Genomic DNA, 57,671 nt, shown 5'->3' with positions numbered 1-57,671 from the left:
ACCATGAACTCGGGCACACGCTCGGTGACCAGTTTGCTGTCCAGTCGGGGCTGCGGAAGGGCGTGAAGCTTCCGTTCGTGACGCTGGTGCTCGCGGCCGCGGCCGTGCACCCCACGCCGGCGTCGCTTCTGGTACTCGGGCTGTGTTTTGTGGCCCTTCTGCTGGTGCGCGGTGTTCTCGCAAGGCGAAGGAGAACGCTGCGCGCCGTGTACGAGATGAGGGCGGACCGTTTCGCGATCGAATTCCTGGATCAGGCGGAGAATCAGTACCTTCGTGAGAACGCGGAATCAGTGCTGCCGAGGGACGAGGACCTTTCGCCCCTGGAGCACCTGGCGCGGGTTGGCGCGGCCCGCGCCTATATCGAAACCGGCGTACCCCTGCCCGAGACCGATCAAGTCCGTTCGCAGCTGGCGTTCTTCCTGGAGACGCAGCTACCCGCCCTGAATCTGGGCGCGTGGATGATCCTGCTGGCCGGCTTCATCGGCGCGCCCGGCGCCGGACTGGTGCGGGGATTTCAGTGGCTCATCGGGATCACCGTTGTCTTGGCGGTCCTGCGGTTCGCGATTCACTACTGGAAGGGGATCCTGATCGAAATGATCCTTATCCAACGCGTCACGTGGCAGGATGGGCGCTTCCGGTTGCGGAGGGGGGCCTCCCGCAGCCCGGCGCCCCTGACGTAGAACAGCAGAGATCCGCGCCCCGAACGGAGGACCACCGTGCGCAACGGGGGGAGCACCGTCCGGTGCTCCCCCCGTTGCGAATCGCCGGAACTGATGATCAGTCCGCCGCGACGGTCTCCTCGGCGTCCGCGCGGACGATCTCGGATGAGGGCAGGTACACCTCGCCGCCGCGCTCGCGGAACTCGGCAGACATGCCGGCCATCCCCGCTTCGATCTCCTTCTGCTTGGCCGCGTAATCCCGCACGTCCTGCGTGATCTTCATCGAGCAGAACTTCGGCCCGCACATGCTGCAGAAGTGCGCGATCTTGGCGCGCCCCACAGATGGCCCAGCGCAGCATCTCCACATAGTCCTCCATGTACAAGAAGACGGAGCTGTACCCGATGTCGTCGCTGGTCTTGACCTTGAAGCCACTGCCGATGATCATCGGCAGTGGCTCGGGTGGTTCATATTGGCAGGGATGATGGCCCGCCCGGGCGCGGTTTGCCGGGCAGGGAGCCTAGGGACTACCACGCTGTCCCAGCAGCGAGTGCGATACGAGCACCACCTCGCACCCTGTACTACTTTATGAAACGATTGGAGATTCCGATTGGGCATTGTAGGATTGAGCCAGTGGAGGGCGGAGGCAACAACCGCGATGTCCTCGTAGATTCTAATCATTCGTCGTGTATGCGAATGGACGCTTTGATCTCGGAGGTTCAGTGGCGCGAATGCAGGAGCGTTGGGCTAGCACGAACGATCCGGAACGGTGCCCACACGCCCGTAGCATGAAACGGCTACTGACGGCATTGCTCTGCGTCGCAACCCTCTTCACTTCGGCTTGCGGCGGCTCCCGTGGAGGTGTCTACGAGGAAGACGGGTACATCTCCGAAGCTGGTTACGGTGACCTGGAAGGCGACGCCGACGAGGAACGCAGCGGAGGGGAGGAGTACGAGCGCGATGAAGAACCCGCGTATTCCGATGGGACGCACTTGGCCGCAGTCCAGTACTTCAATCCGGAAACCGGGTACTCCGCGTCTTACGATCTCGACGTGGAGGTCGAAGACGGAGCGGTGGTCCAGATCGACTTTCCCGATGGAGGATGGGAGGACGACTTCTCCGACGGAGAAATTGACGACGATGGCAGCGCGTTCGTCGAGGATGCAGACGGGCGGCAGTTCTCCATTCAGGTTGAGCCCTAACCTTCTCCGCCGCCCCGCCCCGTGCTCCGTCTGGAACTGCGCACGCAACTCGCTCAGCGGCACGTCACAAATCCGGCAGACGTAAACGCAGCAGGGCTTGGGCGACGAAAGGGAACGCACGTGGATTGGTGGCGGGGCTCCAGAATCAACAAGCTCTTGATCCGCACCGGCGACGGCTGGCGGTGCATCGGACCTGACGAGGGAACGGGGCAGGATGAGAAATCGCGGGGGAGCACCGGCCGGTGCTCCCCCGCGATGTTCATAAGCGGACCGCAGCCATCAATCCGCCGCGACGGTCTCCTCGGCGTCCGCGCGGACGATCTCGGACGAGGGCAGGTACACCTCGCCGCCGCGCTCGCGGAACTCGGCAGACATGCCGGCCATCCCCGCCTCGATCTCCTTCTGCTTCGCCGCGTAGTCCCGTACGTCCTGCGTGATCTTCATGGAGCAGAACTTGGGACCGCACATGCTGCAGAAGTGCGCGATCTTGGCGCCCTCGGCCGGCAGCGTTTCGTCGTGGTAGCTCAGCGCCGTCACCGGGTCCAGCGCCAGGTTGAACTGGTCGCGCCAGCGGAACTCGAAGCGCGCCTTGCTGAGCGCGTTGTCCCACTCCTGCGCGCGCGGGTGCCCCTTGGCCAGGTCCGCCGCGTGCGCCGCGATCTTGTACGTAATCACCCCCGCCTTCACGTCGTCGCGGTTGGGAAGGCCCAGGTGTTCCTTTGGCGTCACGTAGCACAGCATCGCGGTGCCGTACCACCCGATCTGCGCCGCGCCGATCGCTGACGTGATGTGGTCGTACCCCGGCGCAATATCCGTCGTAAGCGGGCCAAGCGTGTAGAACGGCGCCTCCTGGCACCACTCCAGCTGCTTGTCCATGTTTTCCTTGATCAGGTGCATGGGCACGTGCCCCGGCCCCTCGTTCATGGTCTGGACGTCGAACTCCCACGCGATGCGGTTAAGCTCGCCCTGCGTGCGCAGTTCCGCGAACTGCGCCTCGTCGTTCGCGTCGTAGATGCTGCCCGGCCGCAGCCCGTCGCCCAGCGAGAACGACACGTCGTACGCCCGCATGATCTCGCAGATCTCGCGGAAGTGCGTGTACAGAAAGCTTTCCTTGTGATGCGAAAGGCACCACTTGGCGATGATGGATCCGCCGCGGCTCACGATTCCCGTCAGCCGGTTGGCGGTCATGGGCACGTAGCGCAGCAGCACGCCGGCGTGCACGGTAAAGTAGTCCACGCCCTGCTCCGCCTGCTCGATCAGCGTGTCGCGGTACAGCTCCCACGTCAGGTCCTCGGGAACGCCGCCCACCTTTTCCAGCGCCTGGTAGATGGGCACTGTACCGATCGGTACAGGTGAGTTGCGGATGATCCACTCGCGCGTTTCGTGGATGTTCTTTCCGGTCGACAGGTCCATCACCGTGTCGGCGCCCCACAGCGTGGCCCAGCGCAGCTTCTCTACCTCTTCTTCGATGGAAGACGAGACGGCGCTGTTTCCGATGTTGGCGTTCACCTTCACCTTGAAGCCGCGGCCGATGATCATCGGCTCCAGCTCCGGGTGATTGATGTTGGCCGGGATGATGGCCCGCCCGCGCGCCACTTCCGACCGGACGAACTCCGCGTCCATCCCCTCGCGCAGCGCCACGTACTCCATCTCGGGCGTGATCTCGCCGCGCCGCGCGTAGCCCATCTGCGTCACGCCACCGGTGCCGCGCAGCGTGGGCCGGTGCAGCGCTTCCGGCATCTCGATCAGCGGAGTTCCCGCCAGCGGGCGGTACGTGCGCGACGCGTCCACCACGTCGCCGCGGGCGCGGATCCACTCGCCGCGCACGGAGGGCAGTCCGACACGCACATCGCAGCCGAGCGGGCCGCTGGTGTCGTATACGCGCAGCGGCGGCTCCCCGCCGGACAGCGAGATTTCGCGCAGGGGAACGCGCACGCCGTGGCGCCCTTCCGCGTACACCTTGCGGCTGTTGGGAAAGGCGTCGCCGTAGTCGCCGGTGACGGAAGGCTGGGGGCGGGCTCGGTCGGTCATCTGCGCTCCTCGGGGATGCTGCGCGCGGGAGAGGGATGATCCGGGACCGGTGGATGGACAGCGGTGGCGCAAAACGACAAAAAGGCGCCACGCCGGAATGCCCGGTGTGGCGCCTGCGACGGTCCTCCGGCCGGATGATGGGCGCGGTGGTTCCGTGGATGACGACACGCCGCGCTCCCTCCGCCGGTTTGAACCGGATCAGGTTCCAAGGGACTGTCTCAACCCCGCATCGGCGGGGTACCCCTGGCGGCTTGCGCTCACAAGGTAACGACGAGGACGGCGGATGACCACCCCGGCCGTCGTTTTCTGCCATGAGCCCGTCCATCTACCGGGCTGTCAAGCTGACAATGACATCTCCAGGCAGGCAGCAAACGAATGGGACGATGCGGCGGGAGACTGCATGGCCACGTTCATGAATGCCCGTTCACGAACAGCCATCACTTACCCGTTCGGATCAGCATCCGCCGAAAGCGGACGCGGGTCGCCGGCCCAGTAGCGCGGGCCGGCACCGCGGGTCGCCGCGCGGTCGCCGGGGTTCGCGAGGCGGCAGCGGTCCAACGACAGGCATCCGCATCCAATGCACTCCGTGAGCCCTTCGCGCAGCCGCTGCAATTCGGCGATGCGGGCGTCGATGCGCGCTGTCCATCCCGCGGAAAGCGTGGCCCAGTCCGCCCGTGAGGGAGCCCGGTCCGCGGGGAGCGCCGCCAGTTCCGCCGCCACTTCCTCCAGCGTCAGCCCGATCCGCTGCGCGAACACGATGAAGGCCACGCGCCGGATGGTCGCGCGCGGATACTCGCGGTACCCGGACGCATTGCGCACCGCGTGAATCAGCCCGCGCTCCTCGTAAAACCGCAACGCAGAAGCCGCCACGCCGCTACGTTTCGCCAACTCTCCGATCGAGAGCAGCCGCGCCGAGGGCGGCCCGCCGGGAAAATCGCCGTTCACGGATTCCAGGGATGCACGCCAGTGTTGCCTTCAAGTGTGGTTGAAGGTTTACCGTTGCGGTCACCCGCCGCAAGAGCGCGGGCATCCTGCATCCGTGACGGGGAGACGATGATGAGCGAGGTGGTGGAGCAGGCGGGGCGCGTGTACCGGACGGACAAGTTCGTCGTTCCCGCCCTGGCCTGGGACGAGTTCCTGGAAAAAGTGCGGATGACGCACGCACTTCTCCGGACACAGCCGGGATTCGTGCAGGACTTTCTGCTGGAGCAGACCGGCGGCCCCGGCGAGTTCAACCTGGTGACGATGGTGGAGTGGGAGGGCCCGGAGTTCATCGACGGCGCGCGAGCCGCGGTGATGGCCATGCACCGGGCGGACGGCTTCAATCCGCAGGAACTGATGGCGTGGCTCGGCATCCGCGCCGACATGGGGAACTACCGGCGGCTGGCGGATTGAGAGTGGCGGGGAAAGGGCCCGCGCCACCCTTCCCGCCACGGTTGAGGCGGCGGTCCGCTACCAACGGGCGAGGGTATCGTCCCCGGGGTGGAAGAAAACGGAAGGGGGCGACGGTGCTGGCTGGGGCGTGATGGTGACGCGCGCGGCAAGGCGGGGCTCCATCGCCGCCGCCTCCACGTGCGGAACCGGCGTGCTGGCGTACGTGTTGCCGAACCGGGTGTGAATGCGCAGAACGGTTCCGCTCTTCCGATTCCTGCCCGTCTGCCGGTGCCACTCAAGCTGCTGGATCTCCGCCATCGGGACCGTGTCGCGGCGGTTCGAGCGGTCGTACTCCAGTACCAGTGCGTCGCCCTGAACCGTCAGCGTGGTGAATCCACCCGGCGGGAGCAGAACCACGAGCAGCACCAGACCCACTCCAATCCCGACAAAGCGGAGCCTCTGCAGCCGGCTCTTTTTCGCCTCGCGCGAGGTCATCCAGCGTCCGCGGGGGATGGCCGCGAGCGCAAACGCCACGACCGCGCCCATGATCGAGACCACCACCAGGCCGACATCCGCCGGAAACAGAAACGTGTCCATCCGCGCTCCCTGTTCTGTGAAGATTGGGCTCGTGGCAGCTACGAGAGGGCCTGCCGGCGGGTTTCCGCTTTTCTGCTCCGTGGCGGATCGCGGTTGCTCCGGCTTCCCTTTCCGGTTGCTGATGGCGCGCGGGCTTCAGTCCGGCGCAAAGGCGAGATGGTGGTCGGTGGCGCGAAGGGAACCGGACTGGTCCTCCTTGCGCAGCAGAAAGCCGCCGATGGCGAGCGTGTCGATGTCAGTGCCCATGAAGCAGCGGAACGCGTCTTCCGGCGTGCAGACGATAGGCTCCCCGCGCACGTTGAAGCTGGTGTTCACCAGCACGGGGCACCCGGTTCGCGCCTCGAACGCGCGCAGCAGGGCGTGAAAGCGGGGATTGGTGTCCGCGTGCACCGTCTGCACGCGCGCCGAGTAGTCCACGTGCGTCACCGCGGGGATGGACGAGCGCGGCACGTTCAGCCGTTCGATGCCGAACAGCGCGTTTTCCGCCACCGTCATCTCCCGCCGGCGATCGGCGCGGACGGGGGCGACGAGCAGCATGTACGGGCTGTCCTGATCCAGATCGAACCATTCGGCGACACGTTCGCGCAGCACCGCCGGCGCAAACGGGCGGAATGACTCGCGGTGCTTCACCTTCAGGTTCAGCACGGACTGCATGGACGGCGAGCGCGCGTCGCCCAGGATGGAGCGCGCCCCCAGCGACCGCGGGCCGAACTCCATGCGCCCGCTGAACCATCCCACCGCGCGTCCCCCGGCCAGGTCGTCGGCGACGGCCGTCAGCAGCGCCTCCTCGTCCAGCCGCTCGAAGCGCGCGCCCGCGGCGGTCAACCGCGCGGCGATGTCGTCATCCGTGTACTCCGGGCCCAGGTACGCACCCGACATCCCGTCCCCGTGCGACGGAGCCGGGCGGGGGACGCCGAGGCCGTGGCTGGCGGCAAGTGCGGCGCCCAGCGCGCCTCCCGCGTCACCGGAGGCAGGCTGAATCCACACGCGCCGAAAGCGGCCGTCGCGCAGCACCAGCCCGTTGGCGACACAGTTGAGCGCCACGCCGCCCGCCATGCACAGGTCGCGCATCCCCGTTTCCGCGTGGAGGGCGCGCGTCATCCGCAGTACCACCTCTTCCGTCACCGCCTGAACGGACGCGGCCAGGTCCATCTCGCGCTGCGTCAGCGGCTGGTCAGGCGTGCGCGGCGGGCCTCCGAACAGGTCGTGAAAGCGCCCGCTGGTCATCCGCAGGCCGGTGCAGTAGTCGAAGAACTCCAGGTTCAGCCGAAAGCTGCCGTCCTCGCGGATGTCGATCAGGTGGTCGCGGATCAGGCCGGAAAAGCGCGGTTCCCCATACGGAGCCAGCCCCATCACCTTGTACTCGCCGGAGTTGACGCGAAAGCCGGTGTAGGCGGTAAAGGCGCTGTACAGCAGGCCGAGCGAGTGGGGAAAGTGGATCTCCCGTGTCAGGTTCAGGTCGGCGCCACGCCCGGTTCCCGCCGTGGCCGTCGCCCATTCGCCCACGCCGTCCAGCGTGAGCACGGCGGCCTCGCTGAACGGGGACGGGTAGAAGGCACTCGCCGCGTGCGCCACGTGGTGCTCGGTAAAGAGCAGGCGCGCGGCCCAGTCCACCGACGCGTCCAGCGCGGCCAACTCGCGGATCAGCAGCGTTTTCTGAAACAGCTTCTCGCGCAGCCAGACCGGCATGGCCGCGGCGAACGAGCGGAATCCGCGCGGCGCGAACGCCAAGTACGTCTCCAGCAGCCGCTCGAACTTCACGAACGGCTTCTCGTAAAAGACGACGTGGTCCAGGTCGCCCGCGCGAATGCCGCCCGCGGCCAGGCACGCCCGCGCCGCGTGCGCCGGGAATGCCGCGTCGTGGCGGATGCGGGTAAAGCGCTCCTCCTGCGCAGCGGCCACTACGCGCCCGTCTACGACCAGCGCGGCGGCGCTGTCGTGGTAGAAGGCGGAGATGCCCAGAACGCGCACGGCTGGCGCTAAAAGATGGAGTAGATGAACGGCGCCAGCGCGGAGCCCTGCGCAAACACGATCAGCCCGCCCAGCAGCAGCAGGATCACGAGCAGCGGCAGCAGCCACAGCTTCTTGCGGGCGACCATGAACGCCCACAACTCGGCAAGAAAGTCGATCACGTCGGTCCGGTGGATTAGAACTGGCGGCGGAGGGATTCCGCGGGGGCGGGCGGGGGCCGGTCGATCCAGTACGTCCGCGCGGCGGGGTCGGCGCGGCGGCGCAGCGGGTCACGGCCGCGCATCCGCATCACCAGCGCCATGGGGGTGATGACGGCGAAAAAGACGATCCCCAGCAGTAGCGGCGTGGTCACCCGCTGCAGGATCATCCCGAACCGCGTCCACGCGCGGTTCAGCGGCCGCAGCGTCCGGGGCGCGGCCAGCGCAATCCCGGCGAGCACCGCCGCGGCAATCAGCAGCGGCACGCGCGCGCCGTCCCCGTGACGCAGCGGCGCCAACCCGAAGACGCCACACGCGGCCGCCATCACCAGCCCGAAGGCGCGGTCCGAGCCGCCGGGGTGCTCCGCGCGGCGGAAACTTTCGTGGTGCTCGCCGTCGCGCGTCACGGCGCGGGCGGCGGCGGAAGCGTGCTGGCCAGTTCGCGCGCGGCGGGGTGGTCCGGCTGCACCTCCGCCAGCCGCGCCAGCGCCTCGCGCGCGCGGTCCACCTGGCGCGTGGCGGCGTACATGGCGGCGAGGTCGAACAGCACGCGCGGGTCGCGGGGCGTGGCGACGCGCGCGGCTTCCGTCCGCGGCAGTTCCTCTGCCGCCATCAGCGAGACCCCGACGCGCCGGTCGCCGGGAGCCAGCCGCACGGCTTCACGCAGGTGGCGGAGCGCGCCTTCGCGGTCACCCGCGCGCAGGCGCAGCAGCCCGAGAAGCTGCTCGTTCTCCCCCGTCTGACCGCGCGCGGCGGACGCGTTCGCCCACGCAGCGGCCTCGTCCTCACGGCCCAGCAGCATGGCCATCTGCCCGGCGCGGCTGTACGCCTCGGGCGCGGCGCGGTACTCCTCCACCATCGCCCGGGCCACGCGCAGCCCTTCACTATACCGCCCGGTACGTTCGCACTCCGCCATCAGGCGGACCATCGCCTCCGGCCAGGGGAGCTCGCCGCGCACCATCTCCTGCGCCACGGCTTCCGCCGGGGTGCGAGCGTGCAGCGTATCCACCACCGGCGTCACCACCACGCCGCGCGGGCGAAAGGGCCAGCCGGAAAGGAGGCGGTCCGCGCGGAACAACCCGGCGACCGAATCCGCGTCCGTCACCGGCACCTGCGCGCGCGCCTGCGCCGCGGGAACGGCGCCGCTCCACGCGGCGGGCATCCGCTTCTGCCGCAACGCGTTGTAGAACGCGTCCGCGATGACGAAGTAGCCGTCCAGGTTGGGGTGCAGGTGCTCCAGCATCATCGACCGGCCGATCACGCCGCCGGGCGACGCGGATTGCAGCGCGCGCTCCGTTTCCACCACCGTGGCGCCGTACCTGGCCGCCTGTTCGCGGATGATGCGGTTGATGGCGTCCGGCGCGCGGAATCGAAGCTGGTCGCGCTCGCGCGCATGGCGGTAGTGCGTGCGCGCCCGCGCGGCGTCGCCCCGGCGGTCGTACAGGCGGCCCAGCGCGTACCACGCATTCGCGGAGGTGCTGTCCATCCGCAGCGCGGTCTGCAGCTCCCGCTCAGCGGCCGCGTCGTCGTTCCGCTCAAAGGCGGCGAGCCCGTCTCGGTAGGCGCGATGCCACGCGAAGCTGTCGGTTCGCGCCATCAGCCCGCTGATGAACGGCGCCTGGTCGCGCTCGTTGCTGGCCACCGTGCCGATCAGCACGGGAACGCCGGCATCGCGGTATCGACCGAGAAGCTCCCCCAGGTTGGCGCGGAACTGCTCCAGCCCCTCCCGGTAGCGCGGCGAATCCAGCGGAATGCGCTGGCCGCCGGCCATCATCTCCATGGTGGTGCGCGGGCCTTCCGTACCCTGCGGCGCACCGGAGGCGACACGGACGAGCGCGTTGCGGATCAACTGCACAGTCCGCAGGCGGCTCAGCCGCAGGTAGCCGCGCACCAGCCACCGCCACCGTCCGGGCATCTGCGCGCTTCCCACGCCGTAGACGCCGTAGTACTCGTTGTGTCCGGTATAGATCATCACCGCGTCCGGTTTCTGCGCGATGATCTCCCCCGCCTGGTCCAGCAGCGTGTAGGAATTGACGGCGGTGAGCGCGGTGTTCACCACTTCCACGTCACGGTCGGGAAAGGTCTGCTGAAGCCGCTGCTGCAGCATGCGCGAAGGCGCGCCGCCGTGCCGGTACGGAAAGCCCGCCGCGGACGACTCGCCCTGGAACACGACGCGGAACGTTCGTGGCGTGCGCTCGGCGCGGTAGAAGTCCATCTGCGGCAGCGGCGCCAGCGTGCCGTCGCGAAAATACCGCCGCGCCATGTCGGGATTGGGGTACATCCACCCCGGCTCGTTCGCCGCGGGGACGAACACGGGATAGCTGCCGCCGTAGCCGCCCAGCCGCAGCCCCGCCTCCAGCAGAACGAGCAGAAGCAGCGGAAACGCGAGCGTGATCGCGGTAAACAGCCTGCGCCGCCCGGGCGTGAGCGGCGGGCGCGGCAAGGACGTGCGCGGGGGCGGGGATGCCGCACGACGCGCCTGCGGTCCCGGCGGGGGTGCCGCCGGCCGCGTACGTCTCTGGGCCATGGAACTCGGGGATTGCGAACAGGTTGGAGGCACGCGCCGCCACGGGCGCGCGTCGGGGGGAATGATACCGGCGCGCACGCGCATCCGGCAAGCCGTCCCAAAGCCGCCAGTCGCGTGAAGGTCTCATGAGATAGGCTTCTTCACTGCGGCCCATCGAACAGATAACCATCCACTGAATTACTGAACGGATACTTACTATCGGTCAGCGGAATCGGTGGATCTTCTCAGCACGATCACGGGAGTCGCGAACAGGGTCGATTGACGGATGTGCGTAGCCGCTGCGAACGCGACGTTCCAGTCGCCCGAACGACGGGCGCAGCCAACCGATCATCTCCGGAGATCCCGATGCGCACGCATATCCTGAAGCCGCTCCTGATTCTTGCCGCCGCTGCCCTCGGCGCCTGCGACGGCGGCACCAACCTGCCGCCCGTGGAGGACGAAGTGGGGCGCGTCGCCTTCACCTATTCCGTCGCCGGTGTGCAGAGCGGCGCCCGCTTCACCGTGGAGGGCGCAAAGCCCGCCGCCGGCCCGTCCGGCACGTGGGCGGCTTCCACGACGGACGACATGGACGCCGTGGTCTACGCACAGCGCGAGCAGGGCACGATTCACGACCAGATCGTGCTCAGCATTCCCGGCGGCACCGCAACCACCAGCTCCATCGTTCCGGACTGCGACGAGTCGTGCGCCTACGTGTCGTTCAGGATGGAAAAGGCGGTGGGCGGCGTGGAGCGCGCGTACGTCTGCGAGATCACCCAGGGCACCATCTCCGTTCTGACGTTCAGTGAAACCCGGATGCGCGGCACCTTCAGCGGCACGGGGAACTGCTCGTCGCCGGGGGTGGAGGGCGAGCCGGCCTTTTCCGTCACCGGCGGCACGTTCGATACGCCCCTCGCGGACCACATCTGACGGGCGGTTCCCGCCATCGGCCGAACTGCACTCCGTTGCGGCCGCGGCGTTGCCGGAGAGCGGTGGAGGCGGGAAATTATCGTATCTGGCCGCCTCTTGGAGGAAGCTCCGAGCCGGGTTATCATCGGCGGCCCGGGATGGTTGATCCGCCATCTCGCGAGGCAGATCGCGGTGGATGGCGATCTGCCGATACATCTCCCGCCACCCGGCAGAGTTCCGTTGCGAGAGCGAATCTTCAGGTTTCTGGTCCTGTGCGGCGTCGCGGGGCTGAGCGGCTGTGCGGACCCCATCAGCGTGGCGCCGGAAAAGAGCGTGGGAATCCTCTCCTTTCGCTACGAGAGCGCCAGCCCGGACTTCAACGGCAGCTTCGCGGCACGGGGGTTTCCGCGCCTGCAGGGGCAGTCGGGACCATGGGCCGGCGGAGTCGCTCGCGGTACGAGCCAGACCGAAATCCATGCCGTGGCCGGCGACCCGACTCCCGGAGGTGTCTTCATCACCGTGAAGGACCTGGTGACGGGAACCGCGCACCTCGATCCGGAGTGCACGTCGTCGTGCAATCGCATGGTCATCACTCTTTCCGACGTGGGTGCGGGCCGCGAGACCTACGCGTGCGAGATGTCCGAGGGAGTGCTGGCCATCCGGTTGCGGACAAAGAACCGCGTGAGGGGCAACTTCAGCGGCACGGGCACGTGCTGGTCATCCGCCACCGCCGAACGGCCGGCCATTCGGGTGACGGATGGGATGTTTGACGTAGGATTGCTGCGGGAGGATTGATCTTCCGCGCCCCACCTTGCCGCGCCGGGAGGGCGGATTGCGAACGATCGGGATGCTGGGCGGGATGAGCTGGGAATCCACGGCGGATTATTACCGGCTCATCAACCGGGGCGTGGCGGAGCGGCGGGGAGGGCTGCATTCGGCGTCCATCCTGCTGCACAGCTTTGACTTCGCGCGGATCGCGGAACTGCAGGCGGCGGGCGACTGGGCCGGCGCGGGCGACGTGCTCGCGGGAGCGGCCGTTGGACTGGAACGCGCGGGCGCGACGGCGCTGCTGATCTGCGCCAATACCATGCACCACGTGGCGGAACAGGTGCAGGCGGCGGTGCGCATTCCGCTGCTGCACATCGTGGATCCCACGGGCGAGGCGCTGCGGGCCGCGGGCGTGCGGCGTCCGGCGCTGCTGGGGACGCGCTACACGATGGAGTTTCCCTTCTGGCGCGAGCGCCTGGCCGCCCGCTTCGGCGTGGACACGATCATTCCGGACGAGGACGACCGCGCGGCGGTGCACCGCGTGATCTACGAGGAACTGTGCCGCGGCGTGGTTCGGGACGAGTCGCGAAACGAGTATCTGCGCATCATCGAGCGGCTGCGTGGGCGCGGGGCGGACGCGGTGATCCTGGGATGCACGGAGATCGCGCTCCTGATCCGCCCCGGCGAGGCGCCGCTGCCGGACTTCGACACGACCGCCGCCCACGCCCGCGCCGCCGTGGATCATCTGCTGGATGGGGATGGCTGATCGGGGCGGATGACGATCGGCGGGCGGCCGCGGTGGCCCTCACCCCGCGTGCTGCGCACGACGACCCTCTCCCACGAACGGATGTGGGAGAGGGAGCACACCCCATTATCGTGCGCTTCGGATGGTTCGGTGCGACGGCGGGCGCCCCCCTCCCCCCTCCCCCCAGCCCCCTCGCCCCGCAAGCGGGGGAGGGGGAGCCGTTCGGTGCGGAGGTGAGTTCGGTGCCGTCTCGCGATCTTCGACGCAGTTGAAGCCCCGATCGTGGACGCGTCAGCGGCCACGAGTCGGGGCTTCCCGCTGTTTGAGCGGCGGATTTATTCGCTCAACGCCATTCGCTCACACCGGGCAATCTCCAGCACGCACCGAACTCTCCGCCCGCGCCAACCCTCCCCCAGTCTTTTTTGGGGGAGGGTGGGCCGGTGGTGCCGGCCCGGGTGGGGGCCGCCCGCGAACTCCGCCCTCCGCGCCTGGATCATCCACGCAGTTGCGGCAACTCATCCGTTTCCGCGCCGGCGATCAAGAACCAGATGCGCGCGGGTTGGTCAAACTGCTGTCGCGTATTATCTTGCGTGCAATCGCCCGGCTCGCCGGGCGCCTCCGGCCGTTGACTTTCATCAACCCTCCGCAGTACCTGTTGGGACCTCCCGTGCGCACCCCCGCGCGCGAAATCCGTCGTTCCCCCGCACTCTGGATCGCCGTGTCCGCCATCAGGAACAAACTCCGCATTCTCCCCGCGCTCGTACTGGCCGCGGCGCTCGCCGCCTGCGCCGATGACGGTCCGCTGGGCCCCTCGGCCGCGCCGCTGGAGGGCAATGCGCGCGATGTGAGCGCCACCGCGTTCAACGGATCCATCCGCATCGGCGTGGTGCCCGCCGCCGCGAGCGTAACGCTGGGCAGCGCGGCGGACTGGACCCTCACCGACCTCACCGCGAACACCACGCTCCTGTCGGGAACCGGCGGCGTGCAGGCCACGGTGACGCTGGAAACCGGCTCTGTCAGCACCAGCGTCTACCGCCTTCAGGTGATGTGCGGCTCGACCTCCGCGGTGGAATCGCGCGCCGCCGCCGCGCAGGCGCTGGGGCACCCCACGATGCTGGAGCCGGTGCCCGCGGCCGGGTGCACGCGCCTGTACATCGGCGAGTTCGCGCCGCCGCCGGCCAGCAACTTCGCCGCGCGCACCGCCTACAAGAACCAGCTGGTGGCGCAGAACCTGGCCGCCGCCGACGCCTTCTGGAAGGTGGTCACCGTCACCACCGGCGTCACCCGCTACCGCGTGCAGACCAGCGCCGGCACGGTCACCAGCACCGGCCCGGTGCGGCTCACCTCCAGCGACGAGCGCGTCACCATCAACGGCGCGGCGTACCGCGGCACGGCCGAGGTGCGGCTGAACAGCGCGGGCACGCTGGCCGGCATCAACCAGCTTCCCCTGGAGCAGTACCTGTACGGCGTGCTGCCGTACGAACTGTCGCCCGCCCTGTGGCCGGAACTGGAAGCGCAAAAGGCGCAGGCCGTCGCCGCGCGCACCTACGCGCTCTCCGGGCTGGGCAAGCGTTCGTCGGACGGATATGACCTGCTGGCCACCACCGCCGACCAGGTGTACGGCGGCGTGGCGGGCGAGCACCCGCTCAGCAACCAGGCCGTGGATGAGACCGCCGGCATCGTGGCCGCGTACGGCGGCAAGCTGATTCAGGCGCTGTTCCACTCCACCAGCGGCGGATGGACGGCCAACAACGAGGACGTGTACAACTCCGCCGCGCTTCCGTACCTGCGCGGCGTGATCGACCACGAGCGCGGCAACGCGCAGACCGTGCTGGATTCGCTGCGGAATCCCGTCAACCCGTTCCGCCTGCGCGGCAAGCGCAACGGCGACTACGAGGCGGACTGGGCGCGCTATCACCGCTGGACGTTCGAGTGGAGCGCGGCGGAGATTTCGCGCGTGATCTCCGACTACGCCGGCCAGCCGGTGGGCCGCGTGCTGGCCATCAACGTGACGGAGCGCTCCAACAGCGGCCGCGTGCTGCGCATCGAGTACGTCACCGACGCGGGCACCTTCGTGGACACCAAGGACCACGTCCGCGGCTCGCTGCGCTACATCAACGCCAGCGGCGCGCCCACCAATCTGCTCAGTACGCTGTTCGTCATCGACCCCGTGATCAACCGCAAAACGGGCGAGGTGACGGGCTTTGAGGCGTACGGTGGCGGCTTTGGGCACGGCGTGGGGCTGAGCCAGACCGGCGCCGTGGGCATGGCGGCCAAGGGCGACGGCTACGAAGCCATTCTGCACCACTACTATCAGGGCATCGACCTGGTCCGCTGGTACTGAACTTCGGTAGATGACAAACGGACCGCCCGCGGGATTCTGTCCCGCGGGCGGTCTGCCGTTCATCTCCCGAGTCCGCAAACTGCCCTCACGCGGAGGCCGCGGGGGTCGCGGAGGTCGCGGGGGAAACGAACAGGGATGGTCCTCGCTCGAAATCACACATCCTCCGTTCTCCTGTTCCTCCCTCTGCGTCTCTGTGTCTCTGTGTGAGGCCCTTCCGTCGCTGTTGTTGTTCCCCCGCGTCCCTCCGCCACCTCCGCGTGAAACCGCCGCCGCCGTTTCTCCGTCAGAGTGACCTCCGTGGCGCCTCCGCGTCCTCCCCCGCGACGCGGCGGAAGCACGCTCTCCGTCCAGCATCGTACCCCGGAAAGCCCGGACCGCTTGCCCGCTAATGGGCCCGGTCCTGATATTGCGGCATTCCGTCGGGCCGAACCCCGCAACCGGACCGCGATGATCAACGCTTTTCGCAAGCTCCTGCGCCCCACCCTTCGCCATCAGCTGGAAGATGGCGTCCGCGAGGCGCTGCGCCGCTACGCCGACCGCCGCACCGCGCCGGACCTGCGCGTGTACGTGAGCACCGACCTGATGCCGCCCGGCATGGGCCCCACCATGTGGGCCCGCGACGAGGCGGATCACCTGCGGCGCTTTGCCGCGCAGTGGGCCCAGGACAACGGAATCGCCCGCGCGGGACTGCGCGTGGAGGTGATCCTTCTGGACACCAAGCGCGAGTTCGCCCACGTGAAGCCGCTGGGGCTGGAGGAGCCGCGCGCCGATCCCGCCGCTGTCAGCAACGCCCCGCGCGCCGAACGTGCGCTGGTGCCGGAGCCGCCGCGCGCCGCCCCCGCTCCTCCCGCGCCGGCCTACGGAGCACCCGCGCCCACGTATGGAGCCCCGGCCCCCGCGTACGGAGCGCCCGCCTCGTCCGGCGGCGCCGTGCTGCAGGTCGTAAGCTCCGAAACGCTGCGCGAGCCGCTGCACGTCAACGGCGAGGTCATCGTGGGCCGCAAGCCGGAACCCGGCGTGCAGGCCACCGGCGACCGCTACATGAGCGGCCGCCATGCGCGCTTCCGCATCAGCGGCGGGCAGGTGACCGTCACGGATCTGGACTCCAAGAACCGCACGTACGTCAACGAACAGCCCATTCCCCCGCACCAGGAGCGCCCGTTGAACGCCGGCGACACCGTGCGGATGGGGAACACGGTGCTTCGCCTTACCCAGGGCGGCTGACGTGCCCGACATTCCGTTTCTGGGCACCGCGCTGGACTGGGCGCTGCGGGCCGTTCTGCTGGCGTTCGGCGCCGGATCGCTGATCGCGCTGTCGCGGTGGATGATGCAGGCCATGCGCGAACGCCGCGAGCGCTGGGCCATCCGCCTGGCCATCGGCATGCTGGTGCTGGCCGCCGTGTACGGCATCGGCCACGCGCGCCTGCTGTGGAACGCGGAGCAGATCGAGGCCGGCCGCATGGCGTGGCGCCGCTTTGGAGACCCGCGCGAGGCCGAGCGCAGCCGCGGCGAGGTGCGCGGGTGGATCATGGACTGCACCGGCGAGCCCGCCAACGCCCTGGCCCGCTATGGCGTGCGCGACGGCGAGGTGCAGCGCGTCTACGCCCTGGGCGAGGCCGGCGCGAACCTGGTCGGCGGCGGCACCGGCGCGGAAGACCGCGACTACACGGTGGAGCGCCTGTTCGCCCGGCAGCTTCGCGAGCCGCGCAGCCTGCGCGAACGCAGCGAGCTGCATCCCGTGGGGACGGACATGCAGCTCACGCTGTGCGCCAACCCCACCCGCCAGGCCTGGTCGCTGCTGACCGCCACCGGGTTGAACGGGACGGTCATCATCCAGGACGTAAAGACCGGCGGCGTGGTGAGCTACGTGGCCACGGGACGCGCGGAGGACCCGCCCTTCGGCATCAAGCACTACGCGCCGCCGGGCTCCGTCTTCAAGCTGGCCTTCAGCGCCATCTGGTGGGATCACGACCTAGGCGAGACGCGCATGTCCTGCCCGCCGTACGTGCAGGTGGGGCGCGCCCGCATCCGCAACTTTGAAAGCCACGAGTACGCCTCGCTGACCGTTCCCACGGGGATGCTGACCGTCAGCTGCAATACCGCGGCGGTCAACATGGTCTTCGCTCTCCGCCGCCAGCTGGGGGTGGAGACGATTCGCGACGACTTGCAGAAGTTCGGCTTCGTCACCTACACGGGAAAGCCGCCCGCGCCGCCGCGCGACTTCTGGAACACCGCCAGCGATGCGTGGACCCAGCGCATGACCCCGCCGCCGGTCCGCGTCCGCTTTCTCGCGAAGCTGACCGACCACGAACTCGGGCAGATTGCCATCGGCCAGGGCCCGGTGGACGCCACGCCAATGGGGATTTCGCGCTTCATTCAGGCCATCGGCAATGACGGGGTGATGATGCAGCCCACGCTGGAGTCCGCGCGCCTGGGCGAAGGCGCGGAGGGGCGGCGCATCATGAAGCAGACGACCTCCGCCCGGCTGCAGAACGCCATGAAGACGGTGGTCGACACGGGGACGGCGCAGGTGGCCAAGGCCATCATCGCGCGTACCGGGTGGGACCTGGGCGGCAAGACGGGGACGGCGGACGTGGCCGGCGCGCGCAATCCGGACGCGTGGTTCGCGGGGCTGATGTTCGGCCCGGACGGGCGCGCCCGCTACAGCGTGGTGGTCTACCTGCAGCACGGCGGGCAGGGCGGCCGCATGCCCGCCCGCATCGCCGCGGAAATGACGCGCTTCATGGCGCGCGAGGCGGGAACGCCCGTGCAGCCCGCGCGGCAGGCTTCCTCCACGCGGAGGGGCGGCTGATGGCGCTTCGCGATCTGTTCCGGAAGGGGCGCGCCGCGGGCGCGGGCCCCATGGGCGTCACCATCGCCGTCAAGCAGCACAACCGCCCGGCGGAGCACAAGGCGGGACTGGTGCTTCCCGGATTCCTCTGGTGGGGGCTGCTGATCGCCGCCGCCTTCTACGTCCTGGCGCACCTGAGCATCGCCACGGGGATCTGGCCCGTGCACGGCACCTCGCGCGGCGCGGGCGGCACCTTTTTCCGCGACGGCATCGCGCTGGGCGCGTGGATCGCCGTCCTGGTCGCCCTCCGCGCGCTCAAGTACCGCGGCTCGTGGGCGCTGGTGGTGCTGCCGATTCTGATCTTCTGCCTGACGCGCCCGTCGCAGTTTCAGCTGTTCACCGATCCGGCCTACCAGGCGTCCGGCGGACGGGCGGCGGCGAACGATGCCAAGGCGACGCGCGCGCGCCTCAGCACCATCGAGCGGGCGTACACGGACGAGCAGAAGGCCCTCGTGTACCAGGGCCCGCCGCCGCCCATGCCGGACCCGTTCGCCCGCGCCGTGGCACAGCAGACGGAGGGGCGCGGCTTCTTTGCCCGCATGGCGGCGAATTTTTCCGTCTTTCTGGCGCCCTTCGCCCTGCTCGCCGGCTTCATGCTGGCGCGCGAGCCGCGGGTGATGCGGTGGATACGAGACCACCGGCTGATTCCCTTCCTCCCCACCCTGGCCGTCTTCTTCGTGCTGACCATGGGGTTCAGCAGCCTGGGCAAGGTGGGAAAGATGACGCCGTGGGAGCTGTTTCTGCCGATATTCATCACCATCTGGGCGGCCACGCTGGCGGAAGACGCCTACAACCTGGCCCGCCCCGGCGCCGTGCTGGAGCCGCGCCGGCTGATGAACCTGTTTCTGTACGGCGCCGGGCCCGTCATCCCCTTTCTGGTCATCCGCGAGCTGGGCCTGTCCATCGTCCTCGCGGGATCCATGGCGGCCATGCTTCTCGTCGGCACGCGGCGCGGATGGTGGGCGGGGCTGATGCTGGCGGTGTGGGCCGTGCTGGTGATCGCCGCCTTCCGGGTGGATGAACGGTCCGCCACGCGTCTGGAACTAGCGTATCATCCCTACCAGAATCCGTCGTCCATGACGGAAGAGCAGGCGGAACGCTGGGGGGCCAAGCTGCACCAGATGAAGCTGTTCGATGCCAACACGCTGGAAGGCGGATGGCTGGGCGCCGGCCCGGGCCGCGGCCACGCCGAAACGGCGCCCAACGCGGCGGACGACGGCTACATTACCGCCATCGCCACCCACTGGGGCTGGCTGGGCACCATGAGCATCGTCCTCGTCTACACGCTGTTCATCGTGCAGCTGCTGAGCGCGGCCGCGCGGGAGACGGGGGCGTTTGAGCGAACCCTGCTGACGGGGATCGCCATGCTGCTGGGCATCCCGTTCTGGCTGGCCACGCTGGGCGGCATCCGTTTGATTCCGCTCACCGGCGTGGCGACGGCCTTTGCCGCGCACGGCGGCGCCAAGCTGCTGGCCAGCGCGGTGGCGGTGGGGATCGCGGCGGGGCTCAGCCACCGCCGCACGCGTGAAGAGCGGTTTGACGAAGCACTCGCCGCGCCCGGGGCCGAAGCCCGGGTGCAGGGAATCCGGATCCGATGACCGACAGCACGCAGCGCGCGCCCCGCCCCGTTCACCTGCACGGAATGGGTTTCGACGTTTCCGGATGCAGCGCCCAGGGACCGCGCGCGGAAAACCAGGACGCCTTTTCCGTCGATGCCTTCGCCGAGCACGGGCTGCTCGCGGTGGCGGACGGCATGGGCGGAGAGCGCGCCGGCCGCCTGGCGGCGGACACGGCGCTCAACGCGCTGATGAGCGCCGACATCCGCAGCCTGGACGCGGCGCGCTACGCCCTGCGCCACGCGGACGAAAGCGTGGCGCGGGCGGCGCAGGAGGCGCCCACCGAGCGCGCGGGAATGGGGTGCGCCCTGGCCCTGCTCGCGCTCACGCTGGACCGCGCGGGGCAGCCCGGGTGGGTGGGCGCGCACGTGGGCGATGTGCGCATCCTCAGCCGCTCGCCGGACGCCACGATCCGCCTGGAAACGCGCGACCACACCCCCGCCTACGCCCGGTGGGAGGCGGGGGAGATCGCGCTGGACGAAATCCCTGACAGCCCCGGCGCCAACCGCCTGCAGCGCGCCGTCGGCCGCGGCGGCGAGGCGGAGGCCAGCTGGATCCCCGTCCGTCCCGGATGGACGTACCTGCTGGTGAGCGACGGCGTCACCAAGGCCATGCGCCTGGATGAACTCGGCGACGCCATGGGGCTGGGCGCGTCGCAGGACATCTGCGCGGCGGTCATGCGCAAGGTGGAAGAGCGCGGACCGGACGACAACTACACCGCCGTGGCGGTGCGCGTGCTGGACGCGGGGGGCGACGGGCCCACGCTTCCCGCCCCGCCCCGCGTGCGGCACGACGCCGCGCCCGCCCCCGTGGCGGCACCCATCAGGGAGGACGACGACGTGACCCGACGCAGTTCGCCGCTGCCGCTGATCGTGGCGCTGCTGGCGCTGGCCCTGGCCGGCTTCGCCGCGTGGAAGTCGCTGCAGCCCCCGGCCCCCGACACCGCCACGCAGGCCCAGGTAGACAGCCTGCGCGCCGAGGTGCGGTCGCTGAACGCCCGCGCCGCGACGGGTGACACCGTCCCCGTGCTGGGCGCGGACACCGCCGCTCCCACGCCCGCGCCCGTGCAACCCGCTGCCGGCGCGACCGCCCCGGCGCCCCGCACCGCACAGCCATGACCGACTTTACTCCGGCCTCCCGCTCGCACGACAGCGAGGAGCCCCTTCTGGATTCGTTTCTGCGCGAGGCGATCCCCGAGATCAAGCTGGCGCTGGGCGACCTGATTGACCGCGACAACGCGCGCGCCATTCCGGACCGCTACGTGAAGATGCTGCCGCTCACCTCGCTGGTGGTGACGCTGCGGCCTGACGCGGCGCAGGCGGTGGCGGAAATGGCGGCGGACCTGGAGGCGGACCTGACGGACTCGGTGATGCGCCACGGCTCGCTGTACGACCGCGACTACCGCGTGCGCCTCAAGGAGGCCGGCTCGCGCGGCGCGCCCCTGTTCCGCGTGGGCGTGCAGCCCGCGGGGCAGGCGGACCCGGACCCCATCGTCCCCGCGCCTCCCCCGCCGCCCGCGCCTTCCGCCGCGACGGAGTTCGCGCCGTCCGGGGCGACCGAGTTCGCTCCGCGGCCCCCCGCGCCGGCCATGCCCGCGTGGGCGCCCGCCGGCCCGCCCCCCGTCATGGATCCGGACGCGACGCGGGTGGAGGGACTGCCGCCCGTCGCGCCGCCCGCCCCGGCTGCGGCCGCCGCGGCGGTTCCCGGATGGGACGCGGAGCGCTTCGAACTGGTCGTGGAGGAAGAGGACGGGACGGAGCGCGAGCGGCTTCCCATCGCCGCGGCGACGGCCACGGTGGGGCGGCAGACGGACAACCCCGCGCTGCGCAGCGACATCCTGCTGGGCGATTCGCCCAACGTGAGCCGCCGGCAGCTGGCGCTGGTGTGGGCGGAGCGCGACGGCAAGCCGGGGTTCGACGTGTTCAACCTGGGATTGAACGACATCCACGTGAGCGAGCGCGACGTGTCCGGCGCCAACGCGGGCAAGGGCGACCTGAAGCTGGATGAACTGCGGGCCAACAGCCTGTGGGTGGCGCCCGGCGAGGCCATCCGCATCGGCGGGCACGGGCCGGTGGTGCGGATCGTGGAAAAGAAGCGGGAGCCGGCGGTGGAGATCAACGTGGTTCCCGACGAGCTGGACGATCCGGATCGCACGCAGTTCGGCTGACGATCCGGCGCGGCGGACGGGCCCCGGCGGCCCGTCCGGAGAAACATGTGGCGCTGGACGGCCGTAGTCGTTTAGTTTCATGCACTTCCATCGGCCGTCCTTTCTGAACCCTGAGGTACAATCATGTCGGGCTTGGCGCAGTTTCTGGTCGGGCACGTACTGAACGACCGCTATCGCCTGCAGAGCGTTCTTGGCGAAGGCGGCTTCGGGGTGGTGTTCCGTGCGCGTGATGAAAAAATGGAGCGCGCCGTCGCCGTAAAGGTGCTGGTGCCGCCCCGCGGGATGGGTGCGGCGCAGACCCAGCGGCTGCGGCAGCGCTTTCAGGGCGAGGCCGAGCTGGCCGCTCGCCTTCCCGCGCACCCCAACCTGGTCGGCGTGCTGGACTACGGCGCGGACGACCGGGTGGACTTTCTGGTGATGGAGCTGCTGGAGGGCGAAAGCCTGCGCGAGCGGCTGGCCCGCCCGGAGCCGGTTTCGCTGCGGACCGCGCTCGGCATTCTCCTGGGCGCGGCGCGCGGGGTGGCGGTGGGGCACCAGAACGGGCTGGTGCACCGTGACCTCAAGCCGGCCAACCTGTTCCTGGAAAGCGATCCGGAGCAGCCGGAGGTGCGCATCCTGGACTTCGGCATCGCCAAGATGCTGGACGAGGCCGAGGACGAGGAAACGCGCACGCATCTGACCCTGCCCGGCGAGTGGTTCGGCTCGGAGTTCTACTGCGCGCCGGAGCACCTGCGCCGCGAGCCGGTGACGCGCGGGGTGGACGTGTACAGCCTGGGCGTGGTGGGCTTCGAACTGCTGACGCGTACCCGACTGTTCACGGCGGAGGACCAGAACCGGCGCCGGCAGGGGCTTCCCGTTCCCATCCCGTCGCTGCTGGCGCGCAACGCGTCGGTGCCGCAGGAGGTGGAGTGGGTGATCCGCCGCGCGCTGGCGGAAGATCCCGCGCAGCGCTTTGCGGACGCGGGCGCGCTGGCGGCGGAGCTTCACCGCGTGTACAACCGCGTGCGCCGCGCCGCCGATCTGCCGGAAACGGTGCTGGCCGCCGTTCCGGTGGATGACCGGCGCGCCGTATCCGTGCAGCCGGACGAAGGCACGGTTCTCGTCGTGGAACCGACGGCGACCGGCCGGCGCGCGGTGGAGGCGGACCCCGCCAGCCTGGAGGGCCAGCTGGCGCGCATGCGCCGCAAGCGGTGGCGTTCGCTGGCGCTGCGGGCCGCGGGCGTGGCCGTGCTGGGAACGGGCGGCGTGGCGGGAGGCGTGGCGCTGGCCGCCAACCGCGCGTACCAGGCGCCGGCATCTCTTCAGGCGGCGCCCCGGCTGAGCGCGGGCGAGGAGAACCAGGAGGGGCTGCGCGAGTTCCGGCGGATGAACTACAAGGCTGCGGCGGAGCACTTTCGCCGCGCGGCGGAGGGCGCCCCCGACAACGCGGAGTTCCAGAACAACCACGCCTACGCCGTCTACCGCGCGGGGGACGCGGACGAGGGGATCCGTCTGCTCAAGGACGTGGTGTCGCGCTATCCGCACCGCGAGGTGGCGTACAGCAATCTGGCCGAGGCGCAGCTCGCCAAGCCCGACTCCACCGGCGCCGTGAACACGCTGCTGTCCCTGCTTGCCATCCAGCCCTCGTCCGCGCGGCGGCGGGAAGCAGAAACGCTGCTGGCGCGGCTGGGCTACGGCACCGGGGTGTGGGAGCCGTCGGATCCGGATGCGGTGGAGTACGATTCGGGGGCGGACGCGCCCGCCATGGACGGGCCCGGGATGGATGACGCGATGGAGATGGACGATGCTCCGGCGGAAGAGGGCCAGCCGGTGGATTCGTCGGTCAGCGTCGTGCCGGATGGGCGAGCGAACCGCCGCGTGGAGATGCGCACTCGTACGGACACGCGGCCCCGCTGGACGCCGCCCCCGCGCTCCGCGCCGCGCGACACGGTGCGGATGTAAGCGGCGGGGTTCACGGCGGCCCCCACCCGGGCTCGTACTACTCGCCCACCCTCCCCCAAAAAAAACTGGGGGAGGGTTGATTGCGGCGGCGGGTCCGGAACCGGGCGCGCAGTATGACCGGGCTGAGGGTATGTTGAGCCGACGCGGCGGCCAACGGCGATCCAGCGCGATTGCACCGGGCACGGCGCCGCAGTCCGCGAAGGCGGACTTCGTGTGTTTCGAGGCGCGGTTTCAACCGCCGGGCGGCAACCGGAGACGCGCACCGAACCATCCTCCGCGTTGGGCGGGAGCCGGAGACGCGCACCGAACCTTCCTCCGCGCCGAACGGCTCCCCCTCTCCCGCGGAGCGGGTGGAGGGGGCTGGGGGGAGGGGGCCTCTCTCCGCACGCGACGAGCGATGCGATCCGCACCCGGGCATCCGCACGGACCGCGGCGAAGCCGCGGTTGCGTGAGGGATGCGGGCCCGAAGGGGCGAGACGGCCCCGCGCGCGTCTCGAGCGGGAGAAACCGGATGGAGCCGGGGCGCGGGGCTGGCTCGACGCCGTTGGCAACAGCTGTATCGTTGCCTACGGCGCCCGCAGCCCGGCCCGGAGCGCAGCGCAGGGACACGCCCAACGAAGTGCGTGAGTGCGGGGTGCGTGAGTGCGGAAGTGCGAGACTGATTTGGATTCGCCGGGCACGCCTCGCCGGACTGATCGGCCCCGCAGGATGATGCGTCGCAGCAGCAGACCGCGACTTCAGAGCAGAAACACAACACACGGCCGCACGCCGGGCCACGACAGTCAAAAGACGAAATGCCGGGATTGGAAGCGCTGCTGAAGGGTCGCGAACTCGCCGGCCGCTACCGCATCGACGAGGTGATCGGGCGCGGCGGCATGGGCGCCGTGTACCGCGCCACCGACCTGCGCCTGGGCCGGCCCGTGGCGGTAAAGGTCATCACCGCGTCCTCCGGCAACGATCCTGAGCTGCGGGAGCGGCTGCGCGCCCGCTTCCGGCACGAGGCGGCCTCGGCGGCGCGGCTGCCGCACCACCCCAACGTCGTCCCCGTGTACGACTACGGCACCGACGAGGACCTGGGGCTGGACTACATCGTCATGGAGCTGCTGCGCGGCGAGGACCTGGCCACCCGCTTTCAGCGCGGCTCGCGCATGCCGCTGGCCGAGGCGCTGCGCATCCTGCAGCACGCGTCGCGCGGCGTGGCCGTGGGGCACCGCGCCGGCCTGGTGCACCGCGACGTGAAGCCGGGCAACATCTTTCTGGTGCAGGGCGAGCACGACGACGACGAAATGCAGGTGCGCGTTCTGGACTTCGGCATCGCCAAGGCGATGGCGGAAGAAGACACGACCGCGCTGACGCACGACGGCCGCGCGCCCATGTCGCCCGCGTACGCCTCGCCGGAGCAGCTGCGCGCCGAGCCGCGCCTTTCCCCCGCGTCGGACGTCTTCAGCCTGGGCGCGGTGGGTTTTCAGCTGCTGACGGGGGAGCGGCCGTACACGGAAACGGACCGCAACCGCATGTCGGCCGGGCTGGACGTGCCCACGCCTTCCATGCGGTCGCGCGCGCCGGGGATTCCGGAAGAGGTGGAGGCGGTGATCCGCCGCGCCCTGGCGCCGGACGCGGTGCAGCGCTTTGCCAACGCGGGGCAGATGGCCGACGCGCTGGAGCAGCCGTTGCGCCGCCTGGGCGAAACGCCCGCCGCCGCGGTGATCCCGGCCGGCGGCGCGCTTCCGCCGATGGACGACGACCGCACCATGATCGACGGCGGCTTCGGCCCCGCGGACGACGACCGCACCGTGCTCGCCCCCCCGGCGCGGCGCCCGGCCGTTCCGCCGCCGCCTCCGCCGTTCGCGGACCGCGCGGGGGGCAATCCGCCGGTGATCGCGCAGCCGCGGCGCCGGCAGACACAGGTGGCCGAGGAGCGCAGCGGCGTGCATCCGCTGGTGTGGGTGCTGCTCGCGCTGCTGCTGATCGGCGGCGGGGCGTTCGCGCTTTCGCAGATGGGCGGCGGTGGCGGCAACGGCGCGGTGGCGGCCGACAGCGCCGCGGTGGACTCCGCCGGCGCCGACAGCCTGACGGCGGACGACGCACTGGTGCTGAGCCAGGAGTGGAACCGCTTCTTCCGCATGCAGCAGTACGATTCGGCGCTGGCCTACGCGGAGCGGGCGATGGCGATTTCGCCGCGCACGGCGGAGTACCGCGACCAGGCCGCCGTGGCCCTGATGCGCCTGGGCCGCTACTCCGACGCGGCCGACGTGCTGACGGAGGGCATCCGCATGGAGGGGCGCTACGACCTGTTCTACAGCCACCTTGCCGAGGCGCGGCTGGCGATGGGCGATACCACCAGCGCCATCATCGCACTCAAGCAGTTCGTGGAGATCACGCCGGCCGCGGCGGACCGGGCCAAGGCGCAGCAGAGCCTGCGCATTCTGGAGCAGCAGACGCAGCCCCCGCCGTTGGAGCCCGTCCCCGGCGTGGGCGACAGCGTGCCCGCCGTCCCCGGCAACGACCCCTCGATTCCCGCCACGGACACCATCCGCCCGCGTCCCGGCGGCTACTCCGACACGCTGCGCATGGGCGGCCGGGGCTGAGCGTGGAGCACGTGGTACGGCTGCGCGGGCAGGGCAGGGTAGAGGTGCCCGCCTACGGCGTGGCGGACGCGGAGCACCAGGTGGAGAAGGAGCTTGCCGCGCTCTGGCCGGAGGCGGGGGTGGACGTGCTGGAGGTGGGGCGGGCGGATGCGGACGGGCGGATCGTGGAGGAGTTCCGCGTGGGCTACCGCGTGCGCGGCTCCGTTTCCGTCACCGCGGATACGGAGGAGGATGCGCGCAAGACGGCGGTCCGGCGACTGCGGGAGCGCTTTCAGGGATCGCGGTTCGCGCGGATCGCGTGGGAGTTCGTCTGATCGCGCGGTCGTGCGAGATAACTGAATGAGTCGGAGGCGGCGATGCGGTTCCGTGCGCGGCCGCCGCTGTGGCCCTCACCCCGCGTGCTGCGCACGACGACCCTCTCCCACGAACGGATGTGGGAGAGGGAGCACACCCCAGATTAGCGCGAAATCCTGGATGCAGTTGAAGCCCCGATCATGGACGCGACAGCGGCCATGAGTCGGGGCTTTCCGCTGTTTGAGCGGCGGATTCATTCGCTCAGGGAGGCTCGCGACTGGACCTGAAATTCGCCCTCGCCGCTGACTTCATTTATCCCCCTGAACAATCCGCTCTACCGCTGCGCGGGCAGAAACCCTTCGAACAGCGCCGGCGCGGCGGCGAGCTGCCGCAGCAGCGCTTCGGCGCGATCGGACGCGGGCGCGGCGACGATGTAGGTGAACGCCGTGGATGAGCGGCGAAAGGCGTACACGGCGCCCCCGTCCGCACGAACGCGCGTCTGGATCTCATCCATCTGCACGCGCGAGATCACGCCCTGCTCCGCCAGCGCGGCAAGGTGCTCGGGGAGCACGACGATCAGGGCGTTCAGCCCGGGCTTGGAACGATAGTCGGACAAGGCCGCCGCGTCGCAGCACGCGGATTCGCCCGTGTAGCTGCTGGACGGGCGGAAGATCCGCCGCACGGCCCGCTGCAGCGAGCGATCGAACCGGTCCACGACGCCGACCATGTGGTTGAGGTACGCGGCCGGCGTCTGCAGCCGCGCGCCGAACGCGGTGTCCAGCGCCGCCACGTAGCGCGGCGCGAACGCGGGATCGTCGATGGGGCGGCCCTCCGCCAGCCACGGCTCAATCCACCGGAGCGTCGCCTTGGCCGCCCCGTCGATCAGCGGGTTGGCGTACAGCGATCCCTGCTTGGCGAGCATGCTGTCATACGCGGCGGGCGTCATGAACGCGCGGATGACCAAGCCGTTGCCGAGGGTGCTCGCCAGCGATTCGTCCAGCAGGTTGTACGCGGCGGGCGCGGACGCCTGGCCCGCCGCGGCACGGGCCACGAATCCGGCTTCCAGCGCCGCCAGTCGTTCGCGCGGCAGGCGGGAAAAGAGGTAGTGGCAGAGTTCGTGGATCACCACGTCCATCCGCCCTTCCGGCTGCTCGCCCGCGACGAATTCCACCAGCGACCGTGCGCCGATCTGCTGCCCGCTCGTGCCCTCGTCCACCAGCGAGGGGCGGTAGAGAAGGGTGAAGTCGATGGTCTCCCCCGGCGCGAACTGCACGCCGTAGAAGCGCGCGAACTCCGCGATGCGGCCCGCGATGCGCGGGTCGCGCATCAGCTCGCTCACGCGCATGGCGAAGGGCGCGCCCGCGGCGGCGGCCTCTCGCTGCCACCATCCATCGAACCGCGGAAGAAAGTAGTCCACCAGCCCGCGCAGCCGCGCCGCGTCGTCCGCCAAAGCCAGAAGCTGGATGCGTTCTCCGTAGTCCGCGGCGGAGGTGGCCTGGAACCCGGCGACCCGCATGCGCTCGGCGAGGTACACGCCCTCGTAGCGGCCCGCCAGGGGAAGCGGGACGGCGCCCTCGTCCGCGGCCGGCGACACCTCGGCCTCGTAGCGGCCGCGGATGCGCGCCCAGTCCGCCAGCCGCGCGCTGTCCTGGGCGGTGCGCAGGAACTCGCGGTCCCAGAGCGCCCTCAGGTTCTCCCGGCTGCACTGGATGCGGACGCCGGAAACGCAGTCCAACTGGTAGGTGAGGTTGGCGAGCGGAGTGTAGTGGACGACGAGATTCGGGCCGGGCTGCGCGGCGGCAGGCGCAACGGCCAGCGCGAGGGCGGCCAGCAGCCCTGTCGCGCGGGAACGGTGGATCATCGGGAACGTGGGATGGGGAGACTTCGGAGCGCGGACGAAACGGCGCTCGTCGTTGGGTGCCGTCCGGGTCCCGGAGGTTGCATTCCCGCCACGCATGCGCCGATTCATCCGGGCGATGAGGATCGGTGCGCGGCTGCGGGCTGTGGCCCTCACCCCGCGTGCTGCGCACGACGACCCTCTCCCACGAACGGATGTGGGAGAGGGAGCACACGGCACCGGCAGACCGGTGGGTGCGATGGAGATCGGCGTGCGTCCGCGGGCGGGCCCCTCCCCCGGCCCCTCCCCGTGCAAACTGCCGCACGGAGAGGGGAGAACTGCAGGTCGGCGTGGCAGGCCGGGTTGGGATGCACGCGGACGGGCCCCCTCTCCCCGGCCCTCTCCCCCGCTCCGCGGGAGAAAGGGAGACCTCAGCGCGGCGCACGGTACGGCACCCGGCCGCACGTCTCGAGGCAGTTGAAGCCCCGAACCGGACGCGCCAGCGGCTGGTGTCGGGGGTTTCCGCTGTTTGAGCGGCGAATTCATTCGCTCTCGCGGATGGTCGGGCGCTCAGAGATGCTCGCGACCCGCGCCGAATCGTCCGCCTCGCCAACCCTCCCCCAGTCTTTTTTGGGGGAGGGTGGGCCGGTGGTGCCGGCCCGGGTGGGGGCCGCCCGTGGTCTTCGCCGAAGGCGCCGACCCTAGCCGCCTCCTACGTTCTGCCCAGCCCTAGCTCGTGATCCCGATCGCCTCGCGCGCGGCGACGCGGCCGCGGTCCGTCAGGCGCAGGGTGTCGCCATCCGTACGGTCCAGCCATCCGCTCCCCTCCGCCCGCCGCACCACCCGCTGCGCGAAATCCTCGTTCCACCGCAGGTGCCCGTGCAGGTGCGACTCGCGGTTCTCGCGGTCCGCCTCGGCGCTGTCCTCGTGGTTCATCAGGTGGATGGCCAGCATGGTCTGCGCGAACTCCCACCGCTGCCGCCGCCTGCGCCGCGCCAGGGCCAGCAGCCCCCGCTCCGGCGCGAAAAGAAAGACGGTGCCGAACATCACCCCCGTCATCGTGGCCATCGACCCCGCGATGGACACGTCGAACAGGTACGACGTCCAGTATCCCGCCAGCGAACTCAGCACGCCCAGCCCCACGCTCAGCCCGATCATCACCGGCAGCCGGTCCGTGAGCAGGTAGGCGGCTGCGGGCGGCGCAATCATCAGCGCCACGACGAGCACGGAGCCCACCGCGTCAAACGCGCCCACCGCCGTGGCCGACACCAGCGTCATGAACGCGTAGTGCAGCAGCCCGGGCGCAAACCCCAGCGTCCCCGCCAGCGCCGCGTCGAAGGTGGTGATCTTCAGCTCCTTGTAGAACACGGCGATGAATCCCGCGTTCAGCACCAGCAGCGCGCCCATCAGCCAGAGCGTGCGCGGGCCCAGGTCCGTTCCGTTCACGATCCACCGGTTGAACGGGGCAAACGCCAGTTCCCCCAGCAGCACCGCGTCCACGTCCAGGTGCACGCTCCCCGCGAACCGCGCGATCAGAATCACGCCGATGCTGAACAGGGCGGGAAAGACGAGGCCGATCGCCGCGTCCTCGCGCACCAGGTGCGTGCGGTTGATCATCTCCACCAGCGACACCGTCAGCACGCCCGTGGCCGCCGCGGCCACCACCAGCAGCGGCGACGCGAGGTTCTGGGTGGCGAAGAAGCCCAGGACGATGCCCAGCAGAATGGCGTGGCTGATGGCGTCGCTCATCAGCGCCATCCGCCGCAGCACGAGAAACACGCCGGGCAGCGCGCACGCCGCGGCGGTGAGGGCGGCGATCCACTGGATCTCCTGCTCGGGCACCATCACTGCTCCTCCTCGTAGTCCGCGCCGCGCCCGTGCGTGGCGGCTTCCCTGCGTCCATCCTCCGTGATGGCCCAGTCGTCGCCCCGCCGCCGCGCCCACCCGCGCTGCTCCAGCTCGCGCAGTTCGTGAAGCGCGCCCGGGTGCGCCACCTCCAGCACCGCCGTGGCGTGCCCGCGCTCCTGCTCCGGGTGCTGCAGCGCCAGTGTCTGCAGATCCGCCAGCACGGAATGCATGTGCAGCGTCCGCCGGTTGCGCGCCTGCCGCACCCCGGCCCACACCAGCCCGCGCGTGGGCGCGAACGCCATCGAAAACAGCACCAGCACCGTCAGGCACAGCACGATGGTCGGTCCGGTGGGCACGTGCCGCGCGGCGCTGCTGATCACCGCGCCGGAGACGCCCGCCAGCGCGCCGAATCCACCGGCCAGCACCACCATCCGCCCCAGCCGGTCCGTCCACTGGCGAGCCGCGGCCGCGGGGGCCACGACCATGGCGCTCATCAGCACCACGCCCACCGTCTGCAGGCCGATGACGATGGACAGCACCAGCACCGACGTCAGCACGATGTCCAGCATGCGCACCGGCAACCCGATGCTGGTGGCGAAGTCCGGATCGAACGACAGGAGCTTGAACTCCTTCCAGAAGATCGCCGCCACCAGCAGCGCGATGCCGCCCAGCACGGAGATGATCAGCACGTCGCGCTGCAGCAGCGTCGCCGCCTGGCCGAACAGAAAGCGGTCCAGCCCCGCCTGGCTGGCGTCCGGCCGCTTCTGAATCAGCGTCAGCAGCACGAGCCCGAAGCCGAAGAAGACGGCCAGCACGATCCCCAGCGCACTGTCTTCCTTGATGCGCGTCGCGTTGACGATCCTCATCACCACCAGCGTCCCCACCCATCCCGCCACTCCCGCACCCGCCACGAGGACGAGCGGCGCCTTGCTCCCCGTGAGCAGAAAGGCGAGCGCGATCCCCGGCAGCGCCGCGTGGCTGATGGCGTCGCCCAGCAGGCTCTGCTTGCGCAGGACGGCGAAGCTGCCGAGCGCGCCGCTGGTCAATCCCAGCGCCGCCGCGCCCAGCGCCACGATGCGCAGTGTGTAGTCGGTCCAGAAGTTCATCAGTCCGCCGCCATGTGCGTGGCGGGATTCGTATCGTCGTGCAGGCGCGGGCCGCGCACGGGAGAGCGCTGCAGCAGCGGCGCGCGCCCGCCGTACGTCAGCCGCAGGTTCTCTTCCGTGAACACCTCCTGCACCGGCCCGGCGGCGATCCGGCGGACGTTAAGGAGCAGCACGGAATCGAAGTAGTCCGGCACCGTCTCCAGGTCGTGGTGAACGACGACCACCGTCTTTCCATCCGCCCGCAGGTTCTGCAGGACGGAAACGATGGCGCGCTCCGTCTTGGCGTCCACGCCCTGGAACGGCTCGTCCATCAGGTACAACCCGGCCTTCTGCACCAGCGCGCGGGCAAGAAAGACGCGCTGCTGCTGGCCGCCGGACAGCTGGCTGATCTGCCGGTCGGCGTAGTCCTGCATGGCCACCTGCTCCAAGGCCGCCATCGCCGCTTCGCGCTCGCGCCTGCCCGGCCGCCGCAGCCAGCCCAGCTGGCCGTAGCACCCCATCATCACCACGTCCAGCACGCTGGTGGGGAAGTCCCAGTCCACGCTGCCGCGCTGGGGCACGTACGCCACCTGGCGCCGCTGCTCCGCGTATGGGCGGCCGTGGACGAGCACTTCTCCCGCCGCCGCGCGCACGAGGCCGAGCATCGCCTTGATGAGCGTGGACTTGCCCGCGCCGTTGGGCCCTACGATGGCCATCAGCACGCCGCGGGGCACCTGCAGGTCCACGTCCCACAGCACGGGTTTTTCTCGATACGCCACCGTGAGGTCGTTCACCTCGATGGCGGGCGTCTGGTCGTCGTTCATGAACCGGGTGCTCCTTGAGGGTCGCGCAGCAGCGCGCCCACGATGGTGTCGATGTTGTGCTTTACCATGCCGGGATAGGTGGCCGCCTCCGAACCGGGGCTGCCGAGCGCGTCGGAGTACAGCGATCCGCCGATGCGCACGTCGAAGCCGCGGGAGCGCACCGCCTCCTGCACCGCCTGAATGGTGCGCGGCGCGATGGATGTTTCCACGAACACCGCGGGAATGCGGCGCCGGGCAATGAAGTCCGCCAGTTCCTGCACGTCTCCCGTCCCCGCCTCCGCCGCCGTGCTGATGCCCTGCAGCCCGCGCACCTCGAAGCCGTACGCCCGCCCGAAGTAGTTGAATGCATCGTGCGCGGTGATCAGCACGCGCTTTTCCGCCGGCACGCGCGCCGCCTGCCGCCGCACGTACCGGTCGAGTTCCGCCAGGCGGATGCGGTACGCCGCGGCGTTGGCGCGGAACTGCGCCGCGTGCGCCGGATCGGCGTTTGCCAGCGTGGCGGCGATCACGCCGACCGTGGTTTCCCACATCCGCACGTCGAACCACACGTGCGGATCGTAGTTGCCGGCGAAGGCGGCGGGGCGGCGCAGCAGGGTGCGGGGCACGGAATCCGTCACCGCGACGACGGTCGTCCGCGTCCCCATCTCTTCCAGCACCTCGGCCATGCGGGCTTCCAGGTGCAGCCCGCCGTAGAACACGACGTCCGCGCGGTACAGGCGGCGCACGTCACCCTCGCTGGCCTTGTACAGGTGCGGGTCCACGCCCGGGCCCATGAGCCCCGTGACGTGCACGTACGGCCCGCCCACCTCGCGCACCACGTCGGCGATCATCCCCACCGTCGTGACCACGTTCAGCCGGCCGGCCGCCTCCTTGGGCTCCGGCGGCGCGCACCCCGCCACAAACGCCAGCAGCAGCGCCGCCCATCCCCTCCACCGCATCCCGTATTCCCGCACGATTCAAAATCCAGTTTTAAGCAGATTTAAATTCCACTCTGCGAGTGTACCCCGTGCGCCCGCTGACGTCAAGGGTACGCCGAACGATACGGCTGCGCGGCGCTGTGCAACGTTCGTGCAGAAAATTCCGCAACTGCCGTTTCACACGGAGGTCACGGAGGATGCACGGAGGTCACGGAGGAACAGCAAGAGAAAACGATCACGCAGAGCAGCAGAGGAGCAGAGGACAACGGGTGTTCTCTGCTCCTCTGCTGCTCTGCGTGAGATTTTCTGTTTGCGGATAAAAAGAAGCCCGCTCCGACCGGGGTCGAAGCGGGCTTCTGGAAAGCAGACGAGGGTTCAGGTCACACCGGAACCGGGAGCAGCGTGCGGAACGAGTTCCGCGCCCGGTTCAGGCGGCTCTTGACCGTGCCCACGGGAATGCCGATCTCCTCGGCGATTTCCTCGTAGGTACGGTCCTCCACCTCGCGCATCACGAACGGAATGCGGTGGTGCTCGTCCATCATCTCGATCGCGGCGTCAATCGCCTTGCGCAGCTCGCTGCGATAGGCCTCGCGCGAAGGATCCGCGCCGCCGCTGGCGAACTCCACCGGACGCGCCGCCGCACCGGACGCACTCGCGTCGGGGCGAAGCTCCGAGAACGCCGTCTCCCGCCGCCGCGAACGGTTGCGGAACTCGTTCTTGAGCAGGTTGTTCGCGATCGTGTGGATCCACGTCGAAAACTTGCGCGCCGGATCGTAGCTTTCACGCGCGCGGTGAATGCGCAGGAAGGTGTCCTGCGTAAGGTCCGCCACGCGCTCCTCGTCGTTCAGCCGCTTGCGCAGAAAGCCCTGAATGCGCGGCTCATATCGTTCCACCAGGACGCGGAAACCGGCCTGGTCGCCTTCGGTATATCGCTGAAACAGCTCCTCGTCCGCCATGCCGCGCAACGATTCGCGGTGCGGCTGCACGTCGCCCAAGCCCTGGCGAACGCGGTCCGTGCGCACGTTCCGGAGCGGAGCATGCGTGGGCGCCTCGAAAAGCGCCGCCGTCTTGCTGAGATCGATAGCGGTTTTCATGCTCCCAATCTAACGGCATGAAGGGCGTTTGTCGAGGGTCCGGACCCGTTCGGAGCCAAGTTAACCTGTTGCTAATCTCGTGTTTAGCCGCCCTCTGAAATGGCCTGCCGCCGCAGTCTTCGGGTACGCGCGTCCGCGATGTTGAAGATCAGAAAGATGATGGATCCCAGCGCCAGGCTCAGGTAGAACGTCAGCATCCGCCATCCCGCCGTGGCGATGCCGATGAGCCCCGCCGGCATCAGCGCGCCGTACACCAGGTAGAACGCCGCCTCCGCCCCGCCCGACGCGCCCGGCGTGGGGATGAAGATCATCAACGTGAAGATCACCCACTGCAGCAGAAAGAAGAGCACCGGGTCCACCCGCGCGCCCAGAAAGAAGGCCAGCGCCGTCACCACCGAGTAGCGGCACGCCCACTGGACGGCGGTGATGAGCACGGTGAGCGCGAAGCGGCTCTTGCCCCGGCGCACCACCAGCCGGTACACGCCGCGGAAGTCGTGCATCGTCTTGCGCATCCGCCGCTTGAACTTGGCCGCCCAGCGCAGCCCGCGGCGGCGCAGCCCATCGCCCAACCGCCCCGCCATCAACATTCGCGACAGCAGCCACACCAGCAGCACGGCCGCGACGATTCCCGCGATGACGGAAAGCGCCTGCCCGCGCATCTGCCCGCCCAGCGACCGCAGCACCGGCAGCTCCCACGCGCGCGAGATGATGACGGACGCGGGGATGGCGACCAGAAAGAACATCATGTCTTCCAGGTAGCCCAGCGTGACGATGGAGGCCGCGTGCCCCTGCGGAATCCCTTTCTGCACCATCATCCCCCAGCGGAACACCTCGCCGCCGGACGACGTCGGAAAGACGGACGAGGTCAGCTCCGCGCCGAGAGTGACGCGGAACATGTCGCGAAAGCTGACACGGTGCCCGATGAAGCGCGCCCAGATCAGCAGCCGCAGGGTGTTGGTGACCCAGGGAAACAGGGCCAGCAGAATGGCCAGGTACAGGTAGCGCCGGTCCAGCGCGCCCAGGTTGCGCAGGACGTCGTGGTCCGTGGCGATCCAGCTGAGCGCCAGGTTGCCCAGCACGCCGAACGGCACCAGGAACAGCGCCGTGCGCAGCACCCGGTCCAGCGTGCGGGAGATGGTTCCGGGGGAAGACGCCTGCGGGCCGGCCTCGGGCTTCATCGGCGGAGGGGCGAGGGGTGGTCGGCAATGACCCGCGCGTAGCTGTCCACGAGCCGTCCGTTGATGACGGACCAGTCGCGCGCGCGGGCGGCGTCTCGTGCCCGGGCGCCCATGCGCGCCCGCTCCGCGGGGTCGGCGAGCAGGCGCTGGACGTGCGCGGCCAGGTCTTCCGGGTCGTTGGCGCGGGCGATGAAGCCCGTCTGTCCCGGATCGACGAGGTCCGGCGGGCCACCGCGGTTCACCACCACGGTGGGCAGGCCGGACGCCTGCGCTTCCAGCACCACGTTGCCGAACGTTTCCGTCGTCGAAGGAAAGACGAAGACATCGCCGGACGCGTACCAGCGCGCGAGGTCGGCACCGCTCTGGTGCCCGGCGAAAAAAGCGCCGGGGAGCGCGGATTCCAGCTCGCCGCGCATCGGCCCGTCCCCTACGAGCACCAGGCGGTGGCGGTTTCCGTCCCTGCGCAGCGCCTGCTCCATGCGCACCAGGTCCGCCATGTCCTTTTCCTTCACCAGGCGGCTCACCATCAGCACGATGGGCGTGTCGTCCGCGCCGGCCAGGCGGCGCAGTTCCGGGCTGCGGTGCTCGGGCGAGAAGCGGGCCAGATCAATGCCGCGCGACCACGGTTCGGTGTTGTGGATTCCGTGCTGGTGCAGCTCGCGGATCATGCTTTCCGACGGTACGTACACCTTGCGTGAGCGCGCGTAGAACCGCCGCATCATCCGCCACCCGAACGGCTCCAGCCGGGGCGCGCCGTAGTAGCGAAAGTACGAGACGAAGTGCGTGTGAAAGCTGCTGACGACGGGGATCCCACGCTTTTCCGCCCATCCGGCCGCGCGCGACGCCATGGGCGTGGGGCTCACCAGGTGGACGAGGTCCGGCCGGTACGCGTCCAACTCGCGCGCCATCCCCGGGCCGAACGGAATGCTCACGCGATAGTCCGGATACAGCGGAAATCGTACGTACTTCACGGGGCGCACGCGCGCGCTCCACGACACCTCCGGCCCGGGCACGAACGGCGAGTACACGCGGAACTCCACCCCCCGCTGCTCCAGAAAGCCGAAGAGCTGGGCCAGTGTGCGCGACACGCCGTCCACGTGCGGCAGCAGGCTTTCGGTGAAGTACGCCACCCTCATGGGCCTGCCCCGGTCTGCGTCCTGTGGAATCTGCACCAGTTTGTCTCGTGTCTGCTGCGCGCGGGGATCGCGGGAGAATGTACGCCCGGGCAGCCGCGTGAGACAGCCCGCCGTGTTTTTCGCGTTCTGTGGCGCGCCGGATTGCCCGCAACTGCCGTTTCACACGGAGGCCGCGGAGGATGTACGGAGGTCACGGAGGAAGGGCAACAGCAGGTCTCACGCAGAGCAGCAGAGGCACAGAGGAGGGAAGAAGAATCAACGCCGTCCGCTCTCTTCTCTGCGCCTCTGCTGCTCTGCGTGAGGCTGTCGTTCGATTTCGGGATGAACGGAAACGCCGGCCCATGGAAGGAGGCCGGCGTTCGTCCGCTGCGCGATCTCGCGAGGTCAGCCGCCCAGGGTGGCGATGCGGGCCCGGACGCGGGTGGCGGTTTCGGCCTGGGTGCGCGGGGCGCGTTCCAGGTACGCCTGGTACGCGGCGATCGCCTCCGCCCGGCGGCCCAGCAGGTCCTGCATCTGACCGACGCCCACGTACGGAAGTGCCCAGTACGGCTCCAGTTCCAGCGCGCGGCGGTAGGCGCTCAGCGCCTCCTCGGGGCGGCCCGCGGCGGAAAGCGCGCCCCCGTGCTCGTAGTGCATCACCGCGTCCTGCGGCGCCGCTTCGGCCGCCTGCGAATACTCCAGCACCGCCGCCGCCGTGTCGCCCGCGGCAAGGGCAAGGCGGCCCAGCGCGGCGTGCGCGGGATACATGGCCAGGTCCTCCACCAGCGCGCGTTCATACGCGGCGCGCGCATCGGCCGTGCGCTGCTGGCGATCGTACAGCATCCCGAGGGCGAACTCCCACATGGCCTTGCTCTCGTACACGTATCCGACGGTCCGCTCGTCGCGGGAGCGCAGCGCCGCCAGCAGCATCTGGATCTCCGCGGCTGCGCTGTCCGGCTGCTCGGCGCCCACCAGCGCCAGCGCGCGGTAGTGCCGAAGCCGCAGGTTGCGGGTGGGATTGTTGCGCACCAGGCGCCCGAACTGCACGGCCGCCCGCCGGAAGTCGCCCTGCCCGTAGTTCAGGAACGCCGCCATGGCACCGTCCCAGTTGAGCCGGGCACCCATGCGGGCGTACAGGCCCACTTCCAGCCCGCGGTGCACGAACGGGTTGCGGTAGTACGCCCGGGTGATCAGCGAATCGTTGGCGATGGTGGCCGGGCGCCGCATCACGAACGGCTCATCGTTCAGGTACGACTCCCACGTGCCGTCGTCCTTGGCAAAGAACGATGCCCAGCGCGCAAAGATGGGCTCCGCGCGCGTGGGGTCCAGCCGCGCCGACCAGTAGAACGCAGCCGCGGCCTCCGTGGGAAACTGGATGAAGCGGCTTTCGCCCGCGGCAAAGTACGACTGCCAGTCGTTGGCGTCGGCGCCGCGGGGAAGCGGAGGCCGGGGCGGTTCCTGGGCCGCGAGCGGGGCGGACACAAGCGCGAGCGCCAGCAGCAGGACGGAACGGATGCGCATGGAAACGGGACGGGATGGAGGCGGGATGTACGGCTTGATCGGATGTTTACATTGCGCGGGCAAGGGCTCGCGCGCAATCCCGGCATGCCGCGGGCGGGTCATCGGATGAACCGGATGGAGCAGACGCCGTCCGCCGCCACACGGTCCAGTTCGTGGTGATCGGAGGTGACCAGCTCACCGTTGACGGAAACGGTGAGTGCGATACAAAAGCAATCGGCCAGGGAAACTTTCCTGGCCGACTTGAGAGTGGCAACCTGCCGAACGAACTTCTGATTCAGTCTCGGATCGTGCTTCAGGCCAAGTATGCGCAACGACAGCATTGCCCACTGCGCATGCGGAGGGCCGCCCCGGCGCAGCATGTCGTAGTATACCTCCACGATGTTTACTGCGTGCGCAATGCACGTGTGCCGGGAATCTTTCAACAGATTCTCGGCGGTTGCGCCACCCGGCTCCTGCGCCAGATACGCGATCAGCGCGGATGAGTCGAATACTAGCGTACGGCCCATCGCCGCGCCTCCCGCTCTTCTTCGAGGGCCAGTTCTTCGCGCTTGAGGCGGAGAAAGTCGTCTACCACGGGACTGGGAGCGACGCCCGGATACGTTTCGATCGGCTCTCGGACGGTGTGCCGCAGGTCCCCCAGGCTGTCCCGGATCTCGCGCGCCAGCGCGGCCCGCGCTTCGGGGTCCTGCGCCAGGCGGGCGGCCCGGCGGCGCTCCTCCGCGTCGTCCAGCAGCGGCTTGATCGACTCGTCGAATGATGCCGCCACCTGCTCGGAAGTGACGAGCCCGCGATCTTCCAGGTACCGGGCGGCGGCTTCGGGAAGGATCCAGAAGTCGTGCTCGTCGAGCAGCACCATCGCGAGGTGCAGCAGCGCCTCGGCGTGCTCCTCGACGGGGATCCCGGCATTGCACGCCTCCACCTCCAGCGCGTGCATCAGGTCAGAATGAGGTTTCAGGACAAGCGGCACGGGGCTCCTCCGTGGCGGGTGGCCGGCATCCAGCGCGAGCAGTCAATCTAACGCTCTGGACGGCTCCGCTCAACGGCGTAATACCCGCCACGGGTGGTACTTAGCTACGGCTGCAGGTCCACGATCAGGCGCGAGGGTCCCGTGAGTTCCGTCACCCGGTAGCGGCCCCGGCCGGCGGCCCCCAGCACCACCTGAACCTCGCCCTCGAAGTCGCAGGTGATCTGCATCTCCCGCAGCAGCGGCATGTTCACGCGGCGCTCGCGGGCCACGGTGGGGCGCCCGCCCTCGTCGTGCGCCTGCGCGCCGCGCAGGGTGACGGCCAGGAACGCCCCGCCGTTCACCGCGGACGGATCGCCCGAGCCGCACTCCGTGGGCGCGTCGATGTACTCCACGCGGTACCCCGGCACCGGGTCGGCGCCAAAGTCCAGCACCACGCGGTCGAAGCCGGTGTTCACCCCCGCGCGCAGGCCGCGCAGCGTGGCGCTCCCCCCGCGGCGGCGGGCGTTGGTGCCGCCAGCCGTCCACTCGCCCAGCGGCTGCGCGGCGGGAGGCGTGGGCGCGGCCGCCGCGGTGTCCGCCGCGGGAACGGCGGGCGGCGCCACCGTGTCCGTCACTGGGGGTGTAGCCGCGGTGGCGGGAGAAGAATCGTTCAGCACGAAGGCGGGAATGCGCCCGTCCCCCGCGTCCACCGCGGTGCCGTCCTTTACCGAATCGTCGTGCGCCTCCGCGGCGGCGGCGCGGCGGCGCTCGGTGGCATCGCGCAGTTCTCCGCCCTGCTCGCCGCACGCCGACAGCAGCAGCACTCCCATCAACCCGACTCTCACCGTTCCCGTCATCACCCGGTCGCTGCTCCCGCGGGGCGGCCGATGCGCGCGCCGCCCGCGTAGATGTTGAATCCCGGCCCGCGGACAAAGCCCGCGAGCGTCATTCCCGTCTCCCGCGCCAGCTGTACGGCCAGGCTGGACGGCGCGGAAACGCCAGCCAGCACGGTGATACCCGCGCGCGCCGCCTTCTGTACCAACTCGAAGCTCGTCCGCCCGCTCACCATCACCACGGCGCCGTCCAGCGGTACCTCTCCCGCCAGCAGCGCGGCGCCCACCAGCTTGTCCATGGCGTTGTGGCGGCCCACGTCTTCGCGGATGCGCACCAGTTCGCCCTCCGGCGTAAACTGTGCGGCGGCGTGCAGTCCGCCCGTCCGCTCGAACACCGCCTGCGCCTCCCGCAGCCGGTCCGGCAGCGCGACGATCACCGCCGGTTCCACGCACGGCCCGGCGGAGGCGGGTGGGCAGGCGGCGCCCATCACCGCCTCGATGGATGCCTTTCCGCACACGCCACAGCTGGACGTCGTGTAGAAGTTGCGCGCGAGGGCATCCGCGTTCCACGGCGCGCCAAGCGCCAGCACGACGTTGACGACGTTGTAGCGCTGCTCCGCCTCGGTGCAGTAGCGGATCGCGGTGATCGATCGCGGCCCATCGATCAATCCCTCGCCGTACAGAAAGCCCGCCGCGAGCTCGAAGTCCGCGCCCGGCGTACGCATGGTTACCGCCACGCGTGTTGCATTCGCGTCGGCCGGACCGGACGCGTCTTCCGCGCGCAGGACGCGGATTTCCAGCGGCTCTTCCGTCGCGAGAAGATCGTCGCGGACGCGGCGGACCGCGCCGTCGGCGGAGACGGACACACGCTCCACCCGGGCGCGCGCGGTGCTCCGCCGGTCGCCGCTCACACCGCCGCGCCGGTCAGATTGGATGCTTCCACCGCGGCGCGGTGCACCAGCCGTTCGTCCGCGCCCACCACGTCCACCCCCGCCCGCGCCGGCTGCACGGTGACGGGAATCATCTTGCTGGATGGCGTATTGCTGCGCCGGTCGCGGCTGCCGACCGGAACGAGCACGTTGGCCTCGGGAAAGTAAGCCGCCGCGCTGCCTTTCGGCACGTCGTACTCCACCACGCGGAACCGCGGCGCTTCCCGCTCGCGCCCGTCCGCCCCGTGCGACCGCACGTCCACCCAGTCGCCCGCCTTGAGCCCGCGCTCGGCGATGTCGTCCGCGTGCATCAGGATCACGCGGCGCGCCTGCTTGATGCCGCGGTACCGGTCATCCAGCCCGTAGATGGTGGTGTTGTACTGGTCGTGCGAGCGGATGGTGAACAGGCGCAGCTGCCCCGCCGGCAGCCGCAGCGACGGCGTGGGGGTGATGACCAGATTCGCCTTTCCCGTCTCCGTCTTCCACTCCCGGTGCGCGGCGGTGTTGCGCAGAACGAAGCCCGCAGGCTCGCGGACGCGGGAATTGAAGTTCTCGAAGCCCGGGATGACGCGGGAGATGGCGTCGCGGATTCGATCGTAATCCGCCACGAGCGCGTCCCATTCCACCCCACCGCCGTCCGGGAGCGCGGCCTTGGCCAGTCCCGCCACGATGGACGGCTCGCTGCGCAGGTGCGGCGACGCCGGCCGGTTGCGGCCCTGCGAGGAATGGACGACGCTCATGGAATCCTCCACGGTGACGAACTGCTCGCCGCCCGCCCGCAGATCGGTCTCTGTCCGCCCCAGGCAGGGCCAGATCATCACCTCGCCGCCGCCGCTGACGTGCGTACGGTTGAGCTTGGTGGTGACGTGAACCGAAAGGGGAATGCGCGCCAGTCCCTCGCCCACCATCGCGGTGTCCGGCGAGGCGCTGAGGAAGTTGCCGCCCATGGTCATGAAGAAGCGGATTCCGCCATCCGCCATGACGGGAATTGCGTTTACCACGTCCAGCCCGCCATCGCGCGGCGCGCGGAAGCCGAACTCCCGCTCCAGCGCCTCGATCCACGGCGGCGGCGTGTGGTCGATGCCCATGGTGCGGTCGCCCTGCACGTTGCTGTGGCCGCGGACGGGGCAGGGGCCCGCGCCGGGGCGCCCCACGTTGCCGCGCAGCAGGAGCAGGTTGCTGCAGGCGATGATGTTGTCCACCGCGTTCTCGTGCTGCGTCAGCCCCATCGCCCAGCAGACGATGGTGGCGCGGCTGCGGATGTAGACCTCCGTCGCCTTCAGGATCTCCGACTGTGTCAGTCCGCTCTGCTCCGTGATCTGCGTCCACGGCGTGGCGTCCAGGTCCGCCACCAGCTCGTCGTATCCCGTGCAGTGCGCGCGGATGAAGCCGTGGTCCATCACCCGCCCGCGGTCGCGCCGTTCCGCGTCCAGCATCTGCTTCATCATCCCCTTGAGCACGGCGACGTCGCTGCCGGGCAGGGGCTGCAGGTAGACGGTCGCGATCTCCGTCCCCTTTCCCGTCAGCGTGGGGCCGACTTCCTGGGGATGAACGAAGCTGAGCAGCCCCCGTTCGCGCAGAGGATTGATGGCGACGATCTCCGCGCCGCGCCGCCGCGCCGCCTGCAGCGTGGTGAGCATACGCGGGTGGTTGGTGCCGGGATTCTGGCCGATGATGAAGATGGCGTCGGCCTTCTCGAAGTCCTCCAGCTGCACGGCGCCCTTGCCGATGCCCATGGTCTGCTTCAGTCCCACGCCGCTGGATTCGTGGCACAGGTTGGAGCAGTCAGGGAAGTTGTTGGTGCCCAGCATCCGCCCGAAGAGCTGGTACAGAAAGGCGGCTTCGTTGCTGGTGCGGCCGCTGGTGTAGAAGGCGGCCTGGTTCGGGTTCTCCAGGTTGCGCAGCGCCTCGCCGGCGCGGGCGAAGGCATCGTCCCAGCTGATGGGGACGAAGTGGCGGCTTTCGTCGCGCAGGATCATGGGCTGGGTGACGCGGCCCTGCTGTTCCAGCCACCAGTCGCTCTGGTGCCGAAGTTCCTCCACCGAGTGGCGGGCAAAGAACTCGGGGGTGGCGCGCTTTCCCGTGGCCTCGGCGGCGACGGCCTTTGCCCCATTCTCGCAGAACTCGAACGACGAGCGGTGCTCGCGCGGTTCCGGCCAGGCGCAGCCCGGGCAATCGACGCCGTGCTCCTGGTTCAGAACGCGCAGCGCGGCGGTGCCGGGCACGATGGCTTTTTCGCGCGCCAGCTGCCGCATGGTGCTGAGGAGCGCGGGCATGCCGCCGGCGGGCTTGGCGCCGGGGTCGTGCCGCGGCTGCGGATCGGGAGGGGTGCGCATCGGACGGCCTGCTCCGAAAAAAGGGCGTAACTGCTTGAGGAGCAAAGGTGTCGATGGGTTGGGTGGGGACGCAAGGGGAAAGTGCGGGGGGAGTGCGTGAGTGCGGGGTGCGTGAGTGCGGGAGGACTGAAGTGCGGAGGTGCGGAGTTCGCGGGCGGCCCCACCCGGGCCGGCACCACCGGCCCACCCTCCCCCAAAAAAGACTGGGGGAGGGTTGAGCGAGGGCGGGGCTCCGGCGTGGGGAGCGGAATTCATCGCCGCCGAATGGATCTTGAGCGAATGAATCCGCCGCTCAAACAGCGGAAAGCCCCGACACGTCGCCTAAAGGCGCCGTTCGGGGCTTCAACTGCATCAGGAGACCGCGACGAACCCGCCGCCGCAGTCCGCGCAGGCGGACTTCGCGTGTTTCGAGGCGCGGTTTCAACCGCCGGACGACAACAGGGGACGCGCGTAAATGCCCGTCCCCACGCCCAACCCGCCGTTGGGGTGTGCTCCCTCTCCCACATCCGTTCGTGGGAGAGGGTCGTCGTGCGCAGCACGCGGGGTGAGGGCCACAGCCGGCAGCCGCGCCCCAGTCCGCCGCACGCCCCAATGTCGAACGCACCAACATCATCGTCCTCACCCCGCCAAACTTGCGCGGAAGGACACACCGCGTGACCTTTGGCGCCGTCCCGCCCAACCGAATCCGATCGATCCCAATGCCGTCATCTACGAATTCCGCGTCCCAGCCGCTGCCGTGGGGCGCGCCGGCGCTTCCCGCCGTGCTGCACCACGACACCCCGTGGACGTGGCCCAACCTGGTCACCGCCACCCGCCTCGTCGTGGGGCTGGTGCTGTTCACCATGGCCGCGCTCACCGGCAACGAAACGCTCAACTACTACGGTTTGGCCGTCTACTGGTCGCTCGACATCCTGGACGGCGCGGTCGCTCGCAAGCTCAACCAGGAAACGCTGCTGGGCGGCCAGTTCGACATACTTTCGGACCGGCTTCTGGTCGCCTTCTTCTACCTGAACGAGCTGTACCTGCACCCCGGCATGGCCGTGCCCATCGTCCTCTTTCTGCTGCAGTTCATGGGGATCGACCACTTTCTGAGCAACCAGTACCTGCGCCATCCGGGCATCATCTCGCCTAACTATTACTACCTGGTGGACCGCAAGATCTGGCAGCTCAACTGGTCTCCCGCCGGCAAGGCGTTCAACACGGGGCTCGTGACGCTGCTGCTCATCTTTACCGGATCGGCGGTGCTGGTGAGCGCGGTTGTGCTCGCGATTCTGGCGATCAAGGTGTACTCCGTCATCCTGCTGCAGCGCAGGCCCATGGGGGACGCCGCTGTCCGCTGACGGAGCGCGATCGGATGATGAACGGGCCGGCTTCCGCGCGGAGAGCCGGCCCGTTCTCGTTCGCGGCGTGGCGGGTGATGAATGATGGGAGTCACGGATGATCCCCCGCGTACCTCCGCTTCCGCCGCGTCCCTCCGCGTGAGGGCAGTTGACGGATTTGCCGGCTGAACGGCGGATGGGGACGCGGAACGATCGCCGCGCGGGACGCACGTTCGCGGACGATGGCGCCCTGTTGCCGGACGGCGCTCCTCGCCATTTTGTGCGTTCCGAATGAGCCAACGAACAATGGAGCACATATGACCAACCGGCTGATCCGCCCGGTGGAGATCTACCTGAACACGCCACCGCCCGATCCCGACACGCCGCGCCCCGTGCGCGACTCGCAGGTCACCTTTGCCGACCTGGCCGAGCCGCAGAGCCAGAACGTGGCGGGCACGCTGTTCGGCGGCGTGCTGCTGGGCTTCATCGACCGGGCGGCGGCGTTCTGCGCCATGAAGCACGCGGGCCGGCCCGTCGTCACCAAGAGCTTCGACGAGGTGGAGTTCAACGAGCCCATCTACATCGGCGAGCTGGTGATCGCCCACGCCTCGGTGAATTTCACGGGGCAGACCAGCATGGAGATCGGCGTAAAGGTGTTCGCGCAGAACCCCATCACCGGGGTGGAGCGCCACACCAACACCTGTTACGCCACCTTCGTCGCGCTGGACGACAAGGGCCGCCCCGCGCGCGTCCCCGGCATCATCCCCGAGACGGCGGATGAAAAGCGCCGCAACGAGGCCGGCCGCCAGCGCCGCGAAGAACGCCTCAACCGCAGCCGCAAGCGCACCCGGGGCTGACCGTCCGCGCCACCGCTGCCCCGGACCGGCCTCCGTCACGCGCGGAGGCCGGTCCGCGTTTTCGGTCGATGTGCATCCGTCGTGGCTGAAACCGTCCGCCGGCGAATCCCGTTCTGAACCGCATGCCTGAAGCCGCTGTCCTCCGCTGCCCCGGATGCGGGGCCCCCGCCACGACGGACCTGCACGCCTGCTCGCACTGCTCCGCGCGCCTGGCGACCGTCGCGTGCCCGTCGTGTTTCGGACGAGTGTTTTCCGGAACCCGTCACTGCCCGCACTGCGGCACCCGCGCGGACCGCGCCGCCTCCGAATCCGATGAACGTTCTCTCTCCTGTCCGCGGTGCGCGGGGGAACTGAACCCGGTGCAGGTGGGCGGCGCCCGGCTGCGGGAGTGCGCCCGCTGCTCCGGCGTGTGGGTCGCGCCCGACGACTTCACGCGGGTGACCACCGACGCCGAGCAGCAGGCCGCCGTTCTCGCTTTTCGCGCGGACGCGCCTCCCGCGCCGGTCGAGACGCGCGTGCAGTACCTGAGCTGTCCGGTGTGTGCCAAGCTGATGAACCGCAACAACTTTCAGCGCATTTCGGGCGTGATCCTGGACCAGTGCAAGGACCACGGTGCATGGCTGGATGCGGATGAACTGCGGCGCATCATCGAGTTCATTCGGGCGGGCGGGGTGGACCGGGCGCGCGAAAAGGAGAAGCAGGCGCTGTCGGACGAGCGGCGGCGCCTGGAGCGGGCCCGGGTGATCACCGATCCCGCGCTGCGCCCGGTGCAGGTAGTCAAGGAAGAGCCCACGCCCCTCCTCACCGCGGCGGTGGTGGGGCTGATTGCCTTCTTCGGCATGGACTGATCGCGGCCGGTCCCGCGCCGCGTGTGGCGGGAATGGACGCGGATCGGTCTCGCGTGATTGTGGATCAACACGAAGCCCGGACGACTCGGTGTCGTCCGGGCTTCGTCGCCAAAAGAATCATCCCACCCGGATTGCTTTCTTCAGCGGATGGAGTGCGCGGCGCCTTCCATCAATCAGGACATGATGCGGGCCGTGCCGAGCAGGAGGCCGACGAACACCTGGATTGCCAGCAGGACGATGAATCCCAGCACCGCCGTCCCGATGGCGCGCCCCGTGGTGAAGTCCAGCGCCTGGCGGATGGCGACGATCACGCACGCCAGCATCCAGATCGCCACGACGATCCTGATCAGCCAGCCCAGAATGGGGATGAATCCAAAGATCGCCAGCAGCCCCGGCGCCTGCGCAAAGCCGATGGTGCGCGCCATTTCGCCCCAGTCCGCGGTGCCGCCGAACATGCGCGTGCCTACGAAGTAGGTGACGGCCGACCACACCGCCCAGCTCGCCAGCGCCCCCACCAGCGCGCTCACCATCCCCTCGGTGCCGCTGCCCATGGCGCCCACCACGGAGGCGACGGCCACCAGCGCCACCACGCCCGCGGCCTGTCCCGTGGCCGTGCGGTCGTGCTCCACTTCTTCGTACGTGGCGATGTTCAGCGTCGCGGCGCCGATCATCCGCTCGGTGAAGCTCGACATCGGATGCTCCTGATGCAGGTGTGCAGGGGAAGCGGCGTGGCGGGCCGGGAGGTTATGTTGGCCTCCCCGGCCGCCACGCCGCGCTTTCCACTCTGCTCTACGCAGCCGATGCCGATAAGATTCCGCGGGTTCATTCTCGCGCTCCTGCTGCTGCTTCCCGCCACCGTCCGCGCGCAGACGCCTGACGCCGCCACGCTGGTGCGGCGCATGCGCGAGCGTGCCGCCGCCAACGTACAGGGCGTGCGCAGCTACACGGTCGCGTACGAGGCGGGAGGCGTGCGCATGGCGGGATACGCGGAACTCGCCGCCAAGCATGGCCGGTGGGATTCGCGGGTGGGGATGGCCGAGTTCGAGTTCCCCGTCCGCGGGATCATCGCGAACACACTGCAGATGCTGGAACTGACCGCCGCGGGTTCCAAGGTGCCGGTCACCTTTGGCGAGCCGCAGGCGGACACGGCGGCGGGCCGCACGGTCTACTCCACACAGATTCTGCCACGAGACGGATTCGGGGAAGACGAAATGGAATCTCTGGTGGCGATGGTGGACGCCGAGACGTACGACGTGGTCCGCTTCGTCAGCAAGTCGCGGCGCGGCAGCCGGGGCGACGCCGTGATGACGCTGTGGACGGATCTGTTGGAGTACCGGGACAGCGCCGGCGTGCGCCTGCCCGGCCGGTACCTGGTGCGCGTCTGGAACGCGGGGCCGGCCAGCGAGGACGAGCGCGCGGAAGGGCGGGAGGATCTGATCCGCCGCCGCGCCGAAGCCGCCGCGTTCTCCGGTGCCGAGCGCGCCGCGCGGGAGTGGACCCTGGCGATCGAGGAGCGGCTGCTGGAAACGGGCATTCTGGAGATTCCCATCACCATCCAGCTCGTGGCGGTAAACCAGCCGCCGCCGCCGGAGATGGCCAGGGAGGATGACAGGCGCTGAGCCGGCCTCCCGAATCTCGCACTCCGCCGTCCGGCTTCCGCATGATCGAGGGACACGCATCGCGCGCAGTCTCGCCGTCCACCCGGCGCGCATGACTGGCGGATGACGCTGAACATCGTCCGGTGCGCGGATATTCCGGCGCGTCGAGTGCGGGCGAGCGGAGCGGCGGGCCGGGAGATATCTTTCCATTCCCGACCGCCACGCCCGTCATCCATCCTCCGCAGCTCATGCCGAAATCATTCCGCGGATTCGCCCTCGCCCTTCTGCTGCTGGCGCCCGTCGCGGCCCGTGCGCAGACGCCTGACGCCACTACCCTGGTGCGGCGCGTGCGCGATCGCGCCGCCGAGAACGTGGCGGGGGTGCGCAGCTACACCCTTGCCTATGTGGCCGGGCCTACGCGCACGCTCGCCCACCTGGAGCGGACCCCCAAGGGAGAATGGATTCCGGTACTCGGGGCCAGTGGAGAGATGCCCATGCTCGCCCCGCTGATCCGCGGGACCCTGGAAGTGCTGGCGGGCGCGAGCGCGAGTGCGGGAGACAGCGACGAACTGCTGCCGATGCAGGCTGACGTGCGCGCCGACACCGCCGCGGGCCGGCGAGTCTACAAAGTCAGCATCCCCACCGAGCAGCTCGGGGAAAGCGGTGTTCTGTCGATGGTGGCGATGGTGGATGCGGAGAGCTATGACTTCGTCCGCCTGGTGACCTCCGCGCCCCGCCCCCAATTCAACGGCGCCGAATCCGAGCCGATGGTGCTGTGGGTGGACATGCTGGACTATCAGGCGCAGCGGGGAGTTCGCATTCCGGGGCGCTATGTGGTGCGCGGCTGGAACGTGACCCCTTCGCTGACGGATGAACAGCGCGCGTCCATTCTGCGGGAGATGGATGCCGCGGTCGCCGGGCAGACAGCCATCACCCCGGAGCAGCAGTGGATGAACGAACTCGGCAGAAAGATGGTGGAAACCGGTCTGCTGGAGATTGCGATGGGGTTGGAGGTAGTGGCCGTGAACCAGCCGAGGCCGCCCGCACTGAAGACTCCGGCGCCCTGATGACGGGCGCTGAGCCGGGCGGGCGCTGGGGCCGCTGGGCCGCGCACCCCGCCGGGCCGGCGCTGCTGTTCGCTTTTGCCGTCCTCGAAGGATGCCTGTTCCCCGCGCCCACGGAGGCGCTGTACGCGGCGCTCGCGCTGGGCCGGCCGCGGCGGGCGTGGACGCTGGCGGCGCTCGCGGCGGCGGGATCGGTGGTGGGCGGGGTGATTGCGTGGCGGATGGGCGCGGCGAACTTCGACCGTGTGGGGCGGCCGCTGCTGGCGCGCCACGGCCTGCTTTCGCGCGTGGACGCCGTTTCCGAACTGTACCGGCGCAACGCGGCTGTGGCGTTGATGACGTCTGGCTACACGCCGGTTCCCTACCTGCTGTACGGCGTGGTCGGCGGGGCGAGCGGGATTCCGCTGGGCACGTTCGTCCTCTTTTCCGCCATCGGGCGGGGATTGAAGTACGCGGTGCTCGCGGGGATCGCGCGCGTGGCGGGCCCGCCGCTGCGCCGCCTGCTGGCCGGCCACCCCGCGCGGATCGCGGCCGCGGTCCTCGCGGTCGCCACCGCCGCGTTTTCGATCTGGCTGCTCTGATCGCGATCGGATGAACGACAACGCGGCTCCCGGACCTCGCATCCGGGAGCCGCGTTGTCATTGGATGAACTCGGGTTGGGCTGTTTACTCTGTTTACTTGCTGCGCGAGTCCTCCATCCTTGCTCGTCAGGCCGGCTTTGAGGCCCCTCCCCCGGCCCCTCCCCGTGCAAACAGCCGCACGGAGAGGGGAGAACTGCGGGTTCGTGTGCTACGGATGGTGCGACTCGTAGGAGAGGCCCCCCTCTCCCCGGCACTTTCCCACGCTGTCGCGAGAGAAAGGGAGACCTCGGTGCGTGTGGAGGATTGGGTGCGCGGCTGCCGGCTGTGGCCCTCACCCCGCGTGCTGCGCACGACGACCCTCTCCCACGAACGGATGTGGGAGAGGGAGCACACACCAGCCCCCGGCGGGACCCTGAACGCGGTTGAAGCCCCGAACGGCGCCTGTGGGCGTCGTGTCGGGGCTTTCCGCTGTTGGAGCGGCGGATTCATTCGCTCTCGGCACTCTGCGCACGAACGGCACCTTGCCCCGGACACCCGATCCCGGCGCCGGCGTTTGTCCCCGTGCGGACCCGGAGCCGGCGTTCGTCACCGCGCGGCCCGGACGGCGAACGCCCGTAATCGCCCGACAAAAAAACGGGGCGGCCGCATGGTGCGGCCGCCCCGTCCTTCATCCCCCGCGCGACGATCAGAAGTCGTCGTCGGCGCGCAGTTCGTCCAGCGAATCCTCTTCCGGCTCGTCGTCCGCCGGCGTATCCAGGCTCACGCCGCCGTCATCGTCGTCGAAGTCCGGATCGATCCCCAGCGTCTCCTCCAGCGCCACGGAATCCACCACTTCCTGCCCGGTGCTTTCCGTCGCGTCCAGAATGGGAAGCGGCTCCTCGTCCTCGTTCACCACGCGGGCCACGTCCATCACCGAGTCCTTGGAACCCAGGTTGATGATCTTGACGCCCTGCGTGTTGCGCCCGATGACGCGGATGCCGTCCACCGGCGTGCGGATGATGATGCCCTCGCGGGTAATCACCATCAGCTCGTCGCCGGGATGGACTTCCTTCATCGCGACCACGCGCCCCGTCTTGTCGGACGTCTTCACGTTGATGACGCCCATGCCGCCGCGGTTCTGGCGGCGGTAGTCCTCCACGGGGGTGCGTTTGCCCATCCCCTTTTCGGTCATCACCAGGAGCGTGCTGCCGGCCTTGGTGACCACCATGCCGATCACCAGGTCGCCCTTGCGCAGGCTGATGCCGCGCACGCCCGTGGTGGCGCGCCCCATCTCTCGCGCGTCGGACTCCTCGAAGCGGATGGCCATGCCGTCGCGCGTGGCCAGCACCACGTCGCAATTGCCGTCCGCCAGCTGCACGCTGATGAGTTCGTCGCCGTCCAGCACGTTCATGGCGTTGATGCCCACGCGGCGCGGATTGCCGTACGCCGCCAGCGACGTCTTCTTCACCACGCCGTTTCGCGTGGCGAAGATGAGTGACTTGTCGTGCGCAAAGGTGCGAACCGGCACCAGGGCGGCGATCTTTTCGTCGCCCCCCATGTTGATGAGGTTCACCACCGGCTTGCCGCGGCTGTTGCGCGAGCCCACCGGCACCTCGTGCACCTTGAGCCAGTAGCACTGGCCGTCGCGGGTAAAGAACATCAGGTAATCGTGGGTGTTGGCCAGGAACAGGTGCTCCACCCAGTCTTCTTCCTTGGTCTTCATCCCTTCGATGCCGCGCCCGCCGCGTGCCTGCGCGCGGTAGGTGTCGCTGGGCACGCGCTTGATGTAGCCCGCGTGGCTGACGGTGATGACCATCTCCTCGTCGGGGATCAGATCCTCGATGGAGAGGCTGCCCGCGTCGCCCAGGATGTCGGTGCGCCGCTCGTCGCCGAACTTGTCGCTGACCTCGGTGAGCTCGTCCTTGATGATGGACTTGCGCCGCTCCACGTTGGCCAGGATGTCTTCCAGGTCGGCGATGGTGGCGCGCACGTCGGCCAGCTCGGATTCCAGCTGCTCGATCTCCAGCCCCGTCAGGCGGGCCAGCCGCATGTTGAGGATGGCGTCGCTCTGCCGCTCGCTCAGCCCGAAGCGCCCGCGCAGGCTTTCGCCCGCCTCGGCCGTCGTTTCCGAGCCGCGGATGATGGCGATGACCTCGTCGATGTTGTCGACGGCGATCTTGAGCCCTTCCAGGATGTGCTCGCGCTCGCGCGCCTTGCGCAGCTCGAACTCCGCGCGGCGGCGGACGACTACGTGCCGGTGCTGCACGAAGTGCTGCAGCATCTCGCGCAGCCCCATGACCTTGGGCACACCGCCGACGAGCGACAGCATGATGATGCCGAAGGTGCTCTGCAGCTGCGTGTGCTTGAACAGCTGGTTGAGCACGATGTGCGGAATGGCGTCGCGCTTGAGGTCGATGACGACGCGGATGTTGCGATCGCTCTCGTCGCGCAGGTCGCTGATGCCCTCGATCTTCTTGTCGCGCACCAGCTCGGCGATGTGCTCGATCAGGCGCGACTTGTTCACCTGGAACGGCACTTCGGTGATGATGATGCGCTCGCCGCGGCCGCCGTCCTTTTCCTCGATCTCGGCGCGCGCGCGCAGCACCACGCGCCCGCGGCCGTGCTCGTACGCGCCGCGGAAGCCGTCGCGCCCGTAGATGATGCCGCCGGTGGGGAAGTCGGGCCCGCGCACGAACTGGTGCAGGTCCTCCCAGGTGGCATCGGGGTTGTCGATCAGGTGCACGCAGGCCGCCACCACCTCGCGCAGGTTGTGCGGGGGGATGTTGGTGGCCATGCCCACCGCGATGCCGCTGCTGCCGTTGATGAGCAGGTTGGGCACCTTGGCGGGAAGCACGCGCGGCTCGGTGAGCCGGTCGTCGTAGTTGGGGGCGAAGTCGACGGTGTCCTTGTCGATGTCGGCCAGCAGCTCCAGCGCGAGCGGCGCCATGCGCGACTCGGTGTAGCGGTAGGCCGCCGCGGCGTCGCCGTCGATTGAGCCGAAGTTGCCCTGGCCGTCCACCAGCGGGTAGCGCAGGGAGAAGTCCTGCACCATGCGCACGAGGGCGTCGTACACCGACGAGTCGCCGTGCGGGTGGTACTTGCCCAGCACGTCGCCCACCACCGTCGCGCACTTCTTGTACGGGCGCGTGGGGATGAGGCCGGCTTCGGACATGGCGTACAGGATGCGCCGGTGCACCGGCTTGAGCCCGTCGCGCACGTCGGGAAGCGCGCGCTGCACGATGACGCTCATCGAATAGTCGATGAACGACTCGCGCATTTCGTCTTCGATCAGACGGTTGATGATGCGCGAAGTGGGGCCGGCCGGAAGATCGGGCGTGCCCTCGTCCTCCGGCAGGTCTGGCGTGAAGTCGTCGGACATCGATGTATCTGGAGCGGTCGGAAAGCGTTGCGTCGCGCGCGTTTGCGCGTCGTGCGGATGATACCCCGCGCAGGCCGCTGCGTGCCCCGGCGAAAGGGGGCCCGGCAAGGCCTACAAAGTACGCTTGCGCCAGCGGTTTGGCTAGGGAAAACGGACGGAGGGGGAAGTGCGTGAGTGCGGGGTGCGGGGTGCGGGGTGCGTGAGTGCGGGGGGATCGAAGTGCGAGAGTACGAGAGTACGAAAGAGATCGTGGGAAGGGAGTGCGATGAGGTTCGACGGGGTCCGGCGCATGCGGAGGCAGCCCTCACCCCCCAGCCCCCTCTCCCGCAAGCGGGAGAGGGGGAGCCGTTCGGCGCGCGGGCCGGGGGCGGCGTGCGCCCTCATCCCGCACGGTTGAAGCCCCGAACCGGACACGCCAGCGGCCGGTGTCGGGGCTTGGCGCCGTTTGAGCGGCGGATTCATCCGCTCAACTGGCTTCGCCCCACCCGGTCCTCCGCTTCCGTCGCCGAACCATCCGCCTCCAACAACCCTCCCCCAGTCCGTTTTGGGGGAGGGTGGGCCGGTGGTGCCGGCCCGGGTGGGGGCCGCCCAGGAGCCCGCTCCCCAAACGAAAGCGTCCCCGCGGACCAGAGCCCGCGGGGACGCCTCACCCTCTCAGCGCGAGCAGTCTACGCCCGCACTTTCGTACTCTCGTACTCTCGCACCTTCGTACTCTCGCACTTCCTAACGCACTAACGCACCCAGCACTCACGCACTTCCTGTCACTGCCGGTACGACCGCGCATTCTCATCCAGATTCATGTACCGGTCGCGCAGCATCGTCTCGCGGCTGGTCATGGGCACCTCGCGGCCGCGGATGATGACCGTGTTCACGCGGGTCAGCATCTCCAGCGGATCGCCATCCCACACCACCACGTCCGCCACCTTGCCCGCCTCCAGCGAGCCGTACCGGTCCGCCACGCCAAAGATCTGCGCGGGGGCCAGCGTCACCGCCCGCAGCGCCTCGTCGTACGGAAGGCCGTAGGCGACCGCGTTGCCGGCTTCCTGGCGGATGTTGTACGCCTTGAAGGTTTCGCCGGTGGTGATGGCCACCTGCACGCCCGCGCGCCGCAGCAGCGCCGCGTTCTCGTACCGCGCGCCCAGCGACTCAAAGCTTTCCGGCAGGTTGCGCAGCACCTTCACCAGCACCGGCACGCGCGCCCGGGCCAGGTCGCCCGCCACCATCCACGCCTCGGTGCCGCCGGTGATGATCAGCCGGATCTTGTACTCGTCCGCAAGGCGGATGATGGTCTGGATGTCGCTGGCCCGGTGTGCCTCGACGACGAGCGGAAGCTCGCCGCGCAGCACGGGCTGCAGCGCCGCCAGGTCCAGCCGGCTGATGGAGAACTGGCGCGTCTCGCCGCGCTCGAACGCCTGCGGGTTGCGCGCCCACGTCCGCGCGTCGTCCAGCACCTCGCGCATGCGCATGAACACGCCGCTGCGGGTGCCGTTGCCCGCCGACTCCTGCACGTTCTCGCTCACCGACGCGAACATGGCGATGGGGCCGGGCGTGATCACCATGTCGGCCACGTTGTTGCCGATCAGGTCGATGCCGATCCCCTGCCCGCTGATCAGCCCGCCCTGCGGCCGGCTGATGACCGTGGTCACGCCGGCGATGCGGGTGACGGGAATGACCATCGACCGGGGATTGATGCCGTCCGACACGTTGAACGCGGCGGCCACGCGGTCCTCGTCGTTCTGGAAGCGCGCGTCGTTGGTTTCATCGACCGACTCCACCTCCACCAGCGCCATGTTGGTGGACGGCTCGAACAGACCCGGCGTGACGACCTTGCCGCGCGCGTCGATCACCCGGGCGCCCGCTGGGGCGGCCAGACCGGCGCCCACGGCGGTGATGCGGCCGTTCTGAATGATGACGGTGCCGTTCTGGATGGCCGGCCCGCTGATGGGGTGCACCGTGCCGCCGGTGATGGCGATGGTCTGCGCGGCGGCGGGGCTGGCGGCCAGCGCGGCGGCGGCGGCCGCGGCGAGCAGCTTGTGGTTCATCGGGCGGCCTCCGCCGGAAAGAGTCCCAGCTCAAAGTCCGTCTGCGGCTGGCGCGACGGATCAAAGCGGTCAAAGAGGAGCGCGCCGTCGATGTACACGCGGTCGGCGCGGGCGTAGACGCTGAACGGATTGGCGGACCAGATGACGACGTCGGCGCGCTTGCCGCTTTCCAGCGTCCCCGTCTCGCCGTCGATGCCCAGCGCCCAGGCGGCGTTGGCGGTAAACCAGCGCAGCGCGTCGTTCTCGCTGACCTCAATTCCCGCCTCGCGTCCGGCCTCGACAGCCTTGGCGGCTTCCTGGTTCAGCTTCTGGATCCCCGTGGGGTCGTCGGAGTGCACGATGGCGCGGGCGCCGGCCTGGTGCACCATGGCCAGGTTGGCGCGGGTGAAGTCCAGCGCCTCCATCTTGAAGCCCCACCAGTCGGCCCACAGCGAGCCGGCGATGGAGTCGCGCGCCATCAGGTCGCGGATCTTGTACGCCTCCACGCCGTGGTGAAACGAGCGGATGCGGAAGCCGAACTCGTGCGAGATGTCGATCATCTGCGCCATCTCATCGGCACGATAGCAGTGATTGTGGACGAGGATTTCGCCGCGCAGCACGCCCGCCAGCGTTTCCAGCTCCAGGTCGCGCGTGGGCATGCTGGAGGCGCTGCGGCCGCCGCGGTCCCACTCGTCCATCCGCCGGCGGTAGTCGGCGGCGCGGATCCACGCGCTGCGGAAGCCGGCCACCTCGCCCATGCGGGTGCTGGGGCCGCCGCGCTGCCCGTAGACGCGCTTGGGGTTTTCGCCGCAGGCCATCTTGAGGCCGTACGGCGCGCCGGGGAACTTCATTCCCTGCACGGTGCGGCTGGGCACGTTGCGCAGCACGACGCTGCGCCCGCCGAACAGGTTGGCGGAGCCGGGCAGGATCTGCATGGTCGTCACGCCGCCCTCCAGGGCGCGGACGAAGCCGGGGTCCTGCGGCCACACGGAGTGCTCCACCCACACCTCGGCGGTGTTGGGGCTGGTGGCCTCGTTGCCGTCGGAGCTGGCTTCCACGCCGGGGCTGGCGTACGCGCCCAGGTGCGAGTGCGTGTCGATGACGCCCGGGGTGACGAACTTTCCGGTGGCGTCCACCACCACCGCGTCGGCCGGGGCGTCGACGGTGGCGCCGACCGCCGCGATCCGGCCGTCCCGCATCAGCACCTGGCCGTTGGGGATGATCTGCCCGGCCGCCGTCATCACCGTGCCGCCGCGGATGAGCGTGGTGCGCGAGGGAAGCGGGCGGTAGGTGGACGGAAAGGGGACTTCGGCCCGGGGCGCGGCCTGGGGCGCGGGGCTGGTGGAGCCTGCCGCGCGGCCTTGCGCGCAGGCGGCCAGCGAGCCCAGCGCGAGCGCGGACAACGCACGCTTCATTCGGTGCCTCTGCTGTGCGGAGTTGCAGGGTGCGACGGGATGGCCGTTCACGTTTTTTAGCACCGGGGTGCCTGCGCGCGGGGCATGCAGTCGCGGGGAGAATTCGCGGGGCATTGTAGCCGTATACGGGATTCTGCGGCAAGGGCGGACGTTCGTTCGGAGGGGCAGGGAATAGGGAATGGGGAATAGGGAATAGGGAATAGGAACAGCGGTTCGGGGGGCGGGCTTGAGGGCGGCCCCCACCCGGGCTCGTACTGCTCGCCCACCCTCCCCCAAAAAAAGACTGGGGGGGGTGGGGGGCCGGCGGACCTTTTGGTGCGACCAGCGGAGATCCGCGCGTGCGCGGAGCCCGTTGAGCGGATGAATCCGCCGCTCGAACAACGCAGAAGCCCCGACTCGCGGCCGCTGCCGCGCCCACGATCGGGGCTTTCCGCCGCGCGATCGGATGCGAAAGGTGCCATGGCCGCCGCCCGGGTTGAGGTCTCCCCCTCCCCCGCTTGCGGGGTGAGGGGGCCGGGGGGAGGGGGGTGCCCGGCGGCGGCGCCGGACTCCGCTCCCTCCGGCGAAGCTTCTCGCCGCTCTCCACCCCAAGCCTCGCTGGCCTCCCTGCTCCCTATCTCCTGTCGCCCTATTCCCTATTCCCTATTCCCCATTCCCCATTCCCCATTCCCTGTCTGTGTGTCCCCTCGCCCCCACACACCCGCGTCCCCACCCGGAGACACCGGATCGCCGCTGATACGGTTGCATTCACCTGTTTCCCAGCGACCGCGCTAACATTTTGATGGACAGTGACTTGGCACCCTCGTTGCCCGTCAGCTGCTCGAGATTCGGAAGCGGGTTGATCACCGAACAGGAGCACCACAGATGAAGTTCACCAGGTTTTCTCTGCCGCTCGCGCTGGCTCTGGCCGCGGTTGTGTCCGCCTCGCCGGCGGAGGCGCAGAAGGGCCGGGGCCACGGCAACGCGCAGAGCCACGGCCAGCAGGACCGCACTCGTGACCGCGATCGGGACGACGACGATTACGATCGCCGCGACGACCGCCGGGGCCGCGAAGAGCCGCGCTTTGAGCGCCGCCGCAACGTGCCGCCGGGGTGGTGCCAGGGGCAGGGAAATCCGCACAACACGGTGGAAAACTGCGGATACGGCTCCGGCCGCTCCAGCAGCCGCGCTGGATCGTCCACGCGCAACCCGGCGTCGCGCCTTCCCTCCACGCGCTATCCGTCCACGGACCGGCGATACGAGAACGGCACGTCGTACGATCAGGCGCACCGCGATTTTCATTACTCGCACGACCGCCAGTGCCAGCAGCGCCTGGCGCAGAACCCCACCAACCTTCGCTGGCAGGTGCAGGTTCGCAGCGAGTGCAAGGCCACGCACGACGCCTTTCACCGC

The 57,671-nt window shown here is 69.5% G+C and carries 47 protein-coding genes, 1 pseudogene and 1 riboswitch (2 of these 49 cut by a window edge); of the genes and pseudogenes, 22 read left to right on the top strand and 26 right to left on the bottom strand.

The window, feature by feature from the left end; translation table 11 throughout:
• Positions 1-680 carry the 3' portion of a hypothetical protein gene (locus HNQ61_RS12220; protein WP_170033249.1) on the top strand. The gene continues 529 nt to the left of window position 1, outside the view, so the window shows 680 of its 1,209 coding nt (coding positions 530-1,209); its start codon lies beyond the left edge, outside the window; the stop codon is at positions 678-680.
• A 97-nt stretch (positions 681-777) separates the two neighbouring features.
• Here the strand turns inward: HNQ61_RS12220 and HNQ61_RS12215 are convergent.
• A pseudogene (locus HNQ61_RS12215) lies at positions 778-987 on the bottom strand (hypothetical protein); the annotation flags it as partial.
• 458 nt (positions 988-1,445) lie between these two features.
• Between HNQ61_RS12215 and HNQ61_RS12210 the strand changes: the two are divergent.
• A complete protein-coding gene (locus HNQ61_RS12210) occupies positions 1,446-1,859 on the top strand; it encodes a hypothetical protein (protein ID WP_170033247.1) in 414 nt (137 codons plus the stop codon).
• 279 nt (positions 1,860-2,138) lie between these two features.
• On the opposite strand, the gene thiC is transcribed toward HNQ61_RS12210, so the two are convergent.
• Together thiC and soxR are read right to left on the bottom strand one after the other, a co-directional pair.
• The gene (gene thiC / locus HNQ61_RS12205; protein ID WP_170033245.1) at positions 2,139-3,890 is read right to left on the bottom strand and encodes a phosphomethylpyrimidine synthase ThiC; all 1,752 of its coding nucleotides are present in this window, start codon (positions 3,888-3,890) and stop codon (positions 2,139-2,141) included.
• A 157-nt stretch (positions 3,891-4,047) separates the two neighbouring features.
• Positions 4,048-4,145: riboswitch (TPP riboswitch) on the bottom strand.
• 186 nt (positions 4,146-4,331) lie between these two features.
• Entirely contained in the window at positions 4,332-4,796 is a 465-nt protein-coding gene (gene soxR / locus HNQ61_RS12200) for a redox-sensitive transcriptional activator SoxR (RefSeq protein WP_170035895.1), read from the bottom strand.
• A gap of 150 nt (positions 4,797-4,946) precedes the next feature.
• On the opposite strand from soxR, the gene HNQ61_RS12195 reads away from it, so the two are divergent.
• Positions 4,947-5,285: an antibiotic biosynthesis monooxygenase family protein gene (locus HNQ61_RS12195; protein WP_170033243.1), complete on the top strand. Its 339-nt coding sequence runs from the start codon at positions 4,947-4,949 to the stop codon at positions 5,283-5,285.
• Between the two features lie 57 nt (positions 5,286-5,342).
• Here HNQ61_RS12195 and HNQ61_RS12190 read toward each other — a convergent pair whose 3' ends face one another.
• The 5 genes from HNQ61_RS12190 to HNQ61_RS12170 form a co-directional block, all read right to left on the bottom strand.
• The gene (locus HNQ61_RS12190) at positions 5,343-5,861 is read right to left on the bottom strand and encodes a hypothetical protein (RefSeq protein WP_170033241.1); all 519 of its coding nucleotides are present in this window, start codon (positions 5,859-5,861) and stop codon (positions 5,343-5,345) included.
• A gap of 135 nt (positions 5,862-5,996) precedes the next feature.
• The gene (locus HNQ61_RS12185; protein ID WP_170033239.1) at positions 5,997-7,832 is read right to left on the bottom strand and encodes a carbamoyltransferase N-terminal domain-containing protein; all 1,836 of its coding nucleotides are present in this window, start codon (positions 7,830-7,832) and stop codon (positions 5,997-5,999) included.
• An 8-nt stretch (positions 7,833-7,840) separates the two neighbouring features.
• On the bottom strand, positions 7,841-7,990 hold the full coding sequence (locus tag HNQ61_RS29210) for a DUF5989 family protein (RefSeq protein WP_420816089.1): 150 nt from the start codon (positions 7,988-7,990) through the stop codon (positions 7,841-7,843).
• A gap of 17 nt (positions 7,991-8,007) precedes the next feature.
• Positions 8,008-8,436, bottom strand: coding sequence for an SxtJ family membrane protein (locus HNQ61_RS12175; protein WP_170033237.1), 429 nt, complete (start codon positions 8,434-8,436; stop codon positions 8,008-8,010).
• Positions 8,433-10,472, bottom strand: coding sequence for a tetratricopeptide repeat protein (locus HNQ61_RS12170; protein WP_170033235.1), 2,040 nt, complete (start codon positions 10,470-10,472; stop codon positions 8,433-8,435). Before HNQ61_RS12170 ends, HNQ61_RS12175 begins: the two co-directional genes overlap by 4 nt.
• 429 nt (positions 10,473-10,901) lie before the next feature.
• On the opposite strand from HNQ61_RS12170, the gene HNQ61_RS12165 reads away from it, so the two are divergent.
• From HNQ61_RS12165 to HNQ61_RS12110, 12 genes are all read left to right on the top strand, one after another.
• A complete protein-coding gene (locus HNQ61_RS12165; RefSeq protein WP_170033233.1) occupies positions 10,902-11,462 on the top strand; it encodes a hypothetical protein in 561 nt (186 codons plus the stop codon).
• Positions 11,463-11,681: 219 nt separating this feature from the next.
• On the top strand, positions 11,682-12,236 hold the full coding sequence (locus HNQ61_RS12160) for a hypothetical protein (protein ID WP_170033231.1): 555 nt from the start codon (positions 11,682-11,684) through the stop codon (positions 12,234-12,236).
• A gap of 37 nt (positions 12,237-12,273) precedes the next feature.
• Positions 12,274-12,975: an aspartate/glutamate racemase family protein gene (locus tag HNQ61_RS12155; protein WP_170033229.1), complete on the top strand. Its 702-nt coding sequence runs from the start codon at positions 12,274-12,276 to the stop codon at positions 12,973-12,975.
• A 697-nt stretch (positions 12,976-13,672) separates the two neighbouring features.
• Positions 13,673-15,298 carry a SpoIID/LytB domain-containing protein gene (locus HNQ61_RS12150; protein ID WP_170033227.1) on the top strand — a complete coding sequence of 542 codons (1,626 nt, stop codon included), beginning with the start codon at positions 13,673-13,675 and terminating at the stop codon, positions 15,296-15,298.
• Between the two features lie 447 nt (positions 15,299-15,745).
• Positions 15,746-16,522: an FHA domain-containing protein gene (locus HNQ61_RS12145; protein WP_170033225.1), complete on the top strand. Its 777-nt coding sequence runs from the start codon at positions 15,746-15,748 to the stop codon at positions 16,520-16,522.
• A gap of 1 nt (position 16,523) precedes the next feature.
• Positions 16,524-18,110, top strand: a complete 1,587-nt coding sequence (locus tag HNQ61_RS12140) for a penicillin-binding transpeptidase domain-containing protein (RefSeq protein WP_170033223.1) — start codon at positions 16,524-16,526, stop codon at positions 18,108-18,110.
• A complete protein-coding gene (locus HNQ61_RS12135) occupies positions 18,110-19,747 on the top strand; it encodes an FtsW/RodA/SpoVE family cell cycle protein (RefSeq protein WP_170033221.1) in 1,638 nt (545 codons plus the stop codon). The genes HNQ61_RS12140 and HNQ61_RS12135 overlap by 1 nt, the downstream gene beginning before the upstream one ends.
• Entirely contained in the window at positions 19,744-20,883 is a 1,140-nt protein-coding gene (locus HNQ61_RS12130) for a PP2C family protein-serine/threonine phosphatase (protein ID WP_170033219.1), read from the top strand. The genes HNQ61_RS12135 and HNQ61_RS12130 overlap by 4 nt, the downstream gene beginning before the upstream one ends.
• On the top strand, positions 20,880-21,932 hold the full coding sequence (locus HNQ61_RS12125; RefSeq protein ID WP_170033217.1) for an FHA domain-containing protein: 1,053 nt from the start codon (positions 20,880-20,882) through the stop codon (positions 21,930-21,932). The genes HNQ61_RS12130 and HNQ61_RS12125 overlap by 4 nt, the downstream gene beginning before the upstream one ends.
• Positions 21,933-22,055: 123 nt before the next feature.
• Positions 22,056-23,873 (top strand): serine/threonine-protein kinase, encoded by a 1,818-nt coding sequence (locus HNQ61_RS12120; RefSeq protein WP_170033215.1) that lies wholly within the window; start codon positions 22,056-22,058, stop codon positions 23,871-23,873.
• A 794-nt stretch (positions 23,874-24,667) separates the two neighbouring features.
• Positions 24,668-26,461: a protein kinase domain-containing protein gene (locus HNQ61_RS12115; RefSeq protein ID WP_170033213.1), complete on the top strand. Its 1,794-nt coding sequence runs from the start codon at positions 24,668-24,670 to the stop codon at positions 26,459-26,461.
• A gap of 2 nt (positions 26,462-26,463) precedes the next feature.
• Positions 26,464-26,775 carry a hypothetical protein gene (locus HNQ61_RS12110; RefSeq protein WP_170033211.1) on the top strand — a complete coding sequence of 104 codons (312 nt, stop codon included), beginning with the start codon at positions 26,464-26,466 and terminating at the stop codon, positions 26,773-26,775.
• Between the two features lie 314 nt (positions 26,776-27,089).
• Here the strand turns inward: HNQ61_RS12110 and HNQ61_RS12105 are convergent, their stop codons facing one another.
• The 14 genes from HNQ61_RS12105 to HNQ61_RS12040 all read right to left on the bottom strand — a co-directional run bounded on the left by HNQ61_RS12105 (position 27,090) and on the right by HNQ61_RS12040 (position 43,218).
• Positions 27,090-28,616, bottom strand: coding sequence for a hypothetical protein (locus HNQ61_RS12105; RefSeq protein WP_170033209.1), 1,527 nt, complete (start codon positions 28,614-28,616; stop codon positions 27,090-27,092).
• Positions 28,617-29,321: 705 nt separating this feature from the next.
• On the bottom strand, positions 29,322-30,437 hold the full coding sequence (locus HNQ61_RS12100) for a metal ABC transporter permease (RefSeq protein ID WP_170033207.1): 1,116 nt from the start codon (positions 30,435-30,437) through the stop codon (positions 29,322-29,324).
• Positions 30,437-31,546 (bottom strand): metal ABC transporter permease, encoded by a 1,110-nt coding sequence (locus HNQ61_RS12095; protein ID WP_170033205.1) that lies wholly within the window; start codon positions 31,544-31,546, stop codon positions 30,437-30,439. Before HNQ61_RS12095 ends, HNQ61_RS12100 begins: the two co-directional genes overlap by 1 nt.
• Positions 31,546-32,349 (bottom strand): metal ABC transporter ATP-binding protein, encoded by an 804-nt coding sequence (locus tag HNQ61_RS12090; protein WP_170033203.1) that lies wholly within the window; start codon positions 32,347-32,349, stop codon positions 31,546-31,548. Before HNQ61_RS12090 ends, HNQ61_RS12095 begins: the two co-directional genes overlap by 1 nt.
• Positions 32,346-33,287, bottom strand: a complete 942-nt coding sequence (locus tag HNQ61_RS12085) for a metal ABC transporter solute-binding protein, Zn/Mn family (RefSeq protein ID WP_170035894.1) — start codon at positions 33,285-33,287, stop codon at positions 32,346-32,348. The genes HNQ61_RS12090 and HNQ61_RS12085 overlap by 4 nt, the downstream gene beginning before the upstream one ends.
• A gap of 359 nt (positions 33,288-33,646) precedes the next feature.
• A complete protein-coding gene (locus tag HNQ61_RS12080) occupies positions 33,647-34,360 on the bottom strand; it encodes an RNA polymerase sigma factor (RefSeq protein WP_170033201.1) in 714 nt (237 codons plus the stop codon).
• An 83-nt stretch (positions 34,361-34,443) separates the two neighbouring features.
• On the bottom strand, positions 34,444-35,538 hold the full coding sequence (locus HNQ61_RS12075; protein WP_170033199.1) for a lysylphosphatidylglycerol synthase transmembrane domain-containing protein: 1,095 nt from the start codon (positions 35,536-35,538) through the stop codon (positions 34,444-34,446).
• A complete protein-coding gene (locus HNQ61_RS12070) occupies positions 35,535-36,710 on the bottom strand; it encodes a glycosyltransferase (RefSeq protein WP_170033197.1) in 1,176 nt (391 codons plus the stop codon). The genes HNQ61_RS12075 and HNQ61_RS12070 overlap by 4 nt, the downstream gene beginning before the upstream one ends.
• A 348-nt stretch (positions 36,711-37,058) precedes the next feature.
• Positions 37,059-38,174, bottom strand: coding sequence for a tetratricopeptide repeat protein (locus HNQ61_RS12065; protein ID WP_170033195.1), 1,116 nt, complete (start codon positions 38,172-38,174; stop codon positions 37,059-37,061).
• Positions 38,175-38,272: 98 nt separating this feature from the next.
• Positions 38,273-38,680 carry a PIN domain-containing protein gene (locus HNQ61_RS12060; RefSeq protein ID WP_170033193.1) on the bottom strand — a complete coding sequence of 136 codons (408 nt, stop codon included), beginning with the start codon at positions 38,678-38,680 and terminating at the stop codon, positions 38,273-38,275.
• Positions 38,665-39,108 (bottom strand): hypothetical protein, encoded by a 444-nt coding sequence (locus HNQ61_RS12055; protein WP_170033191.1) that lies wholly within the window; start codon positions 39,106-39,108, stop codon positions 38,665-38,667. The genes HNQ61_RS12060 and HNQ61_RS12055 overlap by 16 nt, the downstream gene beginning before the upstream one ends.
• Positions 39,109-39,245: 137 nt before the next feature.
• Positions 39,246-39,950: an AMIN-like domain-containing (lipo)protein gene (locus tag HNQ61_RS12050; protein WP_170033189.1), complete on the bottom strand. Its 705-nt coding sequence runs from the start codon at positions 39,948-39,950 to the stop codon at positions 39,246-39,248.
• A 26-nt stretch (positions 39,951-39,976) separates the two neighbouring features.
• Entirely contained in the window at positions 39,977-40,864 is an 888-nt protein-coding gene (fdhD, locus tag HNQ61_RS12045; protein ID WP_170033187.1) for a formate dehydrogenase accessory sulfurtransferase FdhD, read from the bottom strand.
• Positions 40,861-43,218: an FdhF/YdeP family oxidoreductase gene (locus HNQ61_RS12040; RefSeq protein ID WP_170033185.1), complete on the bottom strand. Its 2,358-nt coding sequence runs from the start codon at positions 43,216-43,218 to the stop codon at positions 40,861-40,863. The genes fdhD and HNQ61_RS12040 overlap by 4 nt, the downstream gene beginning before the upstream one ends.
• A gap of 698 nt (positions 43,219-43,916) precedes the next feature.
• On the opposite strand from HNQ61_RS12040, the gene HNQ61_RS12035 reads away from it, so the two are divergent.
• The 3 genes from HNQ61_RS12035 to HNQ61_RS12025 all read left to right on the top strand — a co-directional run bounded on the left by HNQ61_RS12035 (position 43,917) and on the right by HNQ61_RS12025 (position 46,242).
• Complete coding sequence (locus HNQ61_RS12035) at positions 43,917-44,558, top strand: CDP-alcohol phosphatidyltransferase family protein (protein ID WP_170033183.1); 642 nt, start codon at positions 43,917-43,919, stop codon at positions 44,556-44,558.
• 296 nt (positions 44,559-44,854) lie between these two features.
• Positions 44,855-45,394 carry an acyl-CoA thioesterase gene (locus tag HNQ61_RS12030; protein ID WP_170033181.1) on the top strand — a complete coding sequence of 180 codons (540 nt, stop codon included), beginning with the start codon at positions 44,855-44,857 and terminating at the stop codon, positions 45,392-45,394.
• Positions 45,395-45,516: 122 nt separating this feature from the next.
• Complete coding sequence (locus tag HNQ61_RS12025) at positions 45,517-46,242, top strand: TFIIB-type zinc ribbon-containing protein (protein WP_170033179.1); 726 nt, start codon at positions 45,517-45,519, stop codon at positions 46,240-46,242.
• Between the two features lie 173 nt (positions 46,243-46,415).
• Here the strand turns inward: HNQ61_RS12025 and HNQ61_RS12020 are convergent, their stop codons facing one another.
• The gene (locus HNQ61_RS12020) at positions 46,416-46,934 is read right to left on the bottom strand and encodes a YIP1 family protein (RefSeq protein WP_170033177.1); all 519 of its coding nucleotides are present in this window, start codon (positions 46,932-46,934) and stop codon (positions 46,416-46,418) included.
• Positions 46,935-47,042: 108 nt separating this feature from the next.
• On the opposite strand from HNQ61_RS12020, the gene HNQ61_RS12015 reads away from it, so the two are divergent.
• The 3 genes from HNQ61_RS12015 to HNQ61_RS12005 all read left to right on the top strand — a co-directional run bounded on the left by HNQ61_RS12015 (position 47,043) and on the right by HNQ61_RS12005 (position 49,485).
• Entirely contained in the window at positions 47,043-47,861 is an 819-nt protein-coding gene (locus HNQ61_RS12015) for a hypothetical protein (RefSeq protein WP_170033175.1), read from the top strand.
• 227 nt (positions 47,862-48,088) lie between these two features.
• On the top strand, positions 48,089-48,907 hold the full coding sequence (locus tag HNQ61_RS12010; RefSeq protein WP_170033173.1) for a hypothetical protein: 819 nt from the start codon (positions 48,089-48,091) through the stop codon (positions 48,905-48,907).
• Entirely contained in the window at positions 48,907-49,485 is a 579-nt protein-coding gene (locus tag HNQ61_RS12005) for a YqaA family protein (RefSeq protein WP_170033171.1), read from the top strand. Before HNQ61_RS12010 ends, HNQ61_RS12005 begins: the two co-directional genes overlap by 1 nt.
• Before the next feature lie 685 nt (positions 49,486-50,170).
• On the opposite strand, the gene gyrA is transcribed toward HNQ61_RS12005, so the two are convergent.
• From gyrA to HNQ61_RS11990, 3 genes are all read right to left on the bottom strand, one after another.
• Positions 50,171-52,843, bottom strand: a complete 2,673-nt coding sequence (gene gyrA, locus HNQ61_RS12000; protein ID WP_170033169.1) for a DNA gyrase subunit A — start codon at positions 52,841-52,843, stop codon at positions 50,171-50,173.
• Between the two features lie 761 nt (positions 52,844-53,604).
• Positions 53,605-54,885 carry an amidohydrolase family protein gene (locus HNQ61_RS11995; RefSeq protein WP_170033167.1) on the bottom strand — a complete coding sequence of 427 codons (1,281 nt, stop codon included), beginning with the start codon at positions 54,883-54,885 and terminating at the stop codon, positions 53,605-53,607.
• Positions 54,882-56,279 carry an amidohydrolase gene (locus HNQ61_RS11990; protein WP_170033165.1) on the bottom strand — a complete coding sequence of 466 codons (1,398 nt, stop codon included), beginning with the start codon at positions 56,277-56,279 and terminating at the stop codon, positions 54,882-54,884. Before HNQ61_RS11990 ends, HNQ61_RS11995 begins: the two co-directional genes overlap by 4 nt.
• Before the next feature lie 864 nt (positions 56,280-57,143).
• Between HNQ61_RS11990 and HNQ61_RS11985 the strand changes: the two genes are divergently transcribed.
• On the top strand, positions 57,144-57,671 hold the 5' portion of the coding sequence (locus tag HNQ61_RS11985; protein ID WP_170033163.1) for a hypothetical protein. The gene runs 24 nt beyond the window's last position; only the first 528 of its 552 coding nucleotides appear in the window; its start codon is at positions 57,144-57,146; its stop codon lies beyond the right edge, outside the window.

Source organism: Longimicrobium terrae (assembly GCF_014202995.1).
GTDB classification, from domain to species: domain Bacteria; phylum Gemmatimonadota; class Gemmatimonadetes; order Longimicrobiales; family Longimicrobiaceae; genus Longimicrobium; species Longimicrobium terrae.
This window is presented reverse-complemented; position numbering and strand designations above follow the sequence as displayed.

Bases quoted from the DNA above. Each gene is read 5' to 3' on its own strand.
- HNQ61_RS12060 (WP_170033193.1), bottom strand. From the start codon at position 38,680: ATGGGCCGTACGCTAGTATTCGACTCATCCGCGCTGATCGCGTATCTG.
- HNQ61_RS12020 (WP_170033177.1), bottom strand. From the start codon at position 46,934: ATGTCGAGCTTCACCGAGCGGATGATCGGCGCCGCGACGCTGAACATC.
- HNQ61_RS12190 (WP_170033241.1), bottom strand. From the start codon at position 5,861: ATGGACACGTTTCTGTTTCCGGCGGATGTCGGCCTGGTGGTGGTCTCG.
- HNQ61_RS11995 (WP_170033167.1), bottom strand. From the start codon at position 54,885: ATGAACCACAAGCTGCTCGCCGCGGCCGCCGCCGCCGCGCTGGCCGCC.
- HNQ61_RS12135 (WP_170033221.1), top strand. From the start codon at position 18,110: ATGGCGCTTCGCGATCTGTTCCGGAAGGGGCGCGCCGCGGGCGCGGGC.
- HNQ61_RS12050 (WP_170033189.1), bottom strand. From the start codon at position 39,950: ATGGGAGTGCTGCTGCTGTCGGCGTGCGGCGAGCAGGGCGGAGAACTG.
- HNQ61_RS12125 (WP_170033217.1), top strand. From the start codon at position 20,880: ATGACCGACTTTACTCCGGCCTCCCGCTCGCACGACAGCGAGGAGCCC.
- HNQ61_RS12130 (WP_170033219.1), top strand. From the start codon at position 19,744: ATGACCGACAGCACGCAGCGCGCGCCCCGCCCCGTTCACCTGCACGGA.
- HNQ61_RS11990 (WP_170033165.1), bottom strand. From the start codon at position 56,279: ATGAAGCGTGCGTTGTCCGCGCTCGCGCTGGGCTCGCTGGCCGCCTGC.
- HNQ61_RS12025 (WP_170033179.1), top strand. From the start codon at position 45,517: ATGCCTGAAGCCGCTGTCCTCCGCTGCCCCGGATGCGGGGCCCCCGCC.
- HNQ61_RS12195 (WP_170033243.1), top strand. From the start codon at position 4,947: ATGAGCGAGGTGGTGGAGCAGGCGGGGCGCGTGTACCGGACGGACAAG.
- HNQ61_RS12085 (WP_170035894.1), bottom strand. From the start codon at position 33,287: ATGCGGTGGAGGGGATGGGCGGCGCTGCTGCTGGCGTTTGTGGCGGGG.
- thiC (WP_170033245.1), bottom strand. From the start codon at position 3,890: ATGACCGACCGAGCCCGCCCCCAGCCTTCCGTCACCGGCGACTACGGC.
- HNQ61_RS12035 (WP_170033183.1), top strand. From the start codon at position 43,917: ATGCCGTCATCTACGAATTCCGCGTCCCAGCCGCTGCCGTGGGGCGCG.
- HNQ61_RS12095 (WP_170033205.1), bottom strand. From the start codon at position 31,546: ATGAACTTCTGGACCGACTACACACTGCGCATCGTGGCGCTGGGCGCG.
- HNQ61_RS12015 (WP_170033175.1), top strand. From the start codon at position 47,043: ATGCCGATAAGATTCCGCGGGTTCATTCTCGCGCTCCTGCTGCTGCTT.
- HNQ61_RS12165 (WP_170033233.1), top strand. From the start codon at position 10,902: ATGCGCACGCATATCCTGAAGCCGCTCCTGATTCTTGCCGCCGCTGCC.
- HNQ61_RS12105 (WP_170033209.1), bottom strand. From the start codon at position 28,616: ATGATCCACCGTTCCCGCGCGACAGGGCTGCTGGCCGCCCTCGCGCTG.
- HNQ61_RS12145 (WP_170033225.1), top strand. From the start codon at position 15,746: ATGATCAACGCTTTTCGCAAGCTCCTGCGCCCCACCCTTCGCCATCAG.
- HNQ61_RS12210 (WP_170033247.1), top strand. From the start codon at position 1,446: ATGAAACGGCTACTGACGGCATTGCTCTGCGTCGCAACCCTCTTCACT.
- HNQ61_RS12115 (WP_170033213.1), top strand. From the start codon at position 24,668: ATGCCGGGATTGGAAGCGCTGCTGAAGGGTCGCGAACTCGCCGGCCGC.
- HNQ61_RS12030 (WP_170033181.1), top strand. From the start codon at position 44,855: ATGACCAACCGGCTGATCCGCCCGGTGGAGATCTACCTGAACACGCCA.
- HNQ61_RS12055 (WP_170033191.1), bottom strand. From the start codon at position 39,108: ATGCACGCGCTGGAGGTGGAGGCGTGCAATGCCGGGATCCCCGTCGAG.
- gyrA (WP_170033169.1), bottom strand. From the start codon at position 52,843: ATGTCCGACGACTTCACGCCAGACCTGCCGGAGGACGAGGGCACGCCC.
- HNQ61_RS12040 (WP_170033185.1), bottom strand. From the start codon at position 43,218: ATGCGCACCCCTCCCGATCCGCAGCCGCGGCACGACCCCGGCGCCAAG.
- HNQ61_RS12090 (WP_170033203.1), bottom strand. From the start codon at position 32,349: ATGAACGACGACCAGACGCCCGCCATCGAGGTGAACGACCTCACGGTG.
- HNQ61_RS12080 (WP_170033201.1), bottom strand. From the start codon at position 34,360: ATGAAAACCGCTATCGATCTCAGCAAGACGGCGGCGCTTTTCGAGGCG.
- HNQ61_RS12100 (WP_170033207.1), bottom strand. From the start codon at position 30,437: ATGGTGCCCGAGCAGGAGATCCAGTGGATCGCCGCCCTCACCGCCGCG.
- HNQ61_RS12075 (WP_170033199.1), bottom strand. From the start codon at position 35,538: ATGAAGCCCGAGGCCGGCCCGCAGGCGTCTTCCCCCGGAACCATCTCC.
- HNQ61_RS12120 (WP_170033215.1), top strand. From the start codon at position 22,056: ATGTCGGGCTTGGCGCAGTTTCTGGTCGGGCACGTACTGAACGACCGC.
- HNQ61_RS12005 (WP_170033171.1), top strand. From the start codon at position 48,907: ATGACGGGCGCTGAGCCGGGCGGGCGCTGGGGCCGCTGGGCCGCGCAC.
- HNQ61_RS12010 (WP_170033173.1), top strand. From the start codon at position 48,089: ATGCCGAAATCATTCCGCGGATTCGCCCTCGCCCTTCTGCTGCTGGCG.
- HNQ61_RS12065 (WP_170033195.1), bottom strand. From the start codon at position 38,174: ATGCGCATCCGTTCCGTCCTGCTGCTGGCGCTCGCGCTTGTGTCCGCC.